This window comes from Micromonospora sp. A200 (assembly GCF_029893845.1).
GTDB classification, from domain to species: domain Bacteria; phylum Actinomycetota; class Actinomycetes; order Mycobacteriales; family Micromonosporaceae; genus Micromonospora; species Micromonospora purpureochromogenes.
Genome location: NZ_JARXXY010000002.1, coordinates 55,910 through 113,403 on the forward strand (window position 1 = coordinate 55,910; position 57,494 = coordinate 113,403).

General features: G+C 74.1%; 48 protein-coding genes, 5 tRNA genes and 1 pseudogene (2 of these 54 running past the window's edge). 30 read left to right on the forward strand and 24 right to left on the reverse strand.

Going from position 1 to position 57,494, the window contains the following annotated elements; genetic code table 11:
* From M2302_RS02185 to M2302_RS02205, 5 genes are all read left to right on the forward strand, one after another.
* Window positions 1-270, forward strand: the final stretch of a protein-coding gene (locus tag M2302_RS02185) for a universal stress protein (RefSeq protein ID WP_280836293.1). The gene continues 561 nt to the left of window position 1, outside the view; only the last 270 of its 831 coding nucleotides appear in the window; the start codon falls outside the window, past its left edge; its stop codon occupies window positions 268-270.
* Between the two features lie 126 nt (window positions 271-396).
* Window positions 397-2,799, forward strand: coding sequence for a phosphoketolase family protein (locus M2302_RS02190; protein WP_280836294.1), 2,403 nt, complete (start codon window positions 397-399; stop codon window positions 2,797-2,799).
* 25 nt (window positions 2,800-2,824) lie between these two features.
* The gene (locus M2302_RS02195; protein WP_280836295.1) at window positions 2,825-3,688 is read left to right on the forward strand and encodes a universal stress protein; all 864 of its coding nucleotides are present in this window, start codon (window positions 2,825-2,827) and stop codon (window positions 3,686-3,688) included.
* Between the two features lie 248 nt (window positions 3,689-3,936).
* Complete coding sequence (locus tag M2302_RS02200; protein ID WP_280836296.1) at window positions 3,937-4,947, forward strand: nitroreductase; 1,011 nt, start codon at window positions 3,937-3,939, stop codon at window positions 4,945-4,947.
* A 96-nt stretch (window positions 4,948-5,043) separates the two neighbouring features.
* Window positions 5,044-6,717, forward strand: a complete 1,674-nt coding sequence (locus tag M2302_RS02205; protein ID WP_280836524.1) for a GAF domain-containing protein — start codon at window positions 5,044-5,046, stop codon at window positions 6,715-6,717.
* 60 nt (window positions 6,718-6,777) lie between these two features.
* Here M2302_RS02205 and M2302_RS02210 read toward each other — a convergent pair whose 3' ends face one another.
* Window positions 6,778-7,416, reverse strand: coding sequence for a response regulator transcription factor (locus M2302_RS02210; RefSeq protein ID WP_154942955.1), 639 nt, complete (start codon window positions 7,414-7,416; stop codon window positions 6,778-6,780).
* 184 nt (window positions 7,417-7,600) lie between these two features.
* On the opposite strand from M2302_RS02210, the gene M2302_RS02215 reads away from it, so the two are divergent.
* A complete protein-coding gene (locus M2302_RS02215) occupies window positions 7,601-8,575 on the forward strand; it encodes a nitroreductase (protein ID WP_280836297.1) in 975 nt (324 codons plus the stop codon).
* Between the two features lie 96 nt (window positions 8,576-8,671).
* Here the strand turns inward: M2302_RS02215 and M2302_RS02220 are convergent, their stop codons facing one another.
* Window positions 8,672-9,676 (reverse strand): NAD-dependent epimerase/dehydratase family protein, encoded by a 1,005-nt coding sequence (locus M2302_RS02220; RefSeq protein ID WP_280836298.1) that lies wholly within the window; start codon window positions 9,674-9,676, stop codon window positions 8,672-8,674.
* 748 nt (window positions 9,677-10,424) lie between these two features.
* On the opposite strand from M2302_RS02220, the gene M2302_RS02225 reads away from it, so the two are divergent.
* Window positions 10,425-11,018, forward strand: a complete 594-nt coding sequence (locus M2302_RS02225) for a hypothetical protein (RefSeq protein WP_280836299.1) — start codon at window positions 10,425-10,427, stop codon at window positions 11,016-11,018.
* 464 nt (window positions 11,019-11,482) lie between these two features.
* Here M2302_RS02225 and M2302_RS02230 read toward each other — a convergent pair.
* Window positions 11,483-11,557, reverse strand: a tRNA-Val gene (locus tag M2302_RS02230).
* 9 nt (window positions 11,558-11,566) lie between these two features.
* Window positions 11,567-11,639, reverse strand: a tRNA-Gly gene (locus M2302_RS02235).
* A 162-nt stretch (window positions 11,640-11,801) separates the two neighbouring features.
* Between M2302_RS02235 and M2302_RS02240 the strand changes: the two genes are divergently transcribed.
* Window positions 11,802-12,041: a DUF6458 family protein gene (locus tag M2302_RS02240; protein ID WP_280836300.1), complete on the forward strand. Its 240-nt coding sequence runs from the start codon at window positions 11,802-11,804 to the stop codon at window positions 12,039-12,041.
* Between the two features lie 161 nt (window positions 12,042-12,202).
* Here the strand turns inward: M2302_RS02240 and M2302_RS02245 are convergent.
* From M2302_RS02245 to M2302_RS02255, 3 genes are all read right to left on the reverse strand, one after another.
* Window positions 12,203-12,274, reverse strand: a tRNA-Val gene (locus M2302_RS02245).
* 12 nt (window positions 12,275-12,286) lie between these two features.
* Window positions 12,287-12,357: transfer RNA gene (locus M2302_RS02250), tRNA-Cys, on the reverse strand.
* Between the two features lie 34 nt (window positions 12,358-12,391).
* Window positions 12,392-12,464: transfer RNA gene (locus tag M2302_RS02255), tRNA-Gly, on the reverse strand.
* A 299-nt stretch (window positions 12,465-12,763) separates the two neighbouring features.
* Here M2302_RS02255 and M2302_RS02260 point away from each other — a divergent pair.
* Both M2302_RS02260 and M2302_RS02265 read left to right on the forward strand, forming a co-directional pair.
* Entirely contained in the window at window positions 12,764-13,366 is a 603-nt protein-coding gene (locus M2302_RS02260) for a TetR/AcrR family transcriptional regulator (protein WP_280836301.1), read from the forward strand.
* Between the two features lie 133 nt (window positions 13,367-13,499).
* Complete coding sequence (locus M2302_RS02265) at window positions 13,500-14,081, forward strand: TIGR03086 family metal-binding protein (protein ID WP_280836302.1); 582 nt, start codon at window positions 13,500-13,502, stop codon at window positions 14,079-14,081.
* Between the two features lie 193 nt (window positions 14,082-14,274).
* Here the strand turns inward: M2302_RS02265 and M2302_RS02270 are convergent, their stop codons facing one another.
* On the reverse strand, window positions 14,275-15,471 hold the full coding sequence (locus M2302_RS02270; protein WP_280836303.1) for an alkane 1-monooxygenase: 1,197 nt from the start codon (window positions 15,469-15,471) through the stop codon (window positions 14,275-14,277).
* Between the two features lie 221 nt (window positions 15,472-15,692).
* Between M2302_RS02270 and M2302_RS02275 the strand changes: the two genes are divergently transcribed.
* Window positions 15,693-18,629, forward strand: coding sequence for a M36 family metallopeptidase (locus M2302_RS02275; protein WP_280836304.1), 2,937 nt, complete (start codon window positions 15,693-15,695; stop codon window positions 18,627-18,629).
* 49 nt (window positions 18,630-18,678) lie between these two features.
* On the opposite strand, the gene M2302_RS02280 is transcribed toward M2302_RS02275, so the two are convergent.
* Window positions 18,679-19,518, reverse strand: a complete 840-nt coding sequence (locus M2302_RS02280) for a hypothetical protein (RefSeq protein ID WP_280836305.1) — start codon at window positions 19,516-19,518, stop codon at window positions 18,679-18,681.
* A gap of 182 nt (window positions 19,519-19,700) precedes the next feature.
* Here M2302_RS02280 and M2302_RS02285 point away from each other — a divergent pair, with 182 nt between their 5' ends.
* The 4 genes from M2302_RS02285 to M2302_RS02300 all read left to right on the forward strand — a co-directional run bounded on the left by M2302_RS02285 (window position 19,701) and on the right by M2302_RS02300 (window position 23,839).
* Window positions 19,701-20,369 carry a 50S ribosomal protein L11 methyltransferase gene (locus M2302_RS02285; RefSeq protein WP_280836306.1) on the forward strand — a complete coding sequence of 223 codons (669 nt, stop codon included), beginning with the start codon at window positions 19,701-19,703 and terminating at the stop codon, window positions 20,367-20,369.
* Window positions 20,370-20,378: 9 nt separating this feature from the next.
* Entirely contained in the window at window positions 20,379-21,542 is a 1,164-nt protein-coding gene (locus M2302_RS02290; protein ID WP_280836307.1) for a cytochrome P450, read from the forward strand.
* Window positions 21,543-22,118: 576 nt separating this feature from the next.
* Complete coding sequence (locus M2302_RS02295) at window positions 22,119-23,042, forward strand: ATP-binding cassette domain-containing protein (RefSeq protein WP_280836308.1); 924 nt, start codon at window positions 22,119-22,121, stop codon at window positions 23,040-23,042.
* The gene (locus tag M2302_RS02300) at window positions 23,039-23,839 is read left to right on the forward strand and encodes an ABC transporter permease subunit (RefSeq protein ID WP_280836309.1); all 801 of its coding nucleotides are present in this window, start codon (window positions 23,039-23,041) and stop codon (window positions 23,837-23,839) included. Before M2302_RS02295 ends, M2302_RS02300 begins: the two co-directional genes overlap by 4 nt.
* 24 nt (window positions 23,840-23,863) lie before the next feature.
* Here M2302_RS02300 and M2302_RS02305 read toward each other — a convergent pair whose 3' ends face one another.
* The 4 genes from M2302_RS02305 to M2302_RS02320 form a co-directional block, all read right to left on the reverse strand.
* Window positions 23,864-24,514 carry a response regulator transcription factor gene (locus tag M2302_RS02305; protein ID WP_280836525.1) on the reverse strand — a complete coding sequence of 217 codons (651 nt, stop codon included), beginning with the start codon at window positions 24,512-24,514 and terminating at the stop codon, window positions 23,864-23,866.
* Window positions 24,515-24,525: 11 nt separating this feature from the next.
* A complete protein-coding gene (locus M2302_RS02310) occupies window positions 24,526-26,055 on the reverse strand; it encodes a histidine kinase (protein ID WP_280836310.1) in 1,530 nt (509 codons plus the stop codon).
* A 54-nt stretch (window positions 26,056-26,109) separates the two neighbouring features.
* Window positions 26,110-26,814, reverse strand: coding sequence for a dethiobiotin synthase (gene bioD / locus M2302_RS02315; RefSeq protein WP_280836526.1), 705 nt, complete (start codon window positions 26,812-26,814; stop codon window positions 26,110-26,112).
* A 79-nt stretch (window positions 26,815-26,893) separates the two neighbouring features.
* Window positions 26,894-28,030 (reverse strand): 8-amino-7-oxononanoate synthase, encoded by a 1,137-nt coding sequence (locus M2302_RS02320; RefSeq protein ID WP_280836527.1) that lies wholly within the window; start codon window positions 28,028-28,030, stop codon window positions 26,894-26,896.
* Window positions 28,031-28,243: 213 nt separating this feature from the next.
* Here M2302_RS02320 and bioB point away from each other — a divergent pair, with 213 nt between their 5' ends.
* From bioB to M2302_RS02340, 4 genes are all read left to right on the forward strand, one after another.
* The gene (gene bioB, locus M2302_RS02325; protein WP_280836311.1) at window positions 28,244-29,239 is read left to right on the forward strand and encodes a biotin synthase BioB; all 996 of its coding nucleotides are present in this window, start codon (window positions 28,244-28,246) and stop codon (window positions 29,237-29,239) included.
* A 7-nt stretch (window positions 29,240-29,246) separates the two neighbouring features.
* On the forward strand, window positions 29,247-29,450 hold the full coding sequence (locus tag M2302_RS02330; RefSeq protein WP_280836312.1) for a hypothetical protein: 204 nt from the start codon (window positions 29,247-29,249) through the stop codon (window positions 29,448-29,450).
* Window positions 29,451-29,454: 4 nt separating this feature from the next.
* The gene (locus tag M2302_RS02335; RefSeq protein ID WP_088963257.1) at window positions 29,455-29,961 is read left to right on the forward strand and encodes a GNAT family protein; all 507 of its coding nucleotides are present in this window, start codon (window positions 29,455-29,457) and stop codon (window positions 29,959-29,961) included.
* A 141-nt stretch (window positions 29,962-30,102) separates the two neighbouring features.
* Window positions 30,103-31,365, forward strand: a complete 1,263-nt coding sequence (locus tag M2302_RS02340; RefSeq protein ID WP_280836313.1) for a YbfB/YjiJ family MFS transporter — start codon at window positions 30,103-30,105, stop codon at window positions 31,363-31,365.
* Between the two features lie 41 nt (window positions 31,366-31,406).
* On the opposite strand, the gene M2302_RS02345 is transcribed toward M2302_RS02340, so the two are convergent.
* Together M2302_RS02345 and M2302_RS02350 are read right to left on the reverse strand one after the other, a co-directional pair.
* Entirely contained in the window at window positions 31,407-32,456 is a 1,050-nt protein-coding gene (locus M2302_RS02345) for a GlxA family transcriptional regulator (RefSeq protein WP_280836314.1), read from the reverse strand.
* A gap of 128 nt (window positions 32,457-32,584) precedes the next feature.
* Window positions 32,585-32,740, reverse strand: a pseudogene (locus M2302_RS02350) (cellulose binding domain-containing protein); the annotation flags it as partial.
* Between the two features lie 195 nt (window positions 32,741-32,935).
* Between M2302_RS02350 and M2302_RS02355 the strand changes: the two are divergent.
* From M2302_RS02355 to M2302_RS02365, 3 genes are all read left to right on the forward strand, one after another.
* Entirely contained in the window at window positions 32,936-33,709 is a 774-nt protein-coding gene (locus tag M2302_RS02355) for an LPXTG cell wall anchor domain-containing protein (RefSeq protein WP_280836315.1), read from the forward strand.
* Window positions 33,710-34,069: 360 nt separating this feature from the next.
* Window positions 34,070-35,635, forward strand: a complete 1,566-nt coding sequence (locus tag M2302_RS02360; RefSeq protein WP_280836316.1) for an aldehyde dehydrogenase family protein — start codon at window positions 34,070-34,072, stop codon at window positions 35,633-35,635.
* A gap of 20 nt (window positions 35,636-35,655) precedes the next feature.
* The gene (locus M2302_RS02365) at window positions 35,656-36,060 is read left to right on the forward strand and encodes a VOC family protein (RefSeq protein WP_280836317.1); all 405 of its coding nucleotides are present in this window, start codon (window positions 35,656-35,658) and stop codon (window positions 36,058-36,060) included.
* A 296-nt stretch (window positions 36,061-36,356) separates the two neighbouring features.
* Here M2302_RS02365 and M2302_RS02370 read toward each other — a convergent pair whose 3' ends face one another.
* Complete coding sequence (locus M2302_RS02370; RefSeq protein WP_280836318.1) at window positions 36,357-37,454, reverse strand: GNAT family N-acetyltransferase; 1,098 nt, start codon at window positions 37,452-37,454, stop codon at window positions 36,357-36,359.
* An 89-nt stretch (window positions 37,455-37,543) separates the two neighbouring features.
* Entirely contained in the window at window positions 37,544-38,245 is a 702-nt protein-coding gene (locus M2302_RS02375; RefSeq protein WP_280836319.1) for an amino acid-binding protein, read from the reverse strand.
* Window positions 38,246-38,394: 149 nt separating this feature from the next.
* Here M2302_RS02375 and M2302_RS02380 point away from each other — a divergent pair, with 149 nt between their 5' ends.
* Entirely contained in the window at window positions 38,395-39,513 is a 1,119-nt protein-coding gene (locus M2302_RS02380; RefSeq protein ID WP_280836320.1) for a phosphotransferase family protein, read from the forward strand.
* Between the two features lie 105 nt (window positions 39,514-39,618).
* Here M2302_RS02380 and M2302_RS02385 read toward each other — a convergent pair whose 3' ends face one another.
* The 6 genes from M2302_RS02385 to M2302_RS02410 form a co-directional block, all read right to left on the reverse strand.
* Window positions 39,619-40,665 (reverse strand): LacI family DNA-binding transcriptional regulator, encoded by a 1,047-nt coding sequence (locus M2302_RS02385; protein WP_280836321.1) that lies wholly within the window; start codon window positions 40,663-40,665, stop codon window positions 39,619-39,621.
* An 87-nt stretch (window positions 40,666-40,752) separates the two neighbouring features.
* Window positions 40,753-42,186, reverse strand: a complete 1,434-nt coding sequence (locus tag M2302_RS02390) for a GH1 family beta-glucosidase (RefSeq protein ID WP_280836322.1) — start codon at window positions 42,184-42,186, stop codon at window positions 40,753-40,755.
* Window positions 42,183-43,025, reverse strand: a complete 843-nt coding sequence (locus M2302_RS02395; protein ID WP_280836323.1) for a carbohydrate ABC transporter permease — start codon at window positions 43,023-43,025, stop codon at window positions 42,183-42,185. Before M2302_RS02395 ends, M2302_RS02390 begins: the two co-directional genes overlap by 4 nt.
* Before the next feature lie 11 nt (window positions 43,026-43,036).
* A complete protein-coding gene (locus M2302_RS02400; RefSeq protein WP_280836324.1) occupies window positions 43,037-44,005 on the reverse strand; it encodes a sugar ABC transporter permease in 969 nt (322 codons plus the stop codon).
* Between the two features lie 113 nt (window positions 44,006-44,118).
* Complete coding sequence (locus M2302_RS02405; protein WP_280836325.1) at window positions 44,119-45,417, reverse strand: extracellular solute-binding protein; 1,299 nt, start codon at window positions 45,415-45,417, stop codon at window positions 44,119-44,121.
* 236 nt (window positions 45,418-45,653) lie between these two features.
* Window positions 45,654-46,199, reverse strand: a complete 546-nt coding sequence (locus M2302_RS02410) for a plasmid pRiA4b ORF-3 family protein (RefSeq protein ID WP_280836326.1) — start codon at window positions 46,197-46,199, stop codon at window positions 45,654-45,656.
* Window positions 46,200-46,349: 150 nt separating this feature from the next.
* Between M2302_RS02410 and M2302_RS02415 the strand changes: the two genes are divergently transcribed.
* On the forward strand, window positions 46,350-47,135 hold the full coding sequence (locus M2302_RS02415; RefSeq protein ID WP_280836327.1) for a pyrimidine reductase family protein: 786 nt from the start codon (window positions 46,350-46,352) through the stop codon (window positions 47,133-47,135).
* 207 nt (window positions 47,136-47,342) lie between these two features.
* The gene (locus M2302_RS02420; RefSeq protein WP_280836328.1) at window positions 47,343-47,828 is read left to right on the forward strand and encodes a hypothetical protein; all 486 of its coding nucleotides are present in this window, start codon (window positions 47,343-47,345) and stop codon (window positions 47,826-47,828) included.
* Here M2302_RS02420 and M2302_RS02425 read toward each other — a convergent pair.
* Window positions 47,758-49,389, reverse strand: a complete 1,632-nt coding sequence (locus M2302_RS02425) for a hypothetical protein (RefSeq protein WP_280836329.1) — start codon at window positions 49,387-49,389, stop codon at window positions 47,758-47,760. The genes M2302_RS02420 and M2302_RS02425 overlap by 71 nt on opposite strands.
* 227 nt (window positions 49,390-49,616) lie before the next feature.
* On the opposite strand from M2302_RS02425, the gene M2302_RS02430 reads away from it, so the two are divergent.
* The 5 genes from M2302_RS02430 to M2302_RS02450 all read left to right on the forward strand — a co-directional run.
* Window positions 49,617-51,365 carry an ATP-binding protein gene (locus tag M2302_RS02430; protein WP_280836330.1) on the forward strand — a complete coding sequence of 583 codons (1,749 nt, stop codon included), beginning with the start codon at window positions 49,617-49,619 and terminating at the stop codon, window positions 51,363-51,365.
* 13 nt (window positions 51,366-51,378) lie between these two features.
* Window positions 51,379-52,521, forward strand: coding sequence for an exonuclease SbcCD subunit D (locus M2302_RS02435; protein ID WP_280836331.1), 1,143 nt, complete (start codon window positions 51,379-51,381; stop codon window positions 52,519-52,521).
* A 129-nt stretch (window positions 52,522-52,650) separates the two neighbouring features.
* Window positions 52,651-54,087 carry a transposase gene (locus tag M2302_RS02440; RefSeq protein WP_280836332.1) on the forward strand — a complete coding sequence of 479 codons (1,437 nt, stop codon included), beginning with the start codon at window positions 52,651-52,653 and terminating at the stop codon, window positions 54,085-54,087.
* Complete coding sequence (locus M2302_RS02445) at window positions 54,087-56,561, forward strand: SMC family ATPase (protein ID WP_280836333.1); 2,475 nt, start codon at window positions 54,087-54,089, stop codon at window positions 56,559-56,561. Before M2302_RS02440 ends, M2302_RS02445 begins: the two co-directional genes overlap by 1 nt.
* Window positions 56,562-56,563: 2 nt before the next feature.
* Window positions 56,564-57,494, forward strand: the 5' portion of a protein-coding gene (locus M2302_RS02450; RefSeq protein WP_280836528.1) for a hypothetical protein. Its footprint extends 38 nt past the window's final position; the window shows 931 of its 969 coding nt (coding positions 1-931); its start codon is at window positions 56,564-56,566; its stop codon lies off the right edge, out of view.

The window sequence follows — 57,494 nt, forward strand, 5'->3', positions numbered from 1 at the left end:
GACGACGGCGACGACGTGCTCATCGAAGCGGTGGCCGAGGTCGGGCGGCGCTACCCCGGCGTCGCGGCGGAGTGCCACACCGTCCGCGGCGACCCGGGCGCTGTCCTGGTCGAGCAGTCGCGGTCGGCCCAGCTGGCACTGGTCGGCGCCCGGGGTGACGAGCCGTGGCGCGGCATGCTCGGCGCGGTGAGCCAGACCCTGCTCTACCACGCGCCGTCGCCAGTCATCGTGGTCCGTGGCCTGACCGCCACACCACCGGACGGGCCGTGACGCCCCCCGGTCCCGGGACCAACGGCCCTGATCCACTCGCACCGGGCCGGGTCAAGCTAAACGGGCCCCGGGTGATATCCGCCTTCGGGCTGCAGAAGTCCCCGACGCGCGAGAGGCTATTGCAGCATGGACACCGCTCTCGACCTGCACAGCCCACTGACCGAAGACGAGCTGCGCCGGCTGGACGCCTACTGGCGGGCGGCTAACTACCTCACCGTCGGGCAGATCTACCTGCTCGACAACCCGCTGCTCCGTGAGCCGTTGCAGCCCGAGCACGTCAAGCCGCGGCTGCTCGGCCACTGGGGCACCAGCCCGGGCCTCAACCTGCTCTACGCCCACCTCAACCGGGTCATCGTCAACCGTGACCTGTCGGCCATCTACGTCACCGGCCCCGGCCACGGCGGCCCGGCCCTGGTGGCGAACACCTGGCTGGAAGGGACCTACAGCGAGCTCTACCACGCGGTGAGCCAGGACGAGCGGGGCATGGCCCGGCTGTTCCGCCAGTTCTCCTTCCCCGGCGGCATCCCGAGCCACGTGGCACCGGAGGTGCCGGGTTCGATCCACGAGGGCGGCGAGCTGGGGTACGCGCTGATGCACGCGTACGGCGCGGCCTTCGACAACCCGGACCTGCTGGTCGCCTGCGTCATCGGCGACGGGGAGGCGGAGACCGGGCCGCTGGCGGGCAGCTGGCTGTCCAACGTCTTCCTGAACCCGGCCCGCGACGGGGCGGTGCTGCCCATCCTGCACCTCAACGGCTACAAGATCGCCAGCCCGACGGTGCTGGACCGGATCCCCACCGACGACCTGCTGGAGCTGATGCGCGGCTACGGCCACCAGCCGTACGTCGTCGCCGGCGACGATCCGACCACCGTGCACCAGGCCCTCGCCGCCACGCTGGACCGGGCGGTCGACGAGATCGCCGAGATCCAGCGGCGGGCCCGCTCCGGCGGCACCGTCGAGCGCCCCCGCTGGCCGATGATCATCCTCCGTACGCCGAAGGGCTGGACCGGTCCCCGCGAGGTCGACGGCAAGCGGGTCGAGGGGACCTACCGGGCCCACCAGGTGCCCGTCTCGAAGGTACGCACGAACCCGGAGCACCTCGCCGAGCTGGAGCGCTGGCTGCGCAGCTACCGGCCGGAGGAGCTCTTCGACGCCACCGGCGCCCCGGTCGCCGAACTGGCCGCCCTGCCGCCCCGGGGCGACCGCCGGATGAGCGCCAACCCGGCGACCAACGGCGGCCGGATGCTGCGCGACCTGGAGCTGCCGGACTTCCGGGACTACGCGGTCGACGTCAAGCAACCGGGTACGCCGATGGCCGGGTCGACCGGCACGCTGGGCCCGTGGGTGCGCGACGTGATCGCCGCCAACCCCCAGACCTTCCGCCTCTTCGGCCCCGACGAGGTCGCCTCCAACCGGCTCGGCGCCGCCTTCGAGGTCACCGACCGGACGTTCGTCGCTGACACCTCCGACGGCGACGACCACCTCTCCCCCGACGGCCGGGTGATGGAGGTGCTCTCCGAGCACCTGTGCCAGGGCTGGCTGGAGGGCTACCTGCTCACCGGCCGGCACGGCATCTTCACCAGCTACGAGGCGTTCATCCACATCGTCGACTCGATGGTCAACCAGCACGCCAAGTGGCTCAAGGTCACCCGGGCCATCCCCTGGCGGGAGCCGCTGCCCTCGCTGAACTACCTGCTCTCCAGCCACGTGTGGCGGCAGGACCACAACGGCTTCTCGCACCAGGACCCGGGCTTCATCGACCACGTGATGAACAAGAAGGCCGAGGTGGTGCGGGTCTACCTGCCGCCGGACGGCAACACCCTGCTCTCCACCATGGACCACTGCCTGCGCAGCCGGCACTACATCAACGTGGTGGTCGCCGGGAAGCAGCCGGCGCCGAACTGGCTGACCATGCCGGAGGCGATCCAGCACTGCCGGCGCGGCCTGGGCATCTGGGACTGGGCCAGCAACGACGAGGGCAGCGAGCCGGACGTGGTGCTGGCCTGCGCCGGCGACGTGCCCACCCTGGAGACCCTCGCCGCGGCGGACCTGCTGCACCAGCACCTGCCCGAGCTGAAGGTGCGGGTGGTCAACGTGGTCGATCTGATGCGGCTCCAGCCGCCCTCGGAGCACCCGCACGGCCTGCCGGACAACGAGTTCGACACCATCTTCACCCGCGACAAGCAGATCATCTTCGCGTACCACGGCTATCCGTGGCTGATCCACCGGCTCACCTACCGCCGCACCAACCACGACAACCTGCACGTACGCGGATACAAGGAGGAGGGCACCACCACCACGCCCTTCGACATGGTGATGCTCAACGACCTGGACCGCTTCCACCTGGTCATCGACGTGATCGACCGGGTGCCCGGGCTCGCCTCGCGCGCCGCCCACCTGCGCCAGGAGATGGTCGACGCCCGGCAGGCCTGCCGGGACTACACCCGCCGGTACGGCGAGGACGACCCCCGGGTCGCCGAGTGGCGCTGGATCCGCGAGACCGATCCCGGCCTGCGCGGCGGGCAGTGAGCCGGCCCGGGGGAAGGTGAGCACGATGAGCGGCGACGAGATCCTGGTCGGCTACGACGGATCCACCGACGCCACCCTGGCGCTGGACTGGGCGTTGGACGAGGCGCAGCGCGGCGGCCGGCCGGTCCGCCTGGCGTACGTCTTCGAGTGGCTGACCGTGGCCGGCTGGATCGGCCCCGGGGTGGCCCCGGGGATCTGGCCCGACGAGACCGCCCGACGGCAGGTCGAGGAGCTGGTCCACAAGGCCGCGGCTGACGCCGTGGCCCAGCGGCCGGGCACCACCGTGCACGGCGAGGTGTACGACGGGCCGCCCGCCCTGGTGTTGCAGGAGCGCTCCGCCGACGCCGGGCTGCTGGTGCTGGGCAGTCGCGGGCACGGCGGCTTCGCCGGCCTGCTCGCCGGCTCGACCGCCGTCGCGGTGACCGCCCACGCGCACTGTCCGGTGGTGGTGGTCCGCGCCGGGCAGGCCACCGGGGCGGGACCGGTGGTGGTCGGCGTCGACGGCTCCGAGTCCTCCCGGGTGGCGCTCGGCTTCGCGGTCGAGAGCGCCGCGCAGCGCAGGGTGCCGCTGCGGGTGGTGCGGGTTGTCGCACCGCCGGCCGGGCGGCGGCGCTCGGACCACGACGAGCAGGCCACCGTCGCCGGGGAACGGGCCGCGGTCGAGGAGTCCCTCGCCCCGTGGCGGGACACCTTCCCGGACGTCCACGTCAACATCGAGGTGGCGCCCGGCAACCCGGCCGCCGCCCTGGTCGAGGCCAGCCGGAGCGCCCAGCTCGTGGTGGTGGGCAGCCGGGGCCTGGGCGGGCTACGCGGGATGCTGCTCGGCTCGGTCAGCCAGCAGCTGCTCCAGCACTCGTCCTGCCCGGTCGTGGTGGCCCGCGAACGCTGACGGTCCCGGCGCCGGCCCGCCCTGGTGATCGACGCCGGTTGCGGCGTGTCGCGGCCTCCCCGTCGCGGGACAGCGCGACACGCCGCATCCCGGTGTCGCTCGACGCCCGCCGGCGACGGGATGCCGGAGGCCGGCGGCGCCGGGCCTGCGTGGGCCGCGCCGGATCCGGGCATGACGAAGGATGGAGCCGTGACCCCACCACCGCGACCGCCGTGGTGGGCACGATGGAGAAACGGAAAGGTCGTGACATGAGCCACGAGACGCCGGGACAGGACCGCCCGCTGACCACCGCGCTCGCGGAGGCCGCCGCGACCGCCGGCTACGCCCCCTCGGTGCACAACACGCAACCGTGGCGCTGGCTGGTGCTGCCCGACGCCCTGGAACTACGGATCGTCCGGGACCGTCAGCTGACCGCCACCGACCCGGAGGGGCGGCTGCTGGCGGTCAGCTGCGGCGCCGCGCTGCACCACGCCCGGCTCGCGCTGGCCGCCGAGGGCTGGACGGCCGTCGTGGAGCGGCTGCCCGACCCGGCGCAGCCGGACCTGCTGGCCCGACTGACCGGGCTGGACCGGTCCGGCGCGGACGCGGACGCCATGCGCATGGTGCAGTGCATGCAGGTACGGCACACCGACCGGCGACCGGTCAGCGACGAGCCGGTCCCGACCGCCGCGATCGGTGAGATCAGCCGGGCGGTCGCCGCCGAGGGCGCCAACCTGCAGATCCTCGACTCCGACCAGGTGATGGAGCTGGCCGCCGCCGCCTCGCACGCCGGCACGGTCGAGGCGAAGGACCCGCAGGTGCGCGAGGAACTGGACTACTGGACCAGCCGGGCCGACGGCGGCACGGGACTGCCGCCGGAGGTGCTGCCCGAGCAGCAGCCGCAGACCACCGTCCCGGGCCGCGACTTCGGCCGCGCCGGCACCCTGCCGATCGGCCCCGGCCACGACAAGGCCGCCGTGTACGGCCTGCTCAACGGCGACGAGGACGAGCCGGACAGCTGGCTGCGCGCCGGCGAGGCGCTCTCCGCGCTCTGGCTGACCGCCACCCGCCTCGGCGTGTCCGTGGTGCCGCTCTCCGGCGTGGTGGAGGTGCCCGGCACCCGGCAGACGCTGCGCCACCTGCTCAGCGGGCTCGGCTTCCCGTACCTCGTGGTGCGGCTGGGGATCGCGGACCCGGCGCACGCGGGGCCGCCGCACACCCCGCGGCTCCCCACCGAGCAGGTGGTCGACACCTCGGCGGTCCGCGACCAGCAAACCTGACGATCTCGTGCCGGCGGCCACGCGGGCGATAGCATCGCCTGCGTGGCCGCCAGCACACCGACGCCCCGCAACGAGCCGCTCGCCCCCTCGCTGGGGCTGAGCCCGCTGTCCCGGGTACGCCTCGACGAGCTGCTCCAGGAGATGCTCGACCGGGTCGGCGAGGTGGTCACCAGCCGGGAGCGGCTGCGCGCCCTGCTGGACGCGGTGGTGGGCATCGGCTCCGACCTCGACCTGCGCAGCACCCTGCAACGGATCGTGCAGTCGGCCTGCGAACTGGTCGGCGCCCGCTACGGCGCGCTCGGCGTGATCGGGCCGGACCGGCTGCTGCACGACTTCATCATCCACGGCATCAGCGACGAGCTGCACGCCAAGATCGGCGACCTGCCGCACGGGCGCGGCGTGCTCGGCCTGCTGATCGACGAACCACGCCCGGTGCGGATGCCGGACATCACCCAGCACCCGAAGTCGTACGGCTTCCCGCCGCACCACCCACCGATGCACAGCTTCCTCGGCGTGCCGGTCCGCATCCGCGACCAGGTCTTCGGCAATCTCTACCTGGCCGAGAAGCAGGGCGCGTCGGAGTTCACCGAGGACGACGAGGAGATCGTGGTCGCGCTGGCCGCCGCGGCCGGCGTCGCGATCGAGAACGCCCGCCTCTACGAGCTGGCCCACCGGCGGGAACGCTGGCTGGCCGCCACCGCCGAGATCACCTCGGTGCTGCTCGGCGAGGTCCGCCGCACCGACGCGCTGGCGCTGGTCGCCCGGCGGGCCCGGGAGGTCGCTGAGGCGGAGTTGGCCCTGGTGCTGCTCTACGACGAGGACGCCGGCCAGTTCACCGTCGAGGTGGTCGACTCGGCCGACGGGGCCGACCGGCAACTGGTCGGCGCGGTGCTGCCGGCCGCCGAGACCAGCTTCGCCGGCCCGGTCACCGAGCACCGGCACGAGCTGGTGGACAACCTCGCCCAGGCCGCACCCTGGCCGACGCCGGTGGTCGCCGGCCCCGCCGTGGTGTCCCCGCTCGCCGCGGCGGACACCCTGCACGGCGTGCTGGTGATCGCGCACCGACCGGACTCCGCGCGGACCGTCGACGACGACGTACGGCTGCTGAGCAGCTTCGCCGGCCAGGCCGCGCTCGCCATGGAGCGGGCCCGCGGCCAGGAGGAACGGGAGCTGCTGGTGGTCCTGGAGGACCGCGAACGGATCGCCCGCGACCTGCACGACGTGGTGATCCAACGGCTCTTCGCCACCGGCCTGCAACTGCAGAGCGCCGCCCCGATGAACGCCCGGCCCGAGGTCGCCAAGCGGATCAACGCGGCCGTCGACGACCTCGACGCCACCATCCGGGACATCCGGCGGACCATCTTCGAGCTGCGCACCCCGATGAGCGCGGCGCTGCGCACCGAGATCCGGGAGGCCGTCGACCTGGCCACCGAATCGCTCGGCTTCCGCCCGGCCGTGGAGCTGGACGGGCCGATCGACAGCGCCGTACCGGAATCGGTCCGCCCGGACCTCACCGCCGTGCTCCGCGAGGCGCTGTCCAACGCCGTCCGGCACGCCGAGGCCACCCGGGTCGCCGTCGCCATCCGGGTCGACGCCGGGCGGGTCGCGCTCACCGTCACCGACGACGGCGTCGGCTGCGACCCCGCCGCCGCCCGCGGCGGGCTGGTCAACCTGCGCGAGCGCGCCGAGCGGCACGGCGGCGCGTTCCAGGTACGGCCGGCGCAGCCGCACGGCACCGAGCTGTTCTGGTGCGTCCCGCTGCGGGACTGACCCGGGCGTTCCTGGCGCGACGGCGCCCAGCGCCAGGCGTTCCCGGCGCGGCGTGGGCGCTCAGTGGGTCTTGCCGAGCAGGCGGGTGGCGAGCACCGCCGCCTGGGTCCGCCGCTCCAGACCGAGCTTCGCCAGCACGCTGGAGACGTAGTTCTTCACCGTCTTCTCGGCCAGGAACATCTTGCCGGCGATCTCCCGGTTGGTCAGCCCCTCGGCCACGTACTCCAGGATCCGGCGCTCCTGCTCGGTGAGCGTCTTGAGCTCGCGGGGCTGCTCGACGCCACTGCGGATGCGCTCCAGCACCCGGGTGGTGATCGCCGGGTCGAGCAGCGACTGGCCGGCCGCCACCCGGTGCACCGCGTCCACCAGGTCGGTGCCACGGATCTGCTTGAGCACGTAGCCGGCCGCCCCCGCCATGATCGCGGCGAAGAGCGCCTCGTCGTCCTCGTACGAGGTGAGGATCAGACCCTTGATCGAGGAGTCCACGGCCCGGATGTCCCGGCACACGTCGATGCCGTTGCCGTCGGGCAGCCGGGCGTCGAGGATCGCCACGTCCGGCCGGAGGGCCGGGATGCGGCGGGCCGCCTCCTGCGCGGAGCCGGACTCGCCGACCACTTCGATGTCGCCGCTGCTCTGCAGCAGGTCGGCAAGGCCACGACGGACGACCTCGTGGTCGTCGAGGAGGAACACCCGGATCATCCCTCGTTTCTACCCGCCCCGGCCGCGCCCCGCACGGGCCGAAGGTCCCCTACCTGACGCGGCATGGCGGGAAGGGGGACCCGGGCGGACGGGACATCCGGCCCTGCCCGGCTTCCCGGCCGCTGACGCACCGTGGAGGTGAACCAGCGAGGTCCGCCCCACCTGCCACGGAAGGAGCATCACCATGGACACCGGCTTCACGGTCGCGCAACTGCGGGCGGCCGCCGCGGACGCCGTCCGGGCACCTTCCCTGCACAACACCCAGCCGTGGCGGTTCCGGCTGCGCGACGGCGGCATCGAACTGTCGGTCGACCCGACCCGCCGGCTGCCCGCCACCGACCCGAGCGGCTGGGGTGCCCGGATCTCCTGCGGAGCGGCCCTGTTCAACCTGCGGCTCGCCCTCGCCGTCGCCGGCACCCCGGCCACGGTGCGGCTGCGGCCGTACCCGACCGAACCGGATGTGCTGGCCCGGCTGGTCCCGGACGCGCCCCGGCCCGCCACCCCCGCCGACCGCAGCCTGCACGCGGCGATCCCGCGCCGGTTCAGCAACCGCGCGCCGTTCTGGCCGGACCCGGTGCCCGCCGACGCCCGGTGGCGCCTCGGCGAGGCGGCCCGCGCCGAGCAGTGCTGGCTGGAACTGGTCATCGGCACCAGCGCGGTCAACGCCCTCGCCGAGGTCGCCCGCAGCGCCCACCGAGTGCTGGAACGCGACCCCGACTACCGGCGGGAGCGGACGGAGTGGATCCGCCGCGAGCCCGCGCCCGACGGGGTGCCCGCCGCCGCCGGCGGCCCGCAGAGCGAACCGCAGGACCTGCTGCCGATGCGCGGCTTCGGCGGCCGCAACCGAGCCCCCGGCCGGGACTTCGAGCCGGAGCCGCTGGTCGCCGTCCTCGGCTCTGCGGGCAACACGTCCGCCGACCAGATCCTGGCCGGGCAGGCCCTGCAACGGGTGCTGCTCACCGCGACCGACGCCGGGCTGAGCGTCTCCCTGCTGTCCCAGCCGATCGAGGTGCAGGGGGCACGCGAGGCGCTGCGGCTGTCGCTGGGCCGGTTCGGCACGCCCCAGATGGTGATGCGGATCGGCTACGGCCAACCCGGGACGGCCACCCCCCGACGCAGCGTCGACGACGTGCTCGACCTGCCCGTGGTGTCGGCCTGAGCCGTACCCCCGCCACCCGTGCCGCCCGTCGGCTGCCGGCCCCGCCCCCGTCGCCGGGGCCGGCAGCGTGTCGGTCCTACCCGGGGTGCGTCGGTGTCAGACCGGGCGGGGACTGCCGAGCAGGGCCGCCTCCCGCTCCGGGTCCAGCCCCACCGCCGCGCGCGCCGGCCGCCCGGCCCGCGCCGGCACCGACCCCACCTGCCGCAGCCACCGCCAGGTGTCGGCGACCGTCTCGGCCACCGGCCGGCAGGTCAGCCCCGACGCGTACGCCTTCTCCACGCCCCGCTCCTGCAACCAGCGGAACTCGTGACCGCGCGGCACCCAGACCGGCAGGTCGTTCCAGGGCACCACCCCGGCCGCCAGGATCCGCTCGGGTTCCGTCCAACGCAGCCGCGCGTCCGACCCGGTCGCCGCGACGACCGCCGCCAACAGCTCCCCCATCGTCGCGTGCCCGCTGCGGCTGATCACGTTGTACGCCCCGCCGACGCGCTCCGCGCCCCGGTCCAGCATCCAGCCCGCCAGGTCCCGCACGTCGACGTACTGGATCGGCAGGTCCTCCGGACCCGGCGCCAGCACGTCCCCGCCCCGGGCGACCCGCTCCAACCACCACGGCAGCCGACCGATGTCCTCCCCGGGACCGAGAATCAGCCCGGCCCGGACGAGCAACGCCGCGTCCCCGAACACCTCCAGTACGGCCCGCTCCCCGCCCGCCTTGTTGTGCGCGTAGTCCCCGTCGCCCGCGTCCGGCTCGGCGTCCACCACGGGCGCCTCCTCCCCGGCCCCGGCCGGCAGCGGGTGGGCGTAGACCGAACCGCTGGAGACGTAGACGTAGTGCGGCACCGACCCGACCAGCGCCCGGGCCGCGTCCCCCACCGCCCGCGGCGCGCCGTCCCAGGTGTCCACCACCAGGTCCCACTCGCCGCCCGCGAGCGCCGCCAGGCCGTCCGGCGCCGTCCGGTCACCCCGCAACCGGTGTACGCCCGTCGGCACCGCGCCGTGCATTCCCCGGTTGAAGACGGTCACCGACCAGCCTCTGCGTACCGCCTCGGCCACGGTCGCGCCGCCGACGAAGCCTGTTCCACCCAGCACCAGCAGTCTCATGCGTCCCAGCCTGTCCGGTCCCGGCCCCCGACGGACCCCCCGTTCACCGCTAGCGGATCTGCCAACGGCAGAATCCCGCCCCGCCGCCGCCGACCCGCTGGGCGATCGACTCCTTCCGACGGTCGCCGCCCGGCTCGACGCGACGTGTGCCGGCGCGTGGGTCGCCACGATCCGCCAAGGTCTGCCCGACAGCGGGCCTGCCGCCCCCGCACCCGTGCACTTCGGCCCGGCGACCGGCCGCGCCCCGTTTGCGGCGTGTCGCGCGTTCCGGCGCCCGGATCACCGCCACACGCCGCAAACCGCGAGGGCGACGAAGCCCTCCGGCCGGGCTGGTCGGCGTGCCCGGATGTCCCGCGGTGGATTGGCCTTGACGTGCCGGATGTCCGGTTACCGGGTCCGCTGACCGTGCCGGGATGTCCGGGTCTGGGCCGGCCAGTGGCGGTTCGTCCCGTGACCGGCGGCACTCTGGCGGTGGAATGGTGGCCGGGCCGGGGTCGTTACATCACCTGGACGATCGCAGCAGCACCCCGCTGGCCTGGCCCCATCACGTGGCCGGCCCGGGGATGGGCCCCGGAATGATGGTGGGCCGCCGGTCGTTACACATGGACCCGGCGCCGTGAGCCCCCCGCTCGCGAAGCCTGCCGGGGCGAAGACTTTCCCCTTTGATCTTTTTGAGCGCCGTCGTGGTGCTTGCGCGTGTCCGACCCCCCTTTGGGCACGTCGCCAACCCCCGAATGGAGCCACTCTGATGAACACCACCATTCTGCGGAAGAGCGTTCTGGGTATTGCTGGTCTGGCTTTCGCCGGTGGCGTCTTCGCCGGCCCCGTCACCGAAGCCCACGCCAACCCGGTCGACGCCAAGGCGGTCGCCGTGGTGCAGGCCGACAAGCCGGGTGTGGACAAGGGCAAGCTGATCCCGCACGGTGTGCAGGGCAAGCAGTCCCGCATCGACCTGGGCGACGAGCAGACGAAGAACGTGAAGGCGATCATCGCGGCGACGAAGAAGTCGGGCATGGATGAGCGGGCCGCCGTGGTGGCGATCGGCACCGCGCTGCAGGAGTCGAAGCTGGAGAACCTGGGTCACCTGGGTGCCCGTAACGACCACGACTCGCAGGGCCTGTTCCAGCAGCGCCCGTCCAGCGGTTGGGGCACGGTTGAGCAGATCACCGACCCGGAGTACTCGACGATGGCGTTCCTCAAGGGTCTGAAGCAGGTCGACGGTTGGCAGGACATGCCGCTGACCAAGGCCGCGCAGACCGTGCAGGTGTCGGCCTACCCGGACCACTACGCCCAGTGGGAGAAGCAGGCCGCCGACCTGGTCGCCAAGCACTGGAACAACTGACACGTGAACGATCAACGCTGGCCGGTACCCCGAACCCGGGGTGCCGGCCAGCGGCATATCCAGACCCACCGCCACTTCACCGGCGCGGGCGGGAGGGCTGCGGCACGGAGCGGTGGGCGCCCGTGATCGTCTCCGTTTGTGGCGTGTCGCGGTGTCCGAGCCCGGCGATAGGGCGACACGCCGCAATCGGAGTGGATCAGGCGACGGTCGATCGAGGCGTGACGGCGGGTGGACGACTCCACGCCGCGCCGACACCCGAGGGCGGCGGCAGACGCTGGGCGGGGGATCGGCGGCGGCGAGGGCCGCGCGGAGGTCGCCCGCGACGGGGGTGTGGCCCGCACCCACCGACCACCGCAACCCACGCACCGACAGCGAGAAGGACGGGCGCGGAGCAGCAGCCACAGGGGAAGAAACGACAGAAGCCCCGGCTCATCAGCCGGGGCTCCGTACGTCGAGCAAATGCCTGGTGGGCGATACTGGGTTTGAACCAGTGACCTCTTCCGTGTCAAGGAAGCGCGCTCCCACTGCGCCAATCGCCCGTGGTCGAGAGCGGACGACGGGATTCGAACCCGCGACCCTCACCTTGGCAAGGTGATGCGCTACCAGCTGCGCTACGTCCGCGTGCCGCCCGGTCTCCCCGGCGACGGGTTGAACTCTACCCGACGGCAAGATCGCCGGCTCCGCCGCCCCACCCCGCCCGCTCCGCCGCTGGTGATTGCGCTGGTAACCCATGGGGTACTGATTCACCTCGACAGCACACCGCATCCCCTGAAGGAGGCTGTCGTGGGTATCGGAACGAGTATTTTCCTGCTCGCCGCCGGCGCGATCCTGACCTTCGCCCTGGACGCGAGCGTCGGCGGCGTCGATCTGGACGTGATCGGCTGGATCCTGATGGCGGCCGGCCTGCTCGGTCTCATCATGACCGCGCTGGTCTGGGGTCGCCGCCGCCAGGTGGTCACCACCACCGAGCCGGTCGAGTACCGGCGGGTGGAGGAGCGCCGGGACATCGCTCCGCCGCTGTAGGGCGCATCACTACCTGGCCGACGGGGCTGATCGGTCGCGGGCGTACGACGGGGCGCCGGTCACCCACGGGTGGCCGGCGCCTTCGCATGCGGAGCCCCGGAAGGGCGGGGAAACGAAAAGGCTGGCCACCGAAGGTTCCGGTGACCAGCCTGATCATTCTGTGGGCGATACTGGGTTTGAACCAGTGACCTCTTCCGTGTCAAGGAAGCGCGCTCCCACTGCGCCAATCGCCCGTGCTCATACCGAGGTGGGGACGGGATTTGAACCCGCGTACACGGCTTTGCAGGCCGTTGCCTCGCCTCTCGGCCACCCCACCGAGGTTGCCCCCGTCATGCGTGGCGGCAGCTCCGAGCGGACGACGGGATTCGAACCCGCGACCCTCACCTTGGCAAGGTGATGCGCTACCAGCTGCGCTACGTCCGCTTGTCTCCGGCGTTCCCGGTGACGGATGAGAACTTTAGCCGAGGCACGGAAGAGTTGCCAACTCGGGGGTGCCCTCGGCGCGTCCCTGGCGGGGTTCCGCGGCGTGAGCGCGGGCACTCCCTGGAGCTTCCTAGGAGGCTGGGTGGGGTGGTCGAAGGGATTGCGGGGGGTCAGCCGAAGGGCCAGCTCGGGGGCGACGCGACGCGCCGAAGAATAGCTGTCCGGGTTCCGACTGTGGCACGCCCGACCGGCCGACTCGGTAACGCACTGTGGTCATATCGATGGGCTACGGTAACCGCGTGACGAGACGTGCCGCCGAAGTCCGCCTGGATTCCCTGCTGCGTACAGCCTGCGACGTGATCGTCGAGCGCGGACTCGCCAACACCCGGACGGCCGACGTGGCGCAGGCCGCCGGGGTCAGCCAGGCACTCGTCTTCTACCACTTCGCCACCAAGGAACGCCTGCTGGCGCAGGCCTTCGCGTACGCGGTGGAGCAGGACCTGGCCCGGCTGGACGTGGTGGTCCGCTCCTCCGCTTCACCGCTGACCAAGCTGCGCAAGCTGCTGCGCCTCTACACCCCGCCCGGGCGGTCGATCTCCTGGTCCATGTGGATCGACGGCTGGGCCGAGTCGCTGCGCACCCCGGAGGTGGAGAGGGTCTCCCGCCGGCTCGACCTGCGGTGGCGGCAGGACCTCGCCGCGGTGATCGCCGATGGGGTGACCGACGGCACCTTCGCCTGCGCCGACCCGATGGCCGCCGCCTGGCGGATCAACGCGGTGATGGACGGGCTGGCCATCCAGCTCGCGGTGCACGAGCGGGTGATCTCCCGGCGGCAGTTCGCCGACTGGATCCGGCTGATCACCGCCCGGGAGCTGGGCCTCGACCCCGCCCAGCTCGACTGACGTCTCCACCCCGCCCGGAGCCGACCGGGCGGTCGGGGGCAGCGAACCGGAGCCCCGGCACCGGCCGGCCCGAGGGCCGGACGACCGGGCAAAATCGCCCGGACCGGCACGGACAGCCGCGACAATCGGCGGCATGGATCTGCTGGAGACGTACCGACGGAGCCTGGCCGAGTTCGTCGACCGGGTCGAGCAGGTCGCGCCCGGGCAGTGGTCGGACCCGACGCCCTGCCCCGACTGGGACGTCCGCGCACTGGTCAACCACGTGGTCGGCGAGGACCGGTGGATCGCGCCGCTGCTCGCCGGCCGGACCGTCGAGGAGATCGGCGACCGGTTCGAGGGGGACCAGCTCGGCGACGACCCGATCGGGGCGGTCCGGCAGGTCGCGTCCCAGGCCGAGGTGGCGGCCAGCCATCCGGGCGCGCTCGACACCACGGTGCACCTCACGGCCGGGGAGACGCCGGCGGGTGAGTACCTGAACCAGCTCGTCGCCGAGCACCTCGTACACGGATGGGACCTGGCGGTGGCGATCGGGGCGGACCCGCGCCTGGACGTCGACGTGGTCGCCGCCTGCACCCGGTGGTTCGAGGCCCGGGTCGCCGACCACCGCAGCGGCGACCTGGTCCGGCCCGGGCTCGACGTGCGGGCCGGCGCCGACGCGCAGGACCGGCTGATCGCCGCCTTCGGCCGCGACCCGGACTGGACGCCGCCTGCCTGACCACGACGACCGAGGCCGCGGCGACAGAGGCCGGCGGACGACCGGACCGCGTTACCGGTCAGGAGTTGCCGCAGGGTGTCGCGACCGGAACGACCGCGACCGGAACGACCGCGCCCGGGCCGGCGCGGTCGAGGGGGTGCGCCGGCCGGACGCCCGAGGGGGGTCCGGCGTCCGACCGACGCGGTCAACGGGGTCAGCCGGCGTACCCCTGTCCGGGGGCCGCGGGGCGGCGGCGCTGGCGCTCCCGCAGCCGGCGCCGGGCCGGCGGGTGGACGTTGGCCAGGTCGAGGTCGCCGCCGTAGTGGGCGATCACCCGGTGGTCCATCAGCCGCCGCCAGAGCGGGGGCACCAGCGCGGCGACCACCATGGTGGCGTAGCCGGCCGGCAGCTGCGGCGAGGTGTCGAAGCTGCGCAGCGTCTGGTAGCGGCGCAGCGGGTTGGCGTGGTGGTCGCTGTGCCGCTGGAGCTGGAAGAGGAAGACGTTGGTGACCGTGCGGTCGCTGTTCCAGCTGTGCCGGGGGTCGACCTTCTCGTAGCGGCCGGCGGCGGTGCGCTGCCGGGCCAGCCCGTAGTGCTCCAGGTAGTTGACCACCTCGAGCAGGCTGAAGCCGACCACCGCCTGGAGCAGCAGGAACACCAGTACGCCGGGGCCGAAGGCGAGCATCAGCGCGGCATAGAGCACCAGTGTCATCGCCCAGGCGTTGAGGATGTCGTTGCGCCACGTCCACGGGCTGCGGCCCCGGAGCCGGAACCGGCTGGTCTCCAGCCGCCAGGCCGACCGCAGGCTGCCCCAGACGGTACGCGGCCAGAACGCCCAGAAGCTCTCCCCCAGCCGTGAGCTGGCCGGGTCCTCCGGGGTGGCCACCCGGGTGTGGTGGCCCCGGTTGTGCTCCACGTAGAAGTGCCCGTAGCCGGTCGGCGCGAGGGCGACCTTGGACAGCCAGCGCTCCGCGGTCTCCCGCTTGTGGCCCAGTTCGTGGGCGGTGTTGATGGCGATGCCGTTGACCACCCCGACGGTGGCGACCAGCCCGGCCGCAGCCAGCCAGGACAGGTCGCCGCGCGCCCAGACGGCGCAGCAGAGCACCAGGGCGGCGTACTGGGTGGGCAGGTAGAGGTAGGTGAGCCAGCGGTAGTAGCCGTCGGCGGACAGCCGGGGCACCGCCTCGTCGGGCGGGTTGCGCCGGTCGTCGCCGATCAGCAGGTCCACCACCGGGATGAGCCCGAAGACCACCACCGGGGTGAGCCACCAGGCCCAGGCGCCGCCGCCGTCCCGCCAACCCAGCCAGCCCAGGAAGGGCAGCACCGGGACGAGCAGGGCCAGCGGCCAGAGCGGCTTGCGGGTGTCGCGCCAGGCGACGGGAGGAACCGTCGCGTCGGGGCTGATGGCCATCGCCGACCTCCGATCTCGCGGGCTGTCCTGACTGTGGCACCGGCCACTCCTTTTTACAAGAGGCAAGTTTTTGTAAAGCGATCACGGTGATCGCCACCGCACCGACCGTCACGGATGACCTTGCCCTCGCCCGATCTGCCTGGTATTCACAGATGCGCATGCGTAACAGCGCCTGCACCGGGCCGGCGCAGCGTCGGCCCCCGCTCCCACGAGGAGGTCCCGTGCCCAGACCGGAGTGGACACTTCCGACGAGCCGGCCCCGACGCCGGCTCGTCCCCGTACTGGCGACCGCCGCCGTGGTCGCCGCCCTGCTGCCCGGCGGCGCCACCGCCGCCGCCGCGCCGGGCGACGCCGCGACCGCGACACCGGGCCGCTCCGGCTCGTTCGCCGACGACAGCCACCAGGCCGCCGACCTCGACAACCGCACCGGTACGGCCGCGCCCGACGCCCGGCAGCGCGGCCTCGCCCGACGGGTCGACGCCGACGTGCGGTGGAACCGGCTCGGCACCCCGCACGCGCTCGGCCCGACCCGGACGCCGCTCGCCACCGGCCTGCCCGCCGACCCGGAGGCGGCCGCCCGGCGCTACCTCACCGACAACCGGGACCTGTTCGGCCTCGACGCCGCCTCGGTCGCCGCGATGGATCGGCTGCTGGTCCGGCCGATCGGCGACGGCGCGGTGGTCACCCTGCGGCAGCGCTTCGGCGACCTGCCCGCCGGCCACGACGGGCTGGTCACCGTGGCGGTCGCCGACGGCGCCGTCATCTCGGTCAGCTCCTCGCTCGCCCGGGACGCCGCCGCGCCCGCCCCCGCCACCCTCACCGGTGAGCAGGCGTACGCGGCCGCGCTCGCCGACGCCGGCCTGGACGCCGCCCGGGTGGCCAGCCACCACGTCCGCCCGGTCGCGGTGCCCACCCCGCTCGACGGCACCCGGGCCGCGTACGAGGTGACCCTGATCGGCGCGGACACCGACCACCCGGCCGCCTTCACCACTTACGTCGACGGCATCACCGGTGAAGTGCTGGTCCGCGAGGACCTCGTCGACTTCGACTCGGACAACCCGAGCTGGGCGGTCTACCCGGCCACCCCGCCGCAGGACCTCGCCCCCGGGCAGGACCCCCGGGTGCGCTGGTGCGCCGACCCCGCTCCGGGCTGCGCCGCCGCGTTCCGCGACCCGGCCACCGGCAACGCCTGGGACGTCGACAAGGCCACCGGCACGCCGACCGGCACCTCGCGCGGCAACTCCGCCAACACGGTGGTCTCCTGGGGCGCGGGCAGCCCGCTGCTGCCGGCCACCGCCAGCCCGGAGCGCCGCTACGAGTACCCGTTCACCGACCAGTGGCACCAGGCCCGCTGCAACCCGGCGGTGTTCACCTCCGCGCAGCGCAACGACGCCGACGCCGCCATCGCCAACCTCTTCGCCATGCACAACCGGATGCACGACTGGGCCTGGCACCTCGGCTTCACCGAGGCCACCTGGAACCTGCAGGCGGTCAACGTGAGCGGGGCCGGCCTCGGCGGCGACGCCGAGCAGGGCCGCGCCCAGCAGGGCGCGCTGTCCGGCAACCGGAACAACGCCAACCAGGGCACGCCGCGCGACGGCCTGCCGCCCACCACCAACATGTACCTGTGGCAGCCGCAGGCCGGCGGGCCGTACCCGCCGTGCGTGGACGGCGACTACGACATGACGGTGATCGGGCACGAGTACACCCACGCCATCACCAACCGCATGATCGCCGGTCCGGACAGCGGCATCGGCGGCCACCAGGGCGGTGCGATGGGTGAGTCGTGGAGCGACCTGCTCGCCGCCGAGTACCTCTACGAGCACGGCCTGCGCGCCCCCGGCCAGACGCCCTTCGTCACCGGCGGGTACGTCACCGGCAACCTGATCAGCGGCATCCGCAACCACGACTTCAGCCGCAGCCCGCTCAACTACTCCGACGTCGGCTACAACACCGCCGGCCCGGCGGTGCACGCTGACGGGGAGATCTGGAGCGCCACCAACTACCGGATCCGCTCCGCGCTGGTGAAGCGGTACGGGTCGGGCACCCCGCAGCGGCAGCTCGACTGCGCGCAGGGGAAGGTCGCCGCGGACAACTGCCCGGGCAACCGGCGCTGGGCGCAGCTGGTCTTCGACTCGTTCCTGCTCCAGGCGGCCAGCCAGGTCAGCATGCTCGACATGCGGGACAACCTGCTCACCGCCGACCGGCTCCGCTTCGGCGGGGCCAACCAGGAGCTGATCTGGGCCGAGTTCGCCCGCTCCGGGATGGGCCGGGACGCCGCCACCAACGGCGCCACCGACACCGACCCGACGCCGAGCTTCGCCAGCCCGTACGGCGACAACGCCACGCTCACCCTGCGGCCGAAGGGGGACAGCGCCGAGGCGCCGATCCGGCTGTACGTGGGCGACTACGAGGCCCGGGCCACCCCGATCGCCGACACCGACCCGGCCACCGCCCTGCCGGACACCTTCGAGGCGGTCGCCGGTACGCACCAGCTGCTGGCGGTGGCGCCCGGCTTCGGGCACCAGCGGCTCAGCGTCGTCGCCCGCGCCGGCCAGGAGGGGTACGTCGACCTGCGGCTGAGCCGCAACCTGGCGTCCACCACCTCCGGCGCGGTCATCACCGGCGACGGGGTGAACCTGGAGCGGATCGGCGACGACACCGAGAGCACCAACTGGGCGTCGCTGACCGGGGTGGCCGGCCGGGGCGTCACGGTGGCGCTGCCCGGTGGCGCCCCGCAGGTGGTCAAGCGGGTCAACGTCAGCGCCATGCTGCGCCCGGCGATCGCCGGGGACCCCGACGCGGGCGGGCAGAACGCGTTGACCGCACTGCGTTCCTTCGCCGTGCTCACCTGCGACGCGACCACCACCGACTGCGCCGACCCGGCACGCTGGGAGCGGATCTACACCAGCGCCGGCGACGCGTTCCCGGGTGGGAAGTACCGGGCGTACACCCGGGACATCAACCTGCGGTCGTTCCCGGTGCCGACCACGCTCGCCACCCACGTGCGGCTGGAGGTGCTGGCCAGCCAGTGCACCGGCGGCCCGGCGTACGCCGGTGAGCAGGACGACGACCCGGCCACCAGCACCGACTGCGCGACCGCCAGCCCGGCGCGCGACCAGGTCCGGATCGCCGAGTTCCAGGTGTTCTCGAAGTGAACCCCGCCGGGGTCGGGTGGCGTCGCCGCCCGGCCCCGGCGGCCCCCGATCAGCGGCGCGTCGCCGCCCAGCGCCCGGTCCGGCGGGCCCGTTCGTACGCCGGCCCGCCGAGGTCCGCTTCGCCGCCGCGTGCCGCGCGGGTCAGCTGCCGCAACCTGAGCAGCAGCCCGGCACCGAGGAAGAGCAGCAGCCCGCCGAGGAGGAAGGCGGCCTGCACCAGACCGAATCCCCCTCGGGTGGCACCGGCCACCGGACGCCCGGCCGCCGGCGGCACCTCCGCCACCGCCTCCTCGGTCGGTTCCGTCGACGCGTCGACGGGCTCGGTCGGGTCGACGGCCACGGCCGAGCCGCTCGGCTCCGGCGTGGCGGACGCCTCGGTGGCGAGCAGGCCGACCACGTCGCGGGTGGCGCTCTGCCGGGCGAGCAGCCGCAGGTTGGCGTCGTACGCCTCGGCAGCCAGCGTCACCCGTCCCCGGTCGACATCCTCGGCGAAGGCCACCCGGTAGCGGGCGGTGACCGTCCGGTCCGGGCAGAGCGTGCCCGGGTCGAGCTGACGGTCGGTGAGCCGGGCGATGTCCCCCTCGGTCTGGATCTGCAACGGGAAGCTGCCCGAGTCCTCCACCCGGTCCACCTTCACCTGGTCCAGCCGCAGGCCCCGCACGCTGAGCACCATCGACCAGCGGACCTTCACGCACCGGCCGCCGTCGTTGCGTGACACCACCGCGGAAAGGGTGCTCACCTGGTCCCCGGCACTGAACTCGTCCGGCAGGCCGCTCAGCTCGGTGGCGAAGCCGGCCGCCGCCGAGGCCGGCGCGGGCGCGGCCAGCCCCACCACGGACAGGCAGGCCAGCACCACCCCGGCCCGCAGCGCGTTCCGCCACACCGTCACCACCGCCTCGCCCTCCCGTCGGTCGCATCCACCTGGCAACGCTATGAGGGGTGCCGGGTAGCCGGTAGACGGGCGTGTTCGCACGAACCGTGAAGTACAGGTCGGGTTATCACGCTGGGTGGTGAACCGGTCACGCCCGACCCGCGACACGCCCGGGAACCGCCCCGGGAGACAATTCCCCGGTGTCCGATCTCTCCGCGGCCTTCGTCCGGCTGCACGCCCGCCTCACCCCGGTGGCCTTCGTCCCGGAGGTGCGGCTGCACCAGGCCGACGAGCCGATCGGGCTCTGGGAGCTGACCGAGGGCGAGTTCCACAGCTCCCAGCCGCCGCCGTTCTGGGCCTTCGCCTGGGCCGGTGGCCAGGCGCTGGCCCGCTACGTCACCGACCACCCGGAGCTGGTGGCCGGCCGCCGGGTGCTGGACCTGGCGTCGGGCTCCGGCCTGGTCGCCATCGCCGCCGCCCGGGCCGGCGCGAACACCGTCCGCGCCGTCGAGGTCGACGAGCGGGCGGTGGCCGCCGTCGCGCTCAACGCCGAGGCCAATGGGGTACGCGTCGACGCCGAGTTCGGCGACATCCTCGACGGCGACGCCGGGGACGCCGAGGTGGTGCTCGCCGGGGACGTCTTCTACAGCGAGGCGATGGCCCGGCGGGTGCTGCGCTTCCTGCTGCGGGCCGCCCGCTCCGGTGCCCGGGTGCTGGTCGGCGACCCGGGCAGGGCCTTCCTGCCCCGCGAGCGGTTCCGCGAGCTGGCCGCCTACGACGTGCCGGTGCCGGAGGCGCTGGAGAGCGTACGGGTGAAGCGCACCACCGTCTGGGAGCTGGACCCGACCCCGCCGGGAGCCGCCCGCTAGCGTGTCGGCGTGCTGTTCCGGGGCTGGGGGGAGTCCGTCGACGAGCGGTGGCCGGACGTGGCCACCGTCGCCGACCACGTCGGCGTGGACCACCTGGTGGTCACCCGGCACGCGCTGGTGCGGCAGGTCCTCGCCGACCCGGACACCTGGCGGCCGGACAACGCCCTGGACGCGGTGACCCCGGTCCCGGTGGCCGCGCTGCGGGTGCTCGCCGGGCACCGGTTCCGGTTGCCGCCGACGCTGGCGAACAACTCCACCCCCAGCCACCCGGCGATCCGGGGAATCGTGGCGGAGGCCCTGCACCCGACCCGGGTGGCCGCGCAGCAGCCCTGGCTGACCGGGCTGGTCCGGCGGCGGGTGACCGGGCTGGCCGCCGCGCTCGACGCGGGGGAACCGGTCGACCTGTATGCCGAGCTCGCCGCCGACCTGCCACTGCTGGTGCTGGCCCGGCTCGTCGAGCTGCCGGACGCCCCGGTCGGCGCGGTGAAGGACTTCGCCCGGGCCGCGCTGGAGCTGTTCTGGGCGCCGCTGGACGCCGACCGTCAGCTCGCCCTCGCCGCCGAGGTGGGCCGGTTCCACACCGTGCTGCGTGACTTCGCCGCCACCGGCGGCGGGCTGGCCGCCGCGTTGCGCGCCGACGGGCACTCCCCCGACGTGGTGGTCGGCGCGCTGTTCTTCCTGCTGGTGGCCGGCCAGGAGACCACCTCGCAGTTCCTCACCCTGCTGCTGCACCGGCTCACCGCCGAGCCCGAGGTACGCGCCGGGCTGCGCGCCGGCACGGTCGCGGTCGCCGACGTGGTGGAGGAGGGGCTGCGGCTGGAACCGCCGATCGTGACCTGGCGGCGGGTGGCGGCCGTGGACACCACGCTGGGCGGGACGGCGGTGACAGCGGGCACCAGCGTGGTGCTCTGGCTGGCCCGCGCGGGACGCGACCCGGAGGTGGTGGCCGCGCCGGAGGCGTTCCGGCCCGGGCAGCGCGGGTCGCGCCGGCACCTGGCCTTCGGGGCGGGTGCGCACCGCTGCGTCGGCGCCCAACTGGCGCGGATGGAGGCGGCGGTGGTGGTGGCCGAAGCGGCCCCGCTGCTCGACGGGGTGACCGTGGTCCGCCCGCCCTGGTGCCCGGACAACCTGACCTTCCGGATGCCGGACGCGTTCGTGGTCCGCCGGCCCTGACCTCCGCGTCCGCCGACCCGGTATTGCGGCCGGCTGACGGGATGCCTGCGCCGGCCCCGGCGGTCGACTCGGGTCGGGTGCCGCACTCATGGCCGGGCCGGCGCCACGTCCCACGTCCCTTGGCGCCGGTGTCGCGGCCGGCTGACAGAGTCGCCTCCATCGGCCAGCCGGACGACTCGGGTCCGGTGCCGCACTCATGGCCGAGCCCCACACCACCTCCCCCGCGTCATATCGACCTGATGTCGCAAACGATTCAGGCTGCCCCGCCCCGCCCATGAGTCGTCTGTGACATCAGCTCGACAGCGCCTGAGCACCACGGCCGACGGGACGGCGGACCGCTCCGCGACGGCGACCCCACCGGGCGAGCGCACGGCGGGCCGGGACGGCAGACCGCCCCGCGACCGCGACCCCACCGGGCGAGCGCACGGCGGGCCGGGACGGCAGACCGCCCGGCGACGGCGACCCGACCGAGCGGGCAGCACACGGCGCCAACGCCGGAGTACCTGACGAAGGTCGGGTCCGGCGGACGCCGATCGGCAGCGGCGGCGCCGGCCCGTCGGTTCCTACCGTCAACGCATGATCACACTACGTGGGTTGACGAAGCGGTTCGGGGCGGTGACGGCCGTCGACGACCTGACCGTCGACATCGCACCCGGGCGGGTCACCGGGTTCCTCGGCCCCAACGGCGCGGGCAAGTCCACCACCATGCGCATGGTGCTCGGCCTGGACCGGCCCACCGCCGGAGGGGCCCTGGTCGCCGGGCGGGCGTACCGGGAGCTGCGCCATCCGCTGCGGGAGGTCGGGGCGCTGCTCGACGCCCGGGCGATCCACCCGGCGCGGGCGGGCCGGGCGCACCTGCTGGCGATGGCCCGCAGCAACGGCATCCCGGCCCGGCGGGTCGACGAGGTGCTCGCCGCGGCCGGCCTGGACGACCGGGCCGCCGCCAAGCCGGGCCGAACCCTGTCGCTCGGCATGGCGCAGCGGCTCGGCATCGCCGCCGCGCTGCTCGGCGACCCGCCGGTGCTGATGTTCGACGAACCCGTCAACGGCCTCGACCCGGACGGGGTGCGCTGGATCAGGCAGCTCACCGCCGACCTCGCCGCCGAGGGACGGACCGTGCTGCTCTCCAGCCACCTGATGAGCGAGATGGAGCAGACCGCCGCCCACCTGGTGGTGATCGGCAAGGGCCGGCTGATCGCCGACGCGCCCGTCGCGGAGGTGCTCGCCACGGGCGCCACCGCCGCCGTGCGGGTCCGCGGGCCACTCCCGGAGGGGCTGGCCGCGCTGGCCGGACGGCTCACCGCCGAGGGGTACGCGGTCACGGCCGAGGGCCCGCGCGGCCTGGCCGTCACCGGGGCCACCGCCGACCGGGTCGGCGACCTGGCGTACGAGCTGGGGGTGCCGCTGCACGAGCTGACCCCGGTAGCCGTCACGCTGGAACAGGCGTTCCTGCGGCTGACCGGCGACGCTGTCGAGTACGCCGCGGGAAGTGCCCGGTGAGCGCCCTCTCCCCCACCCGCCCGGCCGCCCGTGGCGGTGGTCTCCCCGGCGCGGTGGCCGCCGAGTGGACCCGGCTCTGGTCGGTGCGGGCCACCTGGTGGACCCTGCTGGCCGGGGTGCTGCTGATGGCCGCCACCTCGGCCCAACTGGCCATCTACGCGGCCAACGCCAACACCAACGACGACCCGGCCGACGACCGGGGCGTGGTCACCGTCGGCAGCGTGCTGGTCGGCGCGCTGGAACTCACCCAGTACGCGGTGCTGGCGCTCGGCCTGCTCGCCGTCACCAGCGAGTACGCCACCGGCACCATCCGCACCACCCTCCAGGGCACCCCGTCGCGGGGCCGGATGCTGCTGGCCAAGGCGGTGGTGGCCGGCGCGGTGACGTTCGCCTTCGGGCTGCTGCTCGGCCTGGTCGGGGTGCTCGCGGCCGGGCCCCTGCTCGGCGAGTGGGGGCGGGCGCCGCTGGCCGGAACGCTCGGCGACGTGCTGGCGACGGCGACGTACCTGGCGCTGGTGGGGGTGCTGGCCCTCGGGCTGGGGGCGGCGCTGCGAAGCGCGGTGCTCACCCTGACCGTGCTCTTCGCCGTGCTGATGATCGTGCCGCTGTCGTTGCGGGAGCCGGACATCACCCTGCTCACCCGGATCTCCGACGCGTTCCCGGGGGTGGCCGGCGGGCACTTCCTGGCCGGGGACACCGACCCGTACCCGCCGGTGGTGGGCCTGGTGCTGCTGGCCGGCTGGGCCGGCGCGGCGCTGGCGGTCGGCCGGGCCGCGCTGCGCCGCCGGGACGCCTGAGCGGCACGGGGCGGGGCGGGCCGGTCAGCCGGCCAGCCCCGCCTCGTACGCGATGATCGCCGCCTGCACCCGGTTACGCACGTCCAGCCGGGTGAAGATGCTGGTCAGGTAGCCCTTCACGGTGCCCTCGGTGAGGAAGAGCCGGCGGGCGATCTCCGCGTTGGACAGCCCTGCCCCGACCAGGCCGAGCACCTCCCGCTCCCGGTCGGTCAGCCCGGCCGTGCGGTCCCGGGCCGCCGGCACCCGGGCCATCCGGTCGCCGTTGAGTTCGATCACCCGGCGGGCCACCCGCGGCGACAGGTACGCCCCGCCCTCGGCGACGGCCCGCACCCCGGCGAGCAGCTCGCGGGGGTCACCGGCCTTGAGCAGGAAGCCGCTGGCGCCGTGGCCGAGCGCCCGGGCCACGTACTCGTCCTCGCCGAACGTGGTGAGCATGACGGTGGCCGTCGCCGGCACGAGCCGGCGGATCTCGGCTGCGGCGGCGAGCCCGTCCAGCTTCGGCATCCGGATGTCCAGCAGCGCGACCCGGGGCCGGTGCGCCCGGGTCAGCTCCACCGCGGCCCGGCCGTCGCCGGCCTCGGCGACCACCTCGATGCCGGGGTCGGCGGCGAGGATGGCCCGCACCCCGGCCCGGACCATCGCCTCGTCGTCGGCGAGCAGCACCGTCACCGGCACGTCGTCAGCGGTCACGTCGTGGTCCGTCCCTTGCTGGTCAGGCGGCCGTCGGCGAAGCAGAGCCGCCAGGTCGGCTGGGCGAGCGGGAAGTTGCCGTCGGTGTAGTACTCGCAGGTCACGCCGGCGGTCACGGCCGGCGCGTCGAGCGGCGGCTCGACCTGGCGGCGGGGCAGCCCGGTCAGCTCGGAGCGGGGCGTGCCGATCCGCATCCGGTCGAACGCCGTTCCGTCCAGCACCGCGCCGGTGGTGACGACCGGGTAGTAGACCAGCGACAGCAGCAGCGCGACGGCCGGCGGCGCGGCGAGTGCGGCGAGCAGGCTGCGCCGCACCCCGCGCCGGGCGTCGCGCAGCCGCCCGGGCTCCCCGGCCCGTCCGCCGTCGCCGGCCTCGGGGCGCGGGGCGGCGTCGGCCACCGGCAGCCGGGCCACCACGGCGAATCCCCCGTCGTCGGTCGGGCCGGCGTCGAGGACGCCGCCGGCCAGCCGTACCCGTTCGCGGAGCGCCAGCAGGCCCGAGCCGTGCGACGGCGGCCCGGGCAGCGGGCCGGCCGGCGGCGGCGCGTTGGCCACCCGCACCTCGACCCGGTCACCGAGGCCGGTGAGGGTGACGGTGACCGGGGCGCCGGGGGCGTACCGGGCGGCGTTGGTCAGCGTCTCGCGGACCACCCGGTGCGCGGCGTGCGCGGTCAACTCCGGCAGGTCGGCGGCGTCCGGCGAGTGGTGCAGGCGCACCGCCATCCCCGCCTCGCGGGCGCCGTCGACCAGGTCGGCGACGCTCTCCCCGGCGGGGCGGGTGCTGGCCGGGACGTCCGCCTCGCGGAGCACCCCGATGATCCGGTGCAGCCGCTCGGTGGCCCCCGCCACGCTGGCCCGCAGCTCGCCGGCCGCCACCCGGTGCCGCGGGTCCAGGTCACCGGCGACCTCCAGGGCGGCGGCACGGAGTGCGATCAGGCTCAGCTCGTGGCCGAGGGAGTCGTGCATCTCCTGGGCGATCCGGGCCCGTTCCCGCAGCCGGATCCGCTCGGCGGCGCCCCGCTGCTCGCGTTGCACCGCCTCGGCGTGCTCCCAGCCGGCCAGCACCAGCGCCTGCTGCTGCCGCCGGTAGCGGCCCACCAGCCAGGGGAACACCCCGGCGCCCAGCAGCACGCAGCTGAGCAGGAACCAGGTCGCCATGCCGGTGTCCAGCAGCACCAGATGCAGCACCGTGCCACCGGCCGCCACCACGGCGAAGAGCACCCCGGCGGGGGCGGCCCGTTCCCCGCGCCGCCCGGCCAGATAGCTGAACACCAGCAGGGCGAAGACGAAGTTGCCGTCCACCACCGAGCCGAGCAGCACCAGCAGCACGGCCACCGCCGGCAGCCGCCGGCCGACCACCACCGCCGCGGCCAGCAGCAGCACCGAGCCGACCAGCAGGGGTACGACGTACCGCTCGTAGGGCGGGGTCAGCCGGGCGTACGCCACCGGGGCGGCGAGCCCGGCCCAGAGCGCCACGTCGCCGGCCACCCGGCGGTCCACCCGGCGCCAGATCTCGCGTTCGCGCACGTCGGCCAGGCTACCGACGCCCGGCGGACCCGGGCACCGACGAAGGTCAGGTGGTCAGCTGATGTCCTCGGCCCAGGCGCGCCAGTCGTCCAGCACCCCGTAGAGGGCGGGGGTGAGCCAGCCGGGTGCGGAGCGGCGGAACACGCCCGGGTCCATCGCCCCGGCGCCGGCCGGCAGCGCGCCGAGCAGGTTGGGCACCAGGTCGGTGAGGTTGGCCCAGTGCACCAGCTGCGGCTCGGCCGGCCAGGCGCCGATCACCACGCCGGCCGGGACCGCGCGCCGCTCCAGCGCCTCCAGGGTCAGCGCGGTGTGGTTGAGCGTGCCGAGACCGGCCCGGGCCACCACCACGGCGGGGGCGTCGAGGGAGACCGCGAGGTCCGCGACCGTCCACGGCTCCCCGGAGGGGCGCAACCCCATCGGTACGAGCAGCCCGCCGGCCCCCTCGATGAGCACCAGGTCGTGCTTGTCGACCTCCTCGCGGATGGCGTCGACGACGGTGTACAGCTCCAGCGGCTCCAGCTCGGCGACCCGGGCCGCGGCGAGCGGGGCGAGCGGGTCCGGGTAGCTGGCCAGGGTCCGCCCGGTCAGCGGAGCGGCCAGCCGGGTCACCGAGTCGATGTCGCCGGGCTCGCCGGTGGCCGTACCCGTCTGGCCGGGCTTGACCACGGCGACCCGCAGGCCGGCGGCCTGCGCGGCGGCCGCGACCGCGGCGGTCACCACCGTCTTGCCCACCTCGGTGTCGGTGCCGGTCACCAGCACCGCGCCCTTCCACGGCGCGCTCACGGGGCCACCTTCGTTCGCGACTGCGGGGCTCGCAGAACCGGCTCACTCCTCGCGCTCACGGGGCACACTCCACGATGACCTCCAGGGCCCGTTCGAACTCCGCCCGCGGTACCCCGGCGGAGATGGTGAGCCGCAGCCGGGAGCGGCTGTCCGGGGTGGAGGGCGGTCGGAAGCAGCCGACCGCGACGCCACGGTCGCGGCAGTCGGCGGCCCACGTGGTGGCGGCCTCCGGGCCGGGCGCGGTCACCGATACCACGGCCGCGTCGGGGGCGGAGACGGTCAGCCCCGCCGCGCCGAGCCGGCGGACCGCCAGCGCGGCCCGGTCGGCCAGCTCCGCCCGCAGGTCGTCGCCGGCGCGGGCCAGCGTCACGGCGGCCCGCACGCCGGCCGCCACCGCCGGAGGCAGCGCGGTGTCGAAGATGAACGTGCGTCCGGTCTCGACCAGGTGCCGGACGAACTCGGCCGGGCCGGCGACCACCCCACCCGCGCCGCCGAGCGCCTTGGACAGGGTGGCGGTGACCACCACGTCCGGCTGGCCGGCCAGGCCGGCGGCGGCCACCCCGCCGGCGCCGCCCGGGCCGGTGACGCCGAGCGCGTGCGCGTCGTCGACCAGCAGCAGCGCGCCGTGCGCCCGGGCGACGGCGTGCAGCCGGGCCAGCGGGGCGAGGTCGCCGTCGACGGAGAAGACCGACTCGGTCACCACGACGGCCGGGCGGCCGGGGGCGGCGGCGAGCGCGGCGGCCACCGCGTCGACGTCGGCGTGCGGGGTCACCACCGTCTCGGCGCCGGAGATCCGGCAGCCGTCGATCAGCGAGGCGTGGTTGTGGGCGTCCGAGACGAGCAGCGTACGGGGCTGCACCAGGGCCCGGACCGCGCCGAGGTTGGCCAGGTAGCCGGAGGAGAAGACCAGCGCCCGGTCGGTGCCGAGCCACTCGGCGAGGGTGTCCTCCAGCGCGTGGTGGGCGTCGGTGGAGCCGCGCACCAGCCGCGACCCGGTGGCGCCCAGCCCGTACGCGGACAGCGCCCGCGCGGCGGCGGCGGTGACCTCGGGGTGGGTGGCCAGGCCGAGGTAGTCGTTGCCGGCGAGGTCGACCACGGCGTCGTCGGCGGCGCGCGGGCGCAGCGTGCGGGTGAGCCCCGCCTTGGCCCGCAGCTCGGCGCGGCGCTCCAGGGCCGCCAGCCAGTCCGCCACCGTCACCGTCTCCCTCCGCCGCGCAGCTCGCCTCCCCCGGCATCCGGCGCGGAGGAGGTCGTCGGCGAGCAACGCGCCGCCGGGCGAAATTACCACCCGCCCGGCCGGCACCGGCGTGGCGCGGGGCCGCCGCACCGAGGTGCCGGTGACGCTCGGCGAGGGTGCGACCTCGGTCATTTCTCCGCCCCGGGGCGGCCTTGTAGGGTACGAGCCATGCCAGAGATCCTCGACCAGGCCCGTACCCAGGTGTTGGAGAACGGCGTCGGCCTCGACGAGGCCGGAGTCCTCGCCGTGCTGAACCTCCCCGACGAGCACCTGCCCGCCGCCCTGCAGCTCGCCCACGACGTGCGGATGCGCTGGTGCGGCCCGGAGGTCGAGGTCGAGGGCATCGTGTCGCTGAAGACCGGCGGCTGCCCGGAGGACTGCCACTTCTGCTCGCAGTCCGGTCTGTTCACCTCGCCGGTCCGGTCGGTCTGGCTGGACATCCCCTCGCTGGTCGAGGCGGCGAAGCAGACCGCGGCGACCGGGGCGACGGAGTTCTGCATCGTGGCCGCCGTGCGCGGCCCGGACGCCCGGCTGATGAAGCAGATGCGCGAGGGTGTCGCCGCCATCAAGGCGGAGGTCGACATCCAGGTCGCCGCGTCGCTCGGCATGCTCAGCCAGGAGCAGGTCGACGAGCTGGTCGACATGGGCGTGCACCGCTACAACCACAACCTGGAGACCTGCCGCTCCTACTTCCCGAACGTGGTCACCACGCACTCCTGGGAGGAGCGCTGGGAGACGCTGCGGATGGTCCGCGAGTCCGGCATGGAGGTCTGCTGCGGCGGCATCCTGGGCCTGGGCGAGACGGTGGAGCAGCGGGCCGAGTTCGCCGCGCAGCTCGCCGAGCTGGACCCGCACGAGGTGCCGCTGAACTTCCTCAATCCCCGCCCCGGCACCCCGCTGGGTGACCGGCCGGTGGTGGAGGGCAAGGACGCGCTGCGGGCCATCGCCGCGTTCCGGCTGGCCATGCCGCGCACCATCCTCCGGTACGCGGGCGGCCGCGAGATCACCCTCGGTGACCTGGGCACCCGGGACGGCCTGCTGGGCGGCATCAACGCGGTGATCGTCGGCAACTACCTGACCACCCTGGGCCGGCCGGCGAACGCCGACCTGCAGCTGCTCGACGATCTTAAGATGCCCGTCAAGGCGCTCTCCGCCACCCTGTGAGGTTGACGTGACCGACGTGGTGCAGCCGGCGGTGACCTGGTGCGACCGCTGCGGCGAGGACGCCGCGGCCGGTCCGCACGTGGCGTGCGCGGCGGCCCGGGCGCTGGAGCCGCCGCGCTACTGCGCGCGCTGCCGCCGCCGGATGAAGGTGCAGGTGCTGCCGGTCGGCTGGTCGGCGACCTGCGTCGAGCACGGCGAGATCCGGGGCTGAGGCGATGCTGCGGGGGCGGAGCGTGATCCTGCGGCCGGTGACGGACGCGGACGTGCCCGCCCTCGCGGCGATCCGGGCCACCGCCGAGGTACGCCGGTGGTGGCGCGGCGGCGACGACCTGGCCGCGGCGGTCCGCGCCGAGCTGGCCGACGACGACCTGATCGCGTACGCCGTCGAGCACGACGGGCGGGTGGTCGGCCTGGTCCAGTACTACGCCGAGCCGGACCCGGACTACCGGCACGCCGCGCTGGACATCTACCTGGACCCGGCGGTGCACGGCTCGGGGCTGGGCGGGGACGCGATCCGCACCCTGGCCCGCCACCTGGTCGCCGCGCACGGCCACCACCGGCTCACCATCGACCCGGCGGCGGCGAACACCGCCGCGATCCGGGCGTACGCGAAGGTCGGTTTCCGGCCGGTCGGCATCATGCGCCGGTACGAGCGCGGCGAGGACGGCACCTGGCACGACGCGCTGCTGATGGAGCTGCTCGCCGACGAACTGGCCGACTGAGCCACGTTCCGGTCATCCGGTCCGCGACCCGGCATGTCCCGATCCGAGGGTCGGCTGTCCGCAACGCCGGCCATCACCCACCCACCCCACCCGGTTCCACCTGATCAGCGGGTCGAAGAGCCCGCCGACCAAGGAGGAACCATGTCCCGATCCCCACGCTGGCGGGACCCGCTGACCGCGCTCGGCCTGGCCGCCGGGCCGGTCGTCGCGCTCGGCTTCACCCGCTTCGCGTACGCGCTGCTGCTGCCGGCCATGCGCGACGACCTGCACTGGACGTACGCCCAGGCCGGCGGCCTGAACACGGCGAACGCCGCGGGTTACGTCATCGGCGCCGGCACGGCGGTGTTCTGGGCCCGCCGGTTCGGTGACCGCGCCGCCTTCGTCGGCACCCTGGTGGTGAGCGCGTTGGCCCTGCTGCTCACCGCGACCACCGCCGACTACCCGGTGTTGAACCTGCTGCGGTTCGTCGGCGGCCTGAGCACCGCGGTCGCCTTCGTCCTCGGCTCGGCGCTGGCCGCCCGGGTCGCCACCGGCGGCGGGCAGCGGCGGGGCGCGCTGCTGGTCGGGATCTACATGGCCGGGGTGGGCGTCGGCGTGGCGCTCTCGGGGCTGCTGGTGCCGGCGGCGCTGACCGTGGCCGGGGACGCCGGCTGGCGGTCCGGCTGGCTGCTGCTGGGCGTGGTCGCGGTGCTGGCGGTCGGCCCGGCGGTGTTCGCGGTGCGGCGGGTCGCGCCGGTGGCCGGGGTCACCCGGGCCGGGCTGCCCCGCGCGGACCTGGCCCGGCTCGCCCCGACGTTCGGCTGGTACGTGCTCTTCGGTGCCGGCTACGTGAGTTACCTGACCTTCGTGATCGCGCTGCTGCGCGACCGGGGTCTCGGCACCCCCGGCGTCGCCGCGTTCTTCGTGGTGCTGGGTCTCGCCTCGGCGGTCGCCACCCTCACCGTGTGGGGGCGGGTGGTCGGCCGGCTGGCGGGCGGCCGGGCCCCGGCGCTGGTCTCCCTGCTGGTGCTGCTCGGCGTGCTGCCGGTGCTGCTGCTGCCGGCCGGGCTGCCCGCGGCGGTGGTGTCGGCGGTGATCTTCGGCAGCTCCTTCATGGCCGGTCCGACGGCGGCCACGGTGCTCGCCCGCCGGGCCCTGCCGGCGAGCGGCTGGACCGCCGGCATCGCCCTGCTGACGGTGGCCTTCTCGGTGGGCCAGGCGGTCGGCCCGCTGCTGTCGGGCCTGCTCGCCGACTCCGGCGGGGTGGAGGTGGGGCTCTGGCTGTCGGTGGGGCTGCTCGCCGCCGCCGGGCTGGTCGCGTTGCGCCAGCGCGACCCCGCCCCGGCTGCCGCGCCCGGCACCGGCGAGCCGGCGCTGGCCGCCGGCTCGGGCAGCGCCGAGCCGGCGCCGGCCGCCGGCCGCTGACCGGGCCCGGTCACGCGCGGGCCGGCCCCGTGGCGACCGGGTCAGGCGGGGGCCGTCCCCGGCGCAACGTCGCCGGGGACGGCCCGCCCGTCGGTGACGGGCGGTGACCGCTGCTCGTCGATCCCGGTGGTGCGGAAGCGGGACCGGTAGGCGCCCGGGGTAATGCCCAGCTCCCGCAGGAACGTCCGGCGCATCGTCTCCGGCGAGCCGAAGCCGACCCGGCGGGCCACCACGTCGAGGGTGTCGTCACCGCGCTCCAGCAGCCCCTGGGCCGCCTCCACCCGGACCCGGTCGAGATACCTGGCCGGCGTGGTGCCCAGCTCGGTGCGGAACAACCGGCCTAGGTGACGCGGGCTGACCCCGGCCAGGGCCGCCAGCCCCGGCAGGTCGTACGGCTGCGCCGGGTCGGCGGCGATGGCGTCCAGCACCCGGCGCAGCAGGTCGTGCCGGGTGCTCGGGGTGGCGGCCCGGACGCTGAACTGGGACTGCCCGCCGGGGCGCTGCATGAAGACGACGAGCTGCCGGGCGACCGTGCGTGCCGTCTCCGGGCCGAGGTCCGCCTCGACCAGGGCGAGGGTCAGGTCGATGCCGGCGGTGATGCCGGCCGAGGTGATCACCCGCCCGTCGGCGATGAAGATCGGGTCGGCGTCGACGGTGATCGCCGGGAAGTGCGCGGCGAGCTGGTCGGCGAGGTCCCAGTGCGTGGTCACCCGGCGGCCGTCGAGGAGCCCGGCGGCGGCGAGGGTGAACGCCCCCGCGCAGACCGACGCGGTGCGCGACGAGCCGGCCGCCAGCCGGCGGACCTGGTCGAGCAAGGGACGGTCGGCGGCCGTGGCCTGCCAGTCCGGCGCACCGGGCACCACCAGCGTGCCGATCGGCCCGGTCACCTCCGGCAGCGCCACGTCGGCGCCGAGCCGGACCCCGGCGCTGCTCACCACGTCCCGGCCGTCGGGGGAGGCGAGCACCAGCCGGTACGTCCCGCCGTGCTCGTTGGCGACGGTGAAGACCTCCAGCGGCCCGGTGACGTCGAGCAGCCGTACCCCGTCGTAGACGACGAAGAGCACGGTGTCACTGCGTTCCGCGGCCCGCACGCCGTCGAGCCTAGCCAGCCCCTCCCGCCCGGCGGAGCGGTTCACCCGGAGCCGCCGGGCGCTGGAGATCTTGGACAGTTGCCGTCCGGTGCGAGCGGCAACTGTCCAAGATCTCGACGCGGCAGCCGTCAGGCGGTCGCGCAGGTGACGCCGTTGAGGGTGAAGGTGGTGGGTCTGGGGTTGCTGCCGGTGTGGGTGCCGTTGAAGCCGAAGCTGGTCGACGCCCCGGGCGCCAGCGTGCCGTTGTAGGAGAGGTTGGTCGCGGTCACCGCCGTGCCGGTCTGGCGGTGGGTGGCGGGCGGAGCGTCCACAGTCCCGTCCGCGTTACATCAACACGCCGCGAAATCCCCGCCATTTGGTCGGATTCCCGAATCCGATCCGCCACGTCGTCCCAGCTCAGGCCGTTCGCCCGATGTCGCATTTCGATGCCGTGCATGGGATCATGTGCCGTCCCCTCTACCGATCCCGGAGGAATACTCATGCCCCAGCGTCGGTACGTGGCGCGCGCGGCTCTCACCGCGACTGCCGCCACGGCCTGCCTCGCCTTCGCCACCCCGGCCTGGGCGAGCAGCACGGCCCCGCTCAACCCCGCTCACAAGGGCTCGACGGCGGCCGATGCCGAGCAGAAGTGCACCGACGAGCGGTTCACCGGCCGCACGCCCGGGCAGGACGGTTGGCACTTCGTGCTCCCCGGCGGCGCCGAGTCCGGCGGCTTCGAGACGCTGACCCTGACCTTCAGCGACGGCACCAACACGGTGACGGTGAAGGTGCCCGACAGCACCGACGCCTACCCGGACCACCTCTACCCGGCCGGGAACACCGACCGGATGATCCACGCCTACCTCTTCACCCCGGCCGGGTGGACGCTGGTCGACGGCAGCGCCACGATCAGCGGCGAGGCCGACCAGTTCAACCTGAGCCACGCCTGCGCCGGCACCGCCCCGACGCAGTCGCCGAGCCCTTCGCCGACGACCTCCGAGTCGCCGCAGCCGTCGGGCTCGCCGTCGGAGTCGACCTCGCCGACCAGCTCGGTCACCCCGACGGAGTCGGGCTCCCCGTCGGAGTCGGGCTCGCCGTCGACCTCCGGCTCCCCGTCGGAGGGCACGGGCGGCAACGGCGGAAGCAACGGGGGCAGCCTGCCGATGACCGGCGTGGCCACCGGCAGCATCGCGCTGGGCGGCCTCGTCCTGATCGGCGGCGGCGTCCTGCTGATGCTGCGCCGCCGGCGCGACAACATCACCTTCACCAGCTGATCTGACTCAGCGCCCGACCGGCCGCCGGACTCCTCGTCCGGTGGCCGGTCGCCGTTTGCGCACCGGTTCCGCCGGGCGTTGATCCGTCCGCGGCGTCCGTGCGTACTGACGGGTAACCCGGTCGACGTCGCCCGGAGATTCATCACATCATCGAGACATGTGAATGCATTGTCCGCGTACGCGCAGGTCAAGGCCCGGCTGCGCGGGTCGGATGGTCGCGTCAGGACCGGTCCGGCGCGGGCCTCGCGTTCCGCCATACGAACGTACTGTTGCCGCACCGCTTTCCGGCGCGGGACAGTACGCCACACCAGCGGTGCCGTCGACGCCGCCGCTCCCCCGGTCGACCCTGAGGAGAATGCGATGGCTCTACGACTCGCCGACGGAACCGCCTGGTCCGACACGCTCGCCCGGGCGGCAGCCGCCGCACCGGAGGCCTTCGGGCCCGAGGTCGACGGCGTCACCACCCTGCACAACCTGGTCTCCGGGCAGTGGCAGGCGGTCGGTACGCCGAGCGCCGTACGCACGCCGGTCGACAACACCGTGCTGGTCAACCTGCCCCGGTTGGACGCCGACACCGCGCGCGCGGCGGTCGCCCACGCCGCCACCGCGCACCGCGACTGGGCGGCCACCCCGCTCGCCGAGCGCAAGGCGCGGGTCGGCGAGGCGCTGGACGCCCTCACCGCGCACCGCGACCTGCTGGCCATGCTGCTGGTCTGGGAGATCGGCAAGCCGTGGCGGCTCGCCTGCGCCGACGTCGACCGCGCGCTGGACGGCGTTCGCTGGTACGTCGAGGAGATCGATCGGATGCTGGCCGGCGGCCGTGAGCCGCTGCCCGGCCCGGTCAGCAACATCGCCTCGTGGAACTACCCGATGAGCGTGCTGGTCCACGCGGAACTGGTGCAGCTGCTCGCCGGCAACGCGGTCATCGCCAAGACCCCGTCGCAGGGCGGCGCGGTCTGCCTGACCGTGGCGCACGCCCTGATGCGCCGCGCCGGGCTCCCCGCCACCCTGCTCTCCGGCAGCGGCGAGGAGCTCTCCGAGGTGCTCGTCCGGGCGCCCGAGATCGGCGCGGTCGCGTTCGTCGGCGGGCGGTCCAACGGCGGCAAGGTGGCCGCCGCCCTGCTCGACACCGACAAGCGGCACTTCATCGAGCAGGAGGGTCTCAACGCCTGGGGCGTCTGGAACTTCTCCCAGTGGGACCTGCTCGCCGCGCACCTGAAGAAGGGCTTCGAGTACGGCAAGCAGCGCTGCACCGCGTACCCGCGGTTCGTGGTCCAGCGTGACCTGGTCGACGAGTTCCTCGACATGTACCTGCCGGTGGTCCGCTCCGTCCGGTTCGGACACCCGCTCGCGGTGGACGAGACCTGGCAGGCCGGCGACCCGCTGCCGGAGCTGGACTTCGGCCCGCTGATCAGCGGCGCCAAGGCCGACGAGCTGCGCCGCAAGGTCGACGAGGCGGTACGTGGCGGCGCCGTGCCGCTGCACCGCGGCAAGCTCGACGGCGCGCCCTTCCTCGACGGGCAGGACACCTCGGCGTACGTGGCGCCGGCGGTGCTGCTCGCCCCGCCCGGCCGGTCCCGGCTGATGCACGCCGAGCCCTTCGGCCCGGTCGACACCATCGTCGTGGTGGACACCACCGACGAGCTGCTGGCTGCCATGAACGCCTCCAACGGCGCGCTGGTGGCCTCGTTGGCCTGCGACGACGAGGAGCTGGCCGGCAAGCTCGCGGTGGACCTCCAGGCGTTCAAGGTGGGCATCAACAAGCCGCGTTCCCGGGGCGACCGGGAGGAGCCGTTCGGCGGCCGGGGCGCCTCCTGGAAGGGCGCCTTCGTCGGCGGCGACCTGCTGGTGCAGGCGGTCACCCAGGGCGGCGACGGCCGGCTCTACGGCAACTTCCCGGACTACAGCAGCTACCCGGCCACCTGAGGCGGCGCTAACCTCGGTCGATGGCACGGATCGAGCAGATCTCGCTGGGCGTGACCGACGACCGCCGCGCCGGCCGGTTCTGGGCCGCGGCCCTGGGCTACGTGCGTCGGCCGCCGCGCCACGACGGCGACGACTGGATCGTGGTCGAGCCGCCGCCCGGAGTCCCCGGCGCGGCGATCGCGATGGACGTCAGCGACAGCCCGGTGGCCGAGTTCCCCCGCGTCCACCTCGACCTGGACGCGGGGGACCGCGACCTCGACGACGAGGTGGCGCGGCTGGTCGCGCTCGGCGCGCAACGGGTCGACTGGCGGCACTACCCGGCCGAGCCGGAACCGGGCCAACTGCCCTACGTCGTGCTCGCCGACACCGAGGGGAACCGGTTCTGCGTATCGGGTCACCGCCGGGCCGGATTCCACTTCGGCTGATCCGGACGGCGTTCCGCTGCGGCTCACGTGGCGGGTTGCTCCGCGGCTCGCCGTGGCGGCCTTCCCGGGCGGCCCGCCGTGACGGCGTTCCTGGGTCGCCGTTGGCGGGGCCGCCGCCGACCGCCGGACATGGGCAGGGCCCCCGCACCGGGGGCCCTGCCGATTCACCGTCCTCCGCACCGGAGGTCGGCCCGGTGGCGCCGGGCGACGTGGGTACGCCACCCGGCGCCGGTGAGGGTCGCCCCGCGCCGCCGCCGGGTGCTGGTACCCCGGCCGGCGCGGCCACGACCGTTGTCTCAGCCCGCCCGGTCTCGCCGGGTGGTCGCGTCCGCCTGCCGGGGCAGGGCACGCCGCGCTGGCCCCGCGGGGCGGGCGGCCAGCGGCACCGTCACGGTGAGCAGCGCGCCGTCCCGCTCGATCGGCGTGGGCCGCCCGAGCCGGCGTACGGTGCGCAGCATCGGGGTGTTCTCCGCCTGGACGTGCAGCACCACGGCCGCGTACCCGGACCGGCCGGCCTGCCCGAGCAGCCGGCGCAGCAGCGCCGACCCGAGGCCACGGTGCTGCCAGTCGTCGCGCACCAGCAGGGCCACCTCGGCCTCGTCGCCCTCACCGAGCAGGTTGGCCATCGCCACCACCGACTCCCCCGCACCGGAGCCGGTCGTCGCCACCAGCGTGGTCCCCCGCCTCGGCTCCAGCAGCCGGCGCATCCGGCTCGGCGACGGCAACGCGCCCCCGCCGAGATAGCGGCGCTGGCGGCTGCGCGCCGAGCACGCCTCGTGCAGGTCCACCACGCCGGCCAGGTCGTCGACCGTGGCCGGGCGGACCACCAGCTCCCCGCCGTCGGGCAGCACCAGGGTCACCCGGTCGGCCGCCCGGCGGGCCGCGGTGGCCGCCAGCTCGACCAGCGCCTGCGCCCGGGCGTACTCCGCCGGGGTGAAGCTGGGCGCCCGCCGGCGCAGCTCGTACGACCCGCCACACGGGTCGGCCACCAGCATGCTCGCCGCGCCGACACCGCCGTGCGGGACGGCCGGCGCCGCTCGCCAGGTCACCTCGTCCGCGCCGAGCAGGGCGCGCAGCATCTCCCCGGTCGCGTCCGGGTCCCGGACCAGCCGGGTGGCCAGCCCGAGCACCCGGGTCGGCTGGTCCACCAGGCCCCGCGCCTCGCTGCGCGCCACCCAGCAGTCCCGTCCCCGACCCCGTTCCACGGCGGCCACCAGCTCCGCCTCGCCCACCACGTCCGGCGCGTCGACGAGGAAGTCGTCGACCGCCCCGGCCTCGGTCGTGTGCACCTGCACGGTGAGGATGTTGACTCCTCGCAACGCGAGACTCGCCGTGAGCACCGACAGGTAGCCCGGCCGGTCGTCCACGGTGGCTCGAATCCGCCACAGCACCATGTCTGCTCCCTTCCCCACCTACGAGACTGCCGGAGGGCTGTTGCCACGCCGTTGCCCGGCGGTGACACCCCGGGAACCGTTGCGCGTGATCAGGTGACGCTGGTCACCGAGGGCGCCCCGACCAGGTCCAGCCGGTCGCCGAGGATCACCGCGCCGGCCCGGACCAGCTGGGCCAGCCGGTCCACCTCGGTGGAGTGGAAGGCGGCCGCGGTGAGCGGCTCGGTGTGCTCGCGCGCGACCACCAGCACCAGGCCGTTGCGGCCGAACGGCGCGATCGCGTAGTGGCTGCCGTCGGCGCCGGTCAGCGCCCGCGCCCGCAGCGGGGTCACCTCGGGCAGCAGCGGCGGCTGGGGCGCCCGCCAGCTCGCGTGCCCCACCGTCGCCGTCCGTCCGCCGGCCCGCGAGGCCCAGTCCATCGGGACGACCGCGGCCACCGCCCAGTCGGCGGCGAGCAGCCCGGGCACCGCGTCGACCAGAGTGGCCACCCCGTCGGCGGGGTTCGCGGCGACCTGGGCCAGCAGCTCGGCGTCCTGGCCGGTGGTGGTCGGCGCGCCGATCGCCCGCCAGACCCCGTCCACCCGTACCCCCGGGATGGCGGCCAGACCCGCCATCAACCGCTCCAGCCGGGCGGCGCCCGGCCAGACCACCGTGAAGTCGTCCACCGCCCGCCCGCCGAGCCGTTCCAGGACGACCACCTGGACGATGTCGGCGCCGGAGACGCCGAGCGTCCGGGCCACCTGGCCGAGCGTGCCGGGACGGTCCGGCAGGGTCACCCGAACTCTCAGCAACATGTCTGTCCCTCCGCTCGGCGGGCCGACCGTGGCGGCCGGCAGGCTGGGCACCAGCCTCCCGGTTGACCATTTCGCCCCTGTTGCAGCGGCATGTCCCGGGGGGAAATCCCCGGCTTGACAAGAAAGCTGAGCTGCCATCAACTATTCGGATGACCGATCCGGCCGTCGACGCGCTCCGGCCGGGAAGTTCTCCGGCCGCCCCCGACACCCCGCCCACCGCCGCCGCGCCGAACGGATCCCCCAGAGGGCTGGACCTCGACCGGCTCGCCGGCTACCTGGCCGCCCACCGGCCCGAGCTGGCCGACGCGCCGCTGTCGGCCACCCTGATCGCCGGGGGCAAGTCGAACCTGACCTACCTGCTGCGCGTCGGCGAGCGGGAGCTGGTGCTGCGCCGACCTCCGCTGGGGCACGTGCTGGCCACCGCGCACGACATGGCCCGCGAGTTCCGGGTGATCTCCGCCCTCGCGCCCACCGACGTGCCGGTCCCGGCGGCGCTGCTGCACTGCGCCGACACCGACGTGCTCGGCGCGCCCTTCTACCTGATGGAGCGGGTCCGTGGCGAGGTGTTCCGCAGCCGCGCCCAGACCGACCCGCTCCCCCCCGAGCAGCGGCGCGACCTGGCCCTGGCGATGATGGACACCCTCGCCGCCCTGCACACCGTCGACCCGGCCACGGTCGGGCTGGCCGACTTCGGCCGCCCCGAGGGCTACCTCGGCCGGCAGGTACGCCGCTGGGCCGGCCAGCTCGACCGATCCCGCAGCCGTCCGCTGCCCGGCATCGACGAGCTGCGCGACCTGCTCGGCGGCACCGTTCCGGAGGGCGCCAACGCCGGGCGGATCGTGCACGGCGACTACCGGCTGGACAACCTCCTCACCACCGTCGACCCGGTGTCGGTGCGCGCCGTGCTCGACTGGGAGATGGCCACCCTCGGCGACCCGCTGGCCGACCTCGGCCTGCTGCTGACCTACTGGGACGTGCTGGGCGACAGCGACCTCGCCGCCGGCAACCCGGTCGCCGACGGCCTCGGCCCGCGCGCCGGCTTCCCCACCGGCGCCGAGCTGATCGAGCGGTACGCCGGCCGCAGCGACGTCGACGTCGGGCCGCTGCACTGGCACGTCGCGCTCGGCTGCTTCAAGCTCGCGGTGATCTGCGAGGGCATCCACTACCGGCACACCCTCGGGCAGACGCTCGGCCCCGGCTTCGACCGCATCGGCGACATGGTGGCCCCACTGGTAACGCACGGCCTACGCGCAGCCCGGGAAAGGTGACGACGGCGGGTTCGCCGCCCGCCGCCTGCACGTTCAGAGAAAGCGTGGCTATTCACGGCCGAATAGCCACGCTTTCTCTGAACGTGCGCGCATTAAGGGGGTGGGTCAGGCGGAGGCGCGGTGGATGAGTTGGGTGTCGAGGAGGATGTGGGGGGCGGGGATCTCGTCGCCGCGGATGCGGGCGACCAGCAGCCGCGCCATCTGGCGGCCCATCTCCTCGACCGGCTGGAAGACGGTGGTCAGCGGCGGGTCGGCCTGCCGGGCGATCGGGGCGTCGTCGAAGCCGATGACGGCCACGTCCTCGGGCACCCGCCGCCCCGCCTCGCGCAGGGTACGCAGCGCGCCGAACGCCATCAGGTCGGAGGCGACGAAGACCGCGTCCAGGTCGGGGCAGGCCTCCAGCAGCCGGCGCATCGCGGCCGCTCCGCTGCCCTCGCTGAAGTCTCCGTACGCGATCATGCGGGGGTCGACCTCGGCCCCGGCGGCCCGGACGGCGTCCCGGTAGCCGGCGAGACGGGCCAGGCCGGCGCCCATGTCCTGCGGGCCGGCGATGGTGGCGATCCGGCGCCGGCCCCGCTGGGCCAGGTGCTCCACCGCCTGCCGCGCGCCGCCGACGTTGTCCACGTCGACGAACCAGGACGGCCGCGCCCCGGGCTGGAGCATGCGCGCGGGCCGGCCGCCGAGCACGGTCGGCAGGTCACGCTCCTCCAGCAGCGTGGGGAGCGGGTCGGAGTCGTGCAGCGACAGCAGCAGCACCCCGTCCACGTGCTGGTTGGTCAGGTGGTGCTCGACCCGTTCCCGCTCGATCGGGGACTGCACCATGGCCAGCCAGAGCTGCAACGGCGTCTCCAGCAGCCCGGAGCTGACGCCCCGGACGATGCCGGCGAAGAACGGCTCGGTGAAGACCCGGTCGCCGGACTCGGAGACCACCAGGGCCACCGAGTCGGTCCGCTGGGTGACCAGCGCCCGGGCGGCCCGGTTCGGCACGTACCCCAGTTCCGCGATGGCCTGCTGGACGGCGGCCCGGGCCTCCGGACTGACCTGCGGCGAGCCGTTGACGACCCGGGAGACCGTGCCGCGCCCGACGCCCGCGCGGGCGGCGACCGCGTCGAGGGTCGGGCGCCCGAGCGACCGGGTGCGCTGCGTTGTCATCGTCTGCTCCTCCGACGTCGGACGGATCCGCGCCACCCGTGGGGAGCGGGTGGGCGCGGAGCCGCCCGAGAACTGGCTGGCCTTCGCCTATTGTGCGGCCAGACCGTTACGTCGGATCACCTCGGCGTACCACCTGGCGCTGGACTTGGGGATACGGGCCTGGCTGTCGTAGTCGATCCAGACCATCCCGAACCGCTTGGTGTAGCCCCAGGCCCATTCGAAATTATCCATCAGCGACCAGGCGAAGTAGCCGCGCAGGGGCACCCCGGCGTTGATCGCCTCGTGCGCCGCCCGCAGGTGGGCGTCGAAGTACGCCAGCCGGTCGCCGTCGTCGACCTGCCCGTCGACCACCGCGTCGACGAAGGCGGAGCCGTTCTCGGTGACGTAGAGCGGCAGGTCGGTGTACTCCTCGTGGACCCGACGCAGCGTCTCGGTCAGGCCGGGGGCGTCGATCTCCCAGTCCATGTCGGTGACCGGCACGCCCCGGGTGACGAACCGGACGTCCTCGCTGCCCGGCCAGCACGACGGCGCCCGCCAGTACGGCTCCGGCTCGGCGCCCTCGACCGGGGCGGCGACCACGTGCCGGCTGTAGTAGTTGACGCCGACCAGGTCCAGCGGGGTGGAGATGACCGCGAGGTCGCCGTCGCGCACGTGCCCGAAGTCGGTGACCTCGCGCAGGTCGGCGGCGAGGTCGGTCGGGTACGACCCGCGCAGCACCGGGTCGAGGAAGAACCGGTTGGCCAGCGCGTCGATCCGCCGGGCCGCGTCGACGTCGGCGGGCGCGTCGCTGGCCGGGGTGACCGGGTAGAGGTTGACGGTGATGCCGAGCTGGGCCTGCGGCCGGGACGCCCGCAGCGCCTGCACCGCCAGCCCGTGGCCGAGCATCAGGTGGTGCCCGGCGCGGACGGCGTCCGCCCCGTCGGAGCGGCCGGGCGCGTGCACGCCCGAGCCGTAGCCGAGGAACGCCGAGCACCAGGGCTCGTTCAGCGTCGTCCAGTACGTCACCCGGTCGCCGAGGGCGTCCGCGACGAGTTCGGCGTAGTCGGCGAACCGCCCGGCGGTGTCCCGGGCCGGCCAGCCGCCGGCGTCCTCAAGCGGCTGGGGCAGGTCCCAGTGGTAGAGGGTCAGCCAGGGCTCGATGCCGTGCCCCAGCAGCTCGTCGACGAGCCGCCGGTAGAAGTCCAGGCCCTCGGCGTTGGCCGGGCCCGAGCCGCCCGGCTGCACCCGCGGCCAGGACACCGAGAACCGGTACGACTTCAGGCCCAGCTCGGCCATCAGCCGGACGTCGGACGGCATCCGGTGGTAGTGGTCGCAGGCCACGTCACCGGTGTGCCCGGCGAGCACCCGCCCCTCGGTGTGGCTGAACGTGTCCCAGATCGACGGGGTCCGGCCACCCTCGGTGGCCGCCCCCTCGATCTGGTACGCGGCGGTCGCCGCGCCCCACAGGAAGCCGGGCGGGAAGATCAGTTCCGGCCCCTGGTCGAGTACGCCGACTGCGGGCGGGTGGTCTGGGTTGCTCACGACTTGACGGCACCTTCCATGATCCCGCCAATGATCTGGCGGCCGAACAGGGCGAACACGATCACCAACGGCGCGGTACCGATGGCGGTCGCGGCGAACACCTGCGAGTAGTCGGTGTAGTAGGCGTACGAGAGGAAGGCCAGGGACACCTGCAGGGTCGGATTCTCCGGGGTGAGCACGGCGTACGGCCACAGGTAGGAGTTCCAGGTCTGCATGAAGGTGAGCAGGCCGAGCACGGCCGCGGCCGGGCGCAGCGCGGGCAGCACGATGTTCCAGTAGATCCGGAAGGTGCTGGCCCCGTCGACCCGGCCCGCCTCGATCAGCTCGTCGGAGATGGCCTGGGTGGCGTACTGCCGCATCATGAACACGCCGAAGGCGCTGACCAGGAAGGGCACGGTCACCGCGTAGAGGGTGTCGTACCAGCCGAGGTCCTGGATCATGCCCCAGAGCGGGATGAGGCCCAGCTGGGTCGGGATCATCATGGTCACGATGATCGACAGCAGCAGGATGTTGCGGCCCCGGAAGCGCAGCTTGGCGAAGGCGAAGCCGGCCAGCGACCCGGTGATCACCACCGAGACGGTCACGACGCCGGCCACGATCACCGAGTTGAGCAGGCCGGTGAGGAAGTTCGCCGCGTCGTTGGCGAGCACCCGGTCGAGGTTGTCGCCGAACGAGCCGCCCGGGGTGACCGGCGGCGGCACGTCGTTGATCGAGTCCAGGCTGCGGGTGGCGATGACGACCATGTAGTAGAAGGGGTAGATCGAGAAGAGCACCGCCAGCACGAGGGCGACGTACATCAGCGGGCTGGTGCGCCAGAGGCGCTGGGACGCGGAGTTCACTCGGTCGCTCCTCACTTGACCGTACGGCGGACGAGCAGGAAGTTGACCAGCGAGACCAGTGCGATCATCACGAACATCGCCCAGGCCACGGCGGCGCCGTACCCGGCGGTGTTGAGGTTCTCGATACCCAGTTCGTACATGTACATGGCCAGGGTCTGGAACTCGCGCTGGTCGCCGCCGATGATGTTGCCGTTGGCGAAGACGAGCGGCTCGGTGAAGAGCTGGAGCCCGCCGATGGTGGAGAGGGTGACCACGAAGACGAAGGTCGGCGTGAGCATCGGCAGGGTGATCCGCCAGAACTGCTTCCACTGGTTGGCGCCGTCGATGGCCGCCGCCTCGTAGAGGTCCTTGGGGATGGCCTGCATGCCGGCCAGCAGGATGAGCGTGTTGTAGCCGGTCCACCGCCAGTTGACCATGGAGGCGATGGCGGTCCAGGAGCTCCACCGCTGCGCGTCCCAGTCCACCGCGTCGATCCCGACCAGGCCGAGCAGCCAGTTGATCAGGCCGAAGTCGCGCTGGAAGAGCATGCCGAAGACGATCGCCACGGCGGCGACCGACACCACGTTCGGCATGAAGATGGCCATCCGGAAGAACGTCCGGGCGCGCAGCAAGGTGCGGTTGAGCAGGGTCGCCAGGAAGAGCGCGAGCAGCAGCTGCGGGATCGTCGAGAGCAGGAAGATGCCGAAGGTGTTGACAGTGGCGTTCCAGAAGTACTCGTCGGTGAACAGCCGGGTGTAGTTGTCCACGCCGATGAAGCTGTGCTCGCCGATCAGGTTCCAGTCGTGCAGCGACATCCACGCGGTGCGCAGCATCGGGTAGAACCCGAAGATGCCGAAGATGACGAAGAACGGGGCGACGTAGAGGTACGGGGAGAGCTTGAGGTCGAGGCGGTTGAGCGACAGCGCCGGGCTGCGGCGCCGGGTGGGTGGGGGTGGCGACGCCGTGGGTGACGGCGGCGCGGTCGTGGCCGACAGGCTCATGCGGGATCCTTTCCCGGCGCCGGCGGGGCCGGTGAGGCGGGCGGTACGTGCATCGGGACGCGGCCGGTGGCGCCCGGGAGACCCGGACGCCACTCGCCGTGGTGGGTCAGTGCTCAGAAAGCGCCCTGGGTCTTGGCGTCCTTGACGTACTGCTCCCAGGCCTTGTCCTTGGTCGACTGCCCGCTCTCGTACGACCGCAGCGCCGGCTCGAAGGCGTTCTCCTTCACGGCCTGGTGCTTCGGACCGAGGTGCAGCGGCTGGATCTTGGAGACGCTGTCACCGAAGATCTTGCCGGTCGGGGCGTTGTTGAAGTACTCGTTGGTGTAGGCGAGGAACTCCGGGTTCTTCAGCGCCTCCAGGTTGGTCGGCAGCGGGCCCTTGGCCTTGAAGGCCGCCACCTGGCTCTGCGCGTTGGTCAGGTACTCGGCGAGCTTCGTCGCCTCCTTGGGGTACTTGCTCTGGGTCGGCACGGCGAGCCAGGAGCCGCCCCAGTTGCCCGCGCCGCCGGGGACCGGCGCCACGTCCCACTTGCCCTTGTTCTCCGGGCCGGAGTTCTCCTGCACGATGCCGAGCATCCAGGACGGGCAGAAGGTCGCGGCGAAGGTGCCCTGCTTGAAGCCGGCCGACCACTCCGGCGACCAGGTGGCCGTCTCGGCGGTGATGTTGGCGTCGGCCATCGCGATCGCGGTGTCCCAGGCGCTCTTCACCGAGGCGCTGGTGTCGGCGACGACGTTGTCGTCCTTGTCGTAGAACAGGTCGCCGCCCTGCTGGAACATCACCGCGCTGGAGGCGGTGGTCACCGAGTCGAGCATGCCCTTGCCGGTGGCGGCCCGGTACTTCTTGCCGGTCTCGATGAAGGCGTTCCAGTCCGGCCAGAGGGCCGCGACCTGGTCGCGCTCGACGGGGAGCTTGGCGGCCTGGAAGAGGTCCCGCCGGTAGCAGACGGCGAGGCTGCCGACGTCGGTGGGCAGGCCGATCAGCCGGCCGTCCGGCGCCTTGCCCAGCTCCCACTTCCAGGGCAGGTACTCGCTGCTGTGGTCCTTGGCGACCAGCTTGCCGAGGTCGGCCCAGTTCGCCGGGTTCGCCTTGAACTCGTTGAGGATGCCCTCCTCCAGGGCGACCACGTCGGCGGCGCCCTTGCCGGTGGCCAGCGCCCGGACGATCTTCGGCCGGTACTCGTTGAGCTGCGCGGTCTTGCGCAGCTCGACCTTGATGCCGGTGTCCTTCTCGTACTGTTTGACGATCTCGTCGTAGCCGAATTCGCCGAAGGTGTCCACGACCAGCTTGGCGGGCTTCCCGCCGGACGCCGTGGCGTCGTCGTCGTCCTTGCCGCAGGCCGCGAGACCGCCGAGTGCGGTGACCGCGGCCAGGGCGGCGGCCGCGAGGCGGGTACGCCGCGTGGTGACGCTCATCCTGACCCCTCTTTCAGTGGTGAGGCTGGGTTTGGGTGTGGTGGGGGGTGATCTGCGCGCTCCCGCCGGCCGGCGGACCGGGTCGGCCCGGGCGGTGTGCGTGGTGATCCGCGCCACGCCCTGGGAACGCTCCCATGAGATTGCCGGGAGGTGTCAGGGGTGTCAATAGACCGATGGGAGCGTTCCCAGATCGTTACGGCCGACGCCCTCGACCGGTCCTCAGCGGACGGAGGGGATCAGCAGAGGTGACGCAGCAGCGTGCTGGCCCGCCCCGGGTCGAACCGGGCGGGATCGAAGCCGCCGCCCGTCCACTCCCGCATCGCCGCGTGTTCCCGGTGCCGCGGGTCGGCGAGCGCAGCGAGCAGGAGCAGGTAGCCGGACGGGCCGCCGACGTCCTCCGGCGGGCAGGCGCGCTCGCCGTCCAGGCAGGACGGGTACCGCTCCTCCGGGTCGGCGGTGAAGGCGTCCTCCACCACCAGGTCGTGCTCCCACCAGTCGCCGAAGTCGTAGGTGTAGCGGAACCGGCTGCCCTTGCCGAGGACCGCGTCGAGCCGGACATCCAGCTCGTCGCGGAGCGACAGCTCACCGTCCGGGTCCGGCTCGCCGTACTGCAGCCCGTCGATCTCGAACGAGTGCAGGTGGCAGTCGCGCCACCCCATGGCGTGCTGCACCACCCGGTGCAACCGGTCGAGGGTGTAACCGCCGGGCACCAGCACCCGCCGCCAGACCGGCGGGCGGACCCCGGCGAGGGACATCTTCAGCTGGAAGATCTGACGTGGCATGCTGCCCCCTCCTCCCACCGCATAGGCTGCCGACATGATCTGCCGAGCCTGCCGGGAGCGGCGGCACGACGACTGTCCCGGCCGGAAGTGGTGCGACTGCCAGCACCGTACCCCCGGACCCATCCCTCCGGTCACCGGTCCGGCCGGCGAATGACCGTCGGAATCCCGATCCGCCGGATCTGGCCGACGCCGGCCACCCCGCCCCTGGACGACGCCGAGCTGACCGCGCTCTACGGTCGCGCCGACCGCCCGCACCTGCGGGTCAACTTCGTGGCCAGCCTCGACGGCGCGGTCACCCTGGACGGCTACTCCGCCGGGCTCTCCGGCGGGCCCGACAAGCGGGTCTTCGGGCTGCTCCGGATGCTCTGCGACGGGTTGCTGGTGGCCGCCGGCACGCTGCGGCACGAGGGCTACCGCGCGGTGCGGCTGAGCGAGCCGCGCCGGGCCTGGCGGCGCGAGCGGGGGCTGCCCGAGTACCCCACCCTGGTGGTCGTCTCCGGGTCGCTGGACCTCGACCCGGCGCAGGCCGCGTTCGCCGACGCGCCGGTGCGACCCGTCGTGCTGACCCACGCCGGCGCCGAGCCGCCCCCGGGGCTGACCGACGTCGCCGAGCTGGTCCGCTGCGGCGACGAGCGGGTGGACCTCGCCGCCGGCCTGGCCGACCTGCGCCGGCGGGGGCTGGACCAGGTGCTCTGCGAGGGCGGCCCGCACCTGTTCGGCGCGCTCACCGCCGCCGACGTGGTCGACGAGCTCTGCCTGACCGTCGCCCCGCTGCTCGCCGGAGCGGGCCCCGGCCGGATCACCGCCGGCGACCCGGGCGCGCCCCGGGAGCTGCCGCTGCGGCACGTGCTCGCCGCCGACGACGGCGTGCTGATGCTGCGCCACGCCCGGGACGCCGCCGGGACGCCGCCCGCCGGAGCCGCCCCGCCCGCCTAGCGGCCGCCCTGGACTGCCGGTCCGCCGGCCATCGGGCGCGCCCCGGCCGCGCCGGGCCGTCCCCCGGCCGCCACCAACGGGGTACGCGGACAGTCCGCCCCGGCCCGTCTCTTTCGCTGTCGGTGTGTGGGTTGCGGGCCACGACGACGGGCGCGGGTCCCTGCTGTTCGCGGCGGAGAACTCACGTGCCGGCCCTAACCTGGGCAGATGGGGTTTCCTCAGCCGGTCGACACCACCGGGGCGCAGCGACCCGGCCCACCGCTGCTGGCCGGCACCCTGCTGACCACCAGCGGCCTGGTGGACCTGCTGTCCGCGTGGGCCACCACGACCGCCGACCCGTTCGTCGTGCAGACCGGCCGGGGCATGTACCTCGTCGACATCACCGGCTGGGCCTGGCTGCACGTCGCGATCGGCGCGGCGGTCACGCTCGGCGGCCTGGCGGCGGCCACCGGACGCCGGGGCACGACGTCGGTCGCCCTCGGCTGCGCCGCCCTGAGCGCCGCCGTCGAGCTGCTGCTGTTCCCGTACGCGCCGGTTCCGGCGCTGCTGGTGGTGGGGCTCGACGCCGCGGTCCTGTGGCTGCTGCTGCGACACCGTCGTGTGGGCCGGGCCACGGGTGGGTTCAGCGGGGCTCGCAGACCCGGCCCGTCATCGCCGGATCCCCCTCCCTGGTCGCCGACCAGATCGGATTGAGCATGAGGGCCAGCGGCGGGGCCTGCCAGGCTGCGCCCAGCCGTTGCAGCAGGCCGTACTCCGGCCGCGGCATCTCCACCGGCTCCCCCGCCAGGAACGCGACCACCTGGTCCTCCACCGCCCGGTCGCCGACCAGACCGCCGTGCAGCGCGGGCTGCTGGTAGACCGGGACGCGGCTGTACTCCCCGGGCGGGGCCTCCGCGGCGCTGACCGTCGGCAGGAAGGCGATCATCCGGACCCCGGCGACCGGGCAGAGGGTGCGGTTGCGGTAGAACGGCGCGTTGCTCAGCACCGACCGCACGAACGAACTGTCGGGCTCGTCCTTCACCTCCAGGGGCAGGTTCGCCAGCCAGAACATGACCCGCAGCTCCCAACCGGCCGCCACTCCCCAGCCGGCGTGCCCGGGCGGCGGGTAGTAGGTCCGGCCGGCCTGGACCAGCGGACTGAACATCACCACCGCGGTCACCGGGCCGCGCGGAAGCCGCTCCAGGTAGGTGCGAGCCACCATCGAACCTTCGCTCTGCCCCAACAGGGCCACCGGGCGTCCGGTGCGCCGGTGCACGGACTCGATCTGGTCGGCGAGCAGGGCGCTGCTGGAATCCAGCGACCGGTGGGTCGCCCCGGCTGGGTACGGCAGGGGCCGGCCCTGCGCGTCCAGGCCCCGGTAGGAGAAGCGCTCGACCCGCGGGTCGGCGGCAGGAGTCCCGTCCCAGCTCGAGTTGTGCCCGCCCAGGACGATCACCGCGTGGGGCACCCGGTCGGGCAACCGCTCGGTGAGCACCGGTGGCCGCCACTGCCCCTGCCCCCCACCGGCCGCGAACCCGATGAACGCCTGGGCCCAGATGGCGCCGGCCAGGGTGAGCACGATCGCGATCGGGCCGACCGGCACCCGCGCCCAGCGCCGGACCGGCGCCGTCGCGGCGGCCACGGTCCGCTGCCAGAGCAGCCCGTTCGCCACGCCGGCCAGACCGGCCACCAGCACCGTCCACCACCCGGGGGTGCTGGAGATCACCGCGCCGGCCAGGGTCAGCACCACGAAGTTCAGCGACGCCCAGCCGAACAGCTCGATGGTCGGCAGCCCCTTCCACCACCGGCTCACCACCCCGGCCCGGAGCAGGAAGGGGGCGAGCACCAGCATCGGGCCGAGCGAGGCGAACAGGTACCACGACAACGCCACCGCCGAGAAGGCGACGGAGAGCGCGGCCCACGGCGAGATGACCGCCGCGGCGACCGCCGCGACCTCCAGGTTGCGCCGGATCAGCCAACCCCAGGACGGGCGCGGCATCCCGGCGGGCCAGGCCAGCGCGGTCAGCCCGGCGGAGAGCACGCCCCGGAGCACGGTCAGCAGCAGCAGGCCGACCAGGAACATCTCCCAGGAGTTGTGGTAGACCAGCAGCCAGCGCAGGTCGTGGTACGAGTCGTACGGCCACACGGCGGTGGCCTGCGGGGCCAGGCCCCGGGCCGCGTGCAGGCCGACGCCGACCAGCAGCGCCTCCTCCAGCACCGGGGGCAGCGCGGCGAGACCGAGCAGCCCCACCAGTCGGCCTCGTGTCGTCCCCACGGCGCTCCTCGCTCTCGCGGCCCTCCGATGCTCTCGCGGATCCCGCCCCTCGGTGGCGGAATCGCGCGGACGAGGGAGACGCACCGTGGTCACGCCGTCCCGCAGCGCGACGGCCCGCGACGACGGCGCGTGGCGTCCGCCGCGTCGCGTGGCAACGTGTCGTACTCCTCGGGCAGGATGCAGGGCGTGCGCCCTGACCCAGACGAGCAGCTGACCGGAGTCCCCCGATGACCGACGACCTGCTCGACGGCCCGGGCCAGCCGGTCGGCCGGGTGCTCGGCACCGCCGACGCCACCCCGCTGCAGTTCTGGACCGCCGTCTCCCCCGACAGCTACCTCCAGCTCGACGACGTGGTCGTCACCCGGCGTGAGCTGCCCGACCGGGAGCCGGTCACCATCGCCGGGGTGGTCACCCAGGTCCGGGCCCGGCACGAGGGCGCCCAGTTCGACTCGGACGTGTTCGCCATCGCCGACGGCACCCTCCCCGCCCAGGTGCAGGAGGCCGCCGAGATCACCACGACCCGGGTCGACCCGGAGTTCTACGTGCCGCCCGCGCCGGGCGCGGCGGTCTACCGGGCCGAGGGCGACGCCCGGGCGCGGGCGCTGCACTTCGACCGGATGGAGCGGCGCATCCCGATGGGCATGGGCCGCGACGGCGTCCCGGTCTACCTCAACGCCGACTTCCTCGACGGCAGCCGGGGCGCGCACGTCTCCATCTCCGGCATCTCCGGCGTGGCCACCAAGACCAGCTTCGCCACCTTCCTGCTCTACTCGGTCTTCCGCTCCGGGGTGCTCGGCGGCGACGCGGTCAACGCCAAGGCGCTGATCTTCAACGTCAAGGGCGAGGACCTGCTCTTCCTCGACCACCCCAACGCCCGGCTCGACGACCCGACCCGGGCCGCGTACGCGAAGCTCGGGCTGGACGCCGGGGCCTTCCCCGACGTGCGGGTCTACGCCCCGCCCCGGGTCGGCGACGCCTCCGGCACGCCGGACGTGAGCAGCCGGCTCACCGGCGTGGACAGCTTCTACTGGACGCTGAGCGAGTTCTGCGCCGACCGCCTCCTGCCGTACGTCTTCGCCGACGCCGACGACGAGCGCCAGCAGTACACGATGGTGGTCCACTCGGTCGCCGCCCACCTGGCCCGGTACGCCCAGCCCGCCGACGGCGGGGTGAGCGTCGACGGGGTCCGGCTCGGCTCGTACGCCGACCTGGTCGACCACATCGTCGAGCAGCTCAACGACGACGAGACCCGGAGTGACTGGGCGGGCAGCGCGGTCGGCCTCGGCACGGTCAACGCCTTCGCCCGCCGGCTGATCGGCAGCAAGAAGGACCTGGGCCGGCTGATCCGGGGCGACCTGGCCACCCGCCGCCCGCACAGCATCAACACCGCCGAGAGCGCCCAGGTCACCGTGGTCGACCTGCACAACCTGCCGGACCGCGCACAGCGCTTCGTGGTCGGTGTGACGCTCAAGAGCGAGTTCGAGCGCAAGGAGAAGTCCGGCACCGCCAAGCCGCTGCTCTTCGTCGTCCTCGACGAGCTCAACAAGTACGCCCCGCGCGAGGGCTCCTCCCCGATCAAGGAGGTGCTGCTCGACATCGCCGAGCGGGGCCGCTCGCTCGGGGTGATCCTGATCGGCGCGCAGCAGACGGCGAGCGAGGTGGAGCGGCGGATCGTCACCAACTCGGCGATCCGGGTGGTCGGCCGGCTCGACCCGGCCGAGGCGTCCCGCCCCGAGTACGGCTTCCTCCCGCCGGCCCAGCGTCAGCGGGCACTGCTGGCCAAGCCGGGCACCATGTTCGTCAACCAGCCCGACATCCCGGTCCCGCTCTGCCTGGAGTTCCCCTTCCCGGCCTGGGCCACCCGGGTCTCCGAGGCGGGCCGGCCCCCCTCGCAGACGCTGCGCTCGATCACCCAGTCGGCCGACCCGTTCGCGGTGGTCGGCTCGGGCGCCGGCGACGACGACATCCCGTTCTAGGGAGCGCGCACCCATGAAGATCCTGCACACCTCGGACTGGCACGTCGGCAAGGTGCTCAAGGGGCAGTCCCGCGCCGACGAGCACAAGCAGGTGCTGGCCGGGGTCATCGAGATCGCCCGCGACGAGCGCCCCGACCTGGTGATCGTCGCCGGCGACCTCTACGACACCGCCGCTCCCAGCCCGGAGGCGACCCGACTGGTCACCCGGGCGCTGACCGCGCTGCGGCGCACCGGCGCCGACGTGGTGGCGATCGGCGGCAACCACGACAACGGCCAGGCCCTGGACGCGCTGCGCCCGTGGGCCGAGGCGGCCGGCATCACGCTGCGCGGCGGCGTCCGGGAGAACCCGGCCGAGCACGTCATCGAGGGCACCACCCGCGACGGCGAGCGCTGGCAGCTCGCCGCGCTGCCCTTCCTCTCCCAGCGGTACGCCGTCCGCGCGGTGGAGATGTACGAGCTGACCGCCGCCGAGGCCACCCAGACGTACGCCGACCACCTCGGCCGGGTCCTCGCCCGGCTCACCGAGGGTTTCACCGAACCGGGCCGGGTGCACCTGGTCACCGCCCACGTCACCGTGGTCGGCGCGACCACCGGCGGCGGCGAGCGGGACGCGCACACCGTGCTCGGCTACGCCGTGCCGGCGACGGTCTTCCCCGGCAACGCCCACTACGTGGCGCTGGGCCACCTGCACCGCTCGCAGCGGGTGATCGGGCCCTGCCCGATCCGCTACAGCGGCAGCCCGCTGGCGGTCGACTTCGGCGAGCAGGAGAACGTCTGCTCGGTGACGCTGGTGGAGGTCACCGCGCAGACCGCCGCGCAGGTCCGCGAGGTGCCGGTGCCGGCGGCGGTGCCGCTGCGCACGGTGCGGGGCACCCTCGCCCAACTGGCCGAGTTGACCCCGCCCGAGGGCTGGCTGCGGGTGTTCGTCCGCGAGCAGCCGCGGGCCGGCCTGCGCGAGGAGGTGCAGGAACTGCTCCCCCGGGCGCTGGAGATCCGGATCGACCCGGAGCTGGTCCCGGCCCCGGGCAGCGGCACCCGGGTCGCCCAGCGGGCCGGCCGCTCCCCCCGGGAGCTGTTCGCCGACTACCTGGACAGCCGGGGCCACGACGACGACGGCGTGCGGGAGCTCTTCGACGAGCTCTTCGAGGAGGTGTGACCAGTTGGCGGCTTTCCCTGCTTTGAGGACCTGCTGGCGCTCGTACGCACTTCCGGTGGCGGCCGTATGTGTCTCGACGCTGAGCAAGCGCGAACCGACAGGGCCACTTTTTACCGTGAGGGGCGAACGGTGAAAGTCACCCGGGTCGCGTACTCGACGGCACTCAACCCAGGCAAGTATGCGGAATTGGTGGAGCAGGCTCGCCGATTGGGTCGGGTTCGCAGCGAGGTGTGGCAGCGTTACGGGTCGGTCGCCGGTGTCGGGTCAGGGTTGACGGACCGGCGGGTGCGGGATTGGTGGTTGGCCGACGGCACCCACGAGCAGTTCGGTGTGTTGGCGAATGCGTGGAAGGAGACCGTCCGCGACGCCATGGCCGACATCAGAGCGAATCTGGCGGCGGCCACGGTGCAGGTTCGCCGGGCGGTTGGCCGGCGCACAAGCGATCCCACCGAGCGCAAGCGGATGTTGACGGCGCTGAGGACTGGCCAGTGGGCCAGTGAACCGTTCCTGGCTCGGCAGATGCGCAAGCATTGGAAACGTGGCTGCAATCGCACGCACGATCAGATCGTGGTGCGCGCCGACCAGTACAACGTCATCGCTGACGAGCGTGGCCACCTGTGGCTCGCAATTCCCGGACTGCAACGTCGCAGGATGGTCAAGATCCCGCTGTCGACGATCGTCGCTCCGACCGGCACGCTGCGGCTGATCCTGCGTGCCGGCCAGGTGGAGGTGCACTACCAGATCGACGCGTCGCAGCTGCGATCGTCTCAGCGGCCTTGCGGCGAACGGACGATCGGCGTCGACAAGGGATACACCGAAGCCCTGACCGACTCCGATGGGGACCACCACGGCGGGAGCCTCGGTGAGTTGCTTTCCAGTGAGTCGGATCAGTTGAAGGAACGTAACCGGCGTCGGGCAAAGCTGCGCTCGATCGCGAACAACGCTGCCTTACGTGGCGACCAGGCGAAAGCGCACCGGATCAGGCGCAACAATCTCGGGACCGTCAAGCGGGACCGGCAAGCCGCTCGCCATCGCGCCCGGGTCCGCACGGAAATTTTCACCGCCGTGCACCGGGTCGTCGACAAGGCCGCCACCGTCGTCGCCGAAGACCTCACCAAGCGCTTTGCCGGGCGCAAGAGGTTCGGCAGGAACCTCAACCGGCGCCTCGCCGCGTGGACCAAAGGGGTCACCGCCGAGGCGCTGACGAACGTGTCGGAGCGCAGAGGTTCTGCGCTCGTACACGTCAACGCCGCCTACACCTCACAAGCGTGTCACCGCTGCGGCAGCCTTCGCCGACGTAGTGGGGACCGGCTTCACTGCATTCCGTGCGGGGTGGTGTGGCAGGCCGACGTGAACGCCGCGATCAACATCCTGCAACGAGCAGTCGACCCCGACATCGCCCTGCATACCCCACATCATCGGGTGAAGCAGATCTTGCAGGACCGGACCGATCGCCACCGGACCAGACTGCCGGTCCAGGACTCCAGCCCGGCCACCACCGGGCGGAGAGCGAAACATCCGAACTGCTCAGCAACGAGCACCAGTAGGAAGCAGGTCGAGCGCTGATGCGTCCGATGCGGCTGGACATGGCGGGCTTCACCGTCTTCCGGGACGAGACCACGGTCGACTTCACCGACGCCGACTTCTTCGCGCTGGTCGGCCCGACCGGCTCGGGCAAGTCGACGGTGCTGGACGCGATCTGCTTCGCCCTCTACGGCACGGTGCCCCGCTGGGGCGGCACGCGGGGCCTGGCGAACGCGCTCGCCCCGTCGGCCACCGAGGCGCGGGTCCGGCTGGTCTTCGAGTCCGCCGGTTCCCGCTACGTGGCCACCCGGGTGGTCCGCCGGGACGGCCGGGGCAACGTCAAGACGGCCAACGCCGGGTTGCAGCTCATGCCGGCCGGCTTCGACGTCACCAAGCTGGACACCGGGCTGAGCCCGGAGGACCTGGGCGAGGTGGTCGCCGGGACGCCGGCCGAGATGGAGCAGGCGGTGCTGGCGGCGGTCGGGCTGCCGTACGAGCAGTTCACCTCCTGCGTGCTGCTGCCGCAGGGGCAGTTCGCCGACTTCCTGCACGCCAAGCCGGCCACCCGGCAGCAGATCCTGGTCAACCTGCTCGGCCTCGGCGTCTACGAGGAGGTGCAGAAGCGCGCCACCGAACGGGCCGGCCAGGCCGAGGCGGGGTTGGCCGCGGTGGACAAGGTGCTCGCCGGGCTGACCGACGTCGACGACGCGGCGCTGGCCGCCGCGACCGCGCAGGTCGACCGGATGCGCGAGCTGTCTGAGGCGGTCGGGTCGGCCGTACCCGAGCGGGAGAGCGCGCGGGCGGCGGCCCGGGCGGCGACGGCGGCGCTGGCCGACCTCGACGCGGATCTGGCCGGGCTGAGCGGGGTGCGGGCGCCGGACGGGGTGGCCGAGGTGGCCCGGGCCGTGACCACCGCCCGGGCGGCGGCCGACGAGGCGGCGGCCGCGGTGACGCTGGCCGAGGAGCGCGAGGAGAAGCTGCGCGGCGAGCTGGCCGGGGCCGGCGACGAGAGCACGCTGCGGCTGCTGCTGCGGGCGTACACCGATCGGGAGCGGCTGACCGGCGAGGCCGAGACGGTCCGCGCGGCGGTCGCCGAGGCGCAGCGGGAGCACGACGCGGCGGTGGCGGCCCTGACGGCGGCGCGGGAGGCCTCGGCCCGGGCCGAGGCCGAGCTGGAGGCGGCGTTCCGCGCCCACGAGGAGGCCAAGGCCACCGACCAGGCGGTCGCCCTGCGGGCGCACCTGGTCGACGGCGGCACCTGCCCGGTGTGCGAGCAGACCGTGGCCCGGGTGCCGGCGGTGCCGGCCGGCTCGGCGGTGGCCGCGGCCACCGCCGCCGGCAAGGCGGCGCGGGCGGCCAGCAAGGCGGCCCAGGCGCTGGTGCAGGAGCGCGACGCGGCGGCCCGCGACCTGGAGCGGGTGCTGGTGCACGCCCGCGCCCGACACGACCAGCTCGCGGCCCGCTTGTCCGAACTGGACGTCCAGCTCGCCGACGCGGCGACGCCGACGGCGCTGCGCGCGGCGCTGGACGAGCACGCCCGGCTGCGCCGGGCCCTCGACGAGGCGGCGGGGGCGGTACGCGCCGGCCGGGACGCCGCCCGGCGGGCGCGGGGCGCGCTGGACGCGGCGCAGGAGCGGCTACGCGCCGCCTGGCGCGGCTTCGACACCGCCCGGGACGGGCTGGCCCGCTTCGGGCCACCGGCCACCGACCGGGACGACGTCGCCGCCGCCTGGGCCACCCTGGTCGACTGGACCGCCGGGCAGGCGCAGCGGCGGCGGGCGGAACGGGTCGGGCTGGCCGAGGCGGTGACCGGGGCACAGGCGGCCGCCGAGGCGGTGGAGGAACGGCTGGCCGCGCTGCTGTCGGCCGCCGGGCTGCCGCCCGCCGACGACCCGGTCCACGCGGTCGCGGTCGCCGCCGAGCGGGCCGAGGCGGACCGGCGCCGCATCGAGGAACGCCGCGAGCAGGCCGGTGAGCTGCGCCGGCAGCGGGACGAACACGAGCGGCAGGCCCGCGTCGCGCGGGCGCTCGCCGGTCACCTGCGGGCCAACAACTTCGAGCGGTGGCTGCTCGCCGAGGCGCTCGACCTGCTGGTCGACGGCGCCTCCCGGATCCTGCGCGACCTCTCCAACGGCCAGTACGACCTGGTCCACGACAAGGGCGAGTTCGCCGTGGTCGACCACCACGACGCGGGGCTGCGCCGGGGCGTGCGCACCCTCTCCGGCGGGGAGACGTTCCAGGCGTCGCTGGCCCTGGCGCTGGCGCTGTCCGAGCAGCTCGCCGGGATGTCCACCACCGCGGCCAGCCTGGAGTCGATCGTGCTGGACGAGGGCTTCGGCACCCTCGACGCGGCGACCCTGGACACGGTGGCCGCCACCCTGGAGAGCCTGGCCGCCCGGGGCGACCGGATGGTCGGCGTGGTGACCCACGTGCCGGCGCTGGCCGAGCGGATCCCGGTGCGCTACGAGGTCCGCAAGGACGCCCGCACGGCCCGCGTCGAACGGACCGGCCTGTGAGCGTGACCGGGCCGCGGCTCTTCGTCGACGCCTGGGACCCGTCGTACGGTGCCTCCTTCGAGGCCTCGGTGGGTGGGCCGGCGGCGCAGAGCAGCGCCCAGGTCGAGGCGGACGTCGAGCTGCCGGCCGTGGACTGGCGGGCGATCGGCCCCCGCCCGGGCCTGCGCTCGCCGGACGTGGTGCTGCTCGTCGACGGGGTACGCCGGATCGACGCCAGCGTCTGGACGGCCGAGGACGACGGTGCCTCGTTCCCCGGCATCGCCGCCTCGTACGCGGCCGGGGTGGTCCGCTGCGACCTGGAGCGGGGCGCGGCGGAGCTGGCCGGCGCGCAGGTCGGGCGCGGGCTGTTCACCGCCAGCCCGTCGGCGCAGGAGGTGGTCTGCGGGCGGGTCCGCTACCCGGTGCACCGGGTGGGCGGCACGGGCGAGCTGAGCAAGCTCCCCGCGGCGGTGCAGGCGCCACTGACCGCGCTGGAGGTGGCGGTCTCCGACGCCGCGCGGGTGGACGGCGACCTGCTGGTGGTGGACGGGCCGCTGCGCAGCCGGCGGCAGCTGCCGCGCACCCTGGGCTACATCAAGACGCAGCACAGCCAGTACCTCGACGCCCGGCTCACCGCGGTGGTCACCGGGCTCGCGCCGGGCGAGCGGTCCCCGGTGTTCCGGCTCGGCACCGCCTGGGGCGGCTGGTCCTGGTATCTGCGGCTGCCGGTGGCGCTCGGCGCGCCCTGGGCCGGCATCGTGCGGATGGAATGCTCGGCGGAGCTGCCACCGGAGGAGGCGATCGCGCTGGCCGACCTGTCGCTGGTGACGCTGCCCCGGTTCGCTTCCTCGCCGTACAAGGACCCGCGCGCCCCGCAGAACCTGGTGCCGATCGCCGGGCTGGAGCGGCGGCTGCGCGGGCTGCTCGGCGACGCCCGGCTGCTGCACCGGGCGC

What these genes read in the sequence shown, in the direction of transcription:
- M2302_RS02190 (WP_280836294.1), top strand. Translation starts at nt 397, where the DNA reads ATGGACACCGCTCTCGACCTGCACAGCCCACTGACCGAAGACGAGCTG.
- M2302_RS02195 (WP_280836295.1), top strand. Translation starts at nt 2,825, where the DNA reads ATGAGCGGCGACGAGATCCTGGTCGGCTACGACGGATCCACCGACGCC.
- M2302_RS02200 (WP_280836296.1), top strand. Translation starts at nt 3,937, where the DNA reads ATGAGCCACGAGACGCCGGGACAGGACCGCCCGCTGACCACCGCGCTC.
- M2302_RS02210 (WP_154942955.1), bottom strand. Translation starts at nt 7,416, where the DNA reads ATGATCCGGGTGTTCCTCCTCGACGACCACGAGGTCGTCCGTCGTGGC.
- M2302_RS02215 (WP_280836297.1), top strand. Translation starts at nt 7,601, where the DNA reads ATGGACACCGGCTTCACGGTCGCGCAACTGCGGGCGGCCGCCGCGGAC.
- M2302_RS02220 (WP_280836298.1), bottom strand. Translation starts at nt 9,676, where the DNA reads ATGAGACTGCTGGTGCTGGGTGGAACAGGCTTCGTCGGCGGCGCGACC.
- M2302_RS02225 (WP_280836299.1), top strand. Translation starts at nt 10,425, where the DNA reads ATGAACACCACCATTCTGCGGAAGAGCGTTCTGGGTATTGCTGGTCTG.
- M2302_RS02265 (WP_280836302.1), top strand. Translation starts at nt 13,500, where the DNA reads ATGGATCTGCTGGAGACGTACCGACGGAGCCTGGCCGAGTTCGTCGAC.
- M2302_RS02270 (WP_280836303.1), bottom strand. Translation starts at nt 15,471, where the DNA reads ATGGCCATCAGCCCCGACGCGACGGTTCCTCCCGTCGCCTGGCGCGAC.
- M2302_RS02295 (WP_280836308.1), top strand. Translation starts at nt 22,119, where the DNA reads ATGATCACACTACGTGGGTTGACGAAGCGGTTCGGGGCGGTGACGGCC.
- bioB (WP_280836311.1), top strand. Translation starts at nt 28,244, where the DNA reads ATGCCAGAGATCCTCGACCAGGCCCGTACCCAGGTGTTGGAGAACGGC.
- M2302_RS02335 (WP_088963257.1), top strand. Translation starts at nt 29,455, where the DNA reads ATGCTGCGGGGGCGGAGCGTGATCCTGCGGCCGGTGACGGACGCGGAC.
- M2302_RS02340 (WP_280836313.1), top strand. Translation starts at nt 30,103, where the DNA reads ATGTCCCGATCCCCACGCTGGCGGGACCCGCTGACCGCGCTCGGCCTG.
- M2302_RS02355 (WP_280836315.1), top strand. Translation starts at nt 32,936, where the DNA reads ATGCCCCAGCGTCGGTACGTGGCGCGCGCGGCTCTCACCGCGACTGCC.
- M2302_RS02360 (WP_280836316.1), top strand. Translation starts at nt 34,070, where the DNA reads ATGGCTCTACGACTCGCCGACGGAACCGCCTGGTCCGACACGCTCGCC.
- M2302_RS02365 (WP_280836317.1), top strand. Translation starts at nt 35,656, where the DNA reads ATGGCACGGATCGAGCAGATCTCGCTGGGCGTGACCGACGACCGCCGC.
- M2302_RS02370 (WP_280836318.1), bottom strand. Translation starts at nt 37,454, where the DNA reads ATGGTGCTGTGGCGGATTCGAGCCACCGTGGACGACCGGCCGGGCTAC.
- M2302_RS02375 (WP_280836319.1), bottom strand. Translation starts at nt 38,245, where the DNA reads ATGTTGCTGAGAGTTCGGGTGACCCTGCCGGACCGTCCCGGCACGCTC.
- M2302_RS02380 (WP_280836320.1), top strand. Translation starts at nt 38,395, where the DNA reads ATGACCGATCCGGCCGTCGACGCGCTCCGGCCGGGAAGTTCTCCGGCC.
- M2302_RS02385 (WP_280836321.1), bottom strand. Translation starts at nt 40,665, where the DNA reads ATGACAACGCAGCGCACCCGGTCGCTCGGGCGCCCGACCCTCGACGCG.
- M2302_RS02400 (WP_280836324.1), bottom strand. Translation starts at nt 44,005, where the DNA reads ATGAGCCTGTCGGCCACGACCGCGCCGCCGTCACCCACGGCGTCGCCA.
- M2302_RS02405 (WP_280836325.1), bottom strand. Translation starts at nt 45,417, where the DNA reads ATGAGCGTCACCACGCGGCGTACCCGCCTCGCGGCCGCCGCCCTGGCC.
- M2302_RS02410 (WP_280836326.1), bottom strand. Translation starts at nt 46,199, where the DNA reads ATGCCACGTCAGATCTTCCAGCTGAAGATGTCCCTCGCCGGGGTCCGC.
- M2302_RS02415 (WP_280836327.1), top strand. Translation starts at nt 46,350, where the DNA reads ATGACCGTCGGAATCCCGATCCGCCGGATCTGGCCGACGCCGGCCACC.
- M2302_RS02420 (WP_280836328.1), top strand. Translation starts at nt 47,343, where the DNA reads ATGGGGTTTCCTCAGCCGGTCGACACCACCGGGGCGCAGCGACCCGGC.
- M2302_RS02430 (WP_280836330.1), top strand. Translation starts at nt 49,617, where the DNA reads ATGACCGACGACCTGCTCGACGGCCCGGGCCAGCCGGTCGGCCGGGTG.
- M2302_RS02435 (WP_280836331.1), top strand. Translation starts at nt 51,379, where the DNA reads ATGAAGATCCTGCACACCTCGGACTGGCACGTCGGCAAGGTGCTCAAG.
- M2302_RS02445 (WP_280836333.1), top strand. Translation starts at nt 54,087, where the DNA reads ATGCGTCCGATGCGGCTGGACATGGCGGGCTTCACCGTCTTCCGGGAC.